Origin of the sequence: Barrientosiimonas endolithica, assembly GCF_030296655.1 — a bacterium.
In the GTDB taxonomy this organism is placed as follows: domain Bacteria; phylum Actinomycetota; class Actinomycetes; order Actinomycetales; family Dermatophilaceae; genus Barrientosiimonas; species Barrientosiimonas humi.
Window position 1 is genome coordinate 1,862,240 of record NZ_AP027735.1, and the last position, 57,671, is coordinate 1,919,910.

40 protein-coding genes, 3 rRNA genes, 10 pseudogenes and 1 riboswitch (2 of these 54 running past the window's edge) are annotated in these 57,671 nt (G+C 72.0%); of the genes and pseudogenes, 5 read left to right on the forward strand and 48 right to left on the reverse strand.

The features are described from left to right. On the forward strand, nucleotides 1-162 hold the 3' end of the coding sequence (locus tag QUE40_RS09405) for a GNAT family N-acetyltransferase (protein ID WP_289230793.1). It extends 639 nt beyond the left edge of the window; 162 of the gene's 801 nt are visible here — the last part of the coding sequence; the start codon falls outside the window, past its left edge; it ends in the stop codon at nucleotides 160-162. A gap of 119 nt (nucleotides 163-281) precedes the next feature. On the opposite strand, the gene QUE40_RS09410 is transcribed toward QUE40_RS09405, so the two are convergent. The 5 genes from QUE40_RS09410 to QUE40_RS09430 form a co-directional block, all read right to left on the reverse strand. Then, nucleotides 282-698, reverse strand: coding sequence for an HNH endonuclease signature motif containing protein (locus tag QUE40_RS09410; protein ID WP_433996986.1), 417 nt, complete (start codon nucleotides 696-698; stop codon nucleotides 282-284). A 2-nt stretch (nucleotides 699-700) separates the two neighbouring features. Beyond that, on the reverse strand, nucleotides 701-1,744 hold the full coding sequence (locus QUE40_RS09415; RefSeq protein WP_289230794.1) for a DUF222 domain-containing protein: 1,044 nt from the start codon (nucleotides 1,742-1,744) through the stop codon (nucleotides 701-703). Nucleotides 1,745-1,921: 177 nt separating this feature from the next. Continuing rightward, entirely contained in the window at nucleotides 1,922-2,503 is a 582-nt protein-coding gene (locus QUE40_RS09420) for an HAD family hydrolase (RefSeq protein WP_289230795.1), read from the reverse strand. 19 nt (nucleotides 2,504-2,522) lie between these two features. Next, on the reverse strand, nucleotides 2,523-4,433 hold the full coding sequence (gene aspS, locus QUE40_RS09425) for an aspartate--tRNA ligase (RefSeq protein WP_289230796.1): 1,911 nt from the start codon (nucleotides 4,431-4,433) through the stop codon (nucleotides 2,523-2,525). Nucleotides 4,434-4,746: 313 nt separating this feature from the next. Next, nucleotides 4,747-5,127 (reverse strand): YchJ family protein, encoded by a 381-nt coding sequence (locus QUE40_RS09430; protein ID WP_289230797.1) that lies wholly within the window; start codon nucleotides 5,125-5,127, stop codon nucleotides 4,747-4,749. A 55-nt stretch (nucleotides 5,128-5,182) separates the two neighbouring features. Between QUE40_RS09430 and argG the strand changes: the two genes are divergently transcribed. Then, nucleotides 5,183-6,601 (forward strand): argininosuccinate synthase, encoded by a 1,419-nt coding sequence (argG, locus tag QUE40_RS09435; RefSeq protein WP_142005423.1) that lies wholly within the window; start codon nucleotides 5,183-5,185, stop codon nucleotides 6,599-6,601. A gap of 90 nt (nucleotides 6,602-6,691) precedes the next feature. Here the strand turns inward: argG and QUE40_RS09440 are convergent, their stop codons facing one another. After that, entirely contained in the window at nucleotides 6,692-8,095 is a 1,404-nt protein-coding gene (locus tag QUE40_RS09440; RefSeq protein WP_289230798.1) for a sugar porter family MFS transporter, read from the reverse strand. Nucleotides 8,096-8,172: 77 nt separating this feature from the next. Here QUE40_RS09440 and arfB point away from each other — a divergent pair. Next, a pseudogene (gene arfB / locus QUE40_RS09445) lies at nucleotides 8,173-8,597 on the forward strand (alternative ribosome rescue aminoacyl-tRNA hydrolase ArfB). 4 nt (nucleotides 8,598-8,601) lie between these two features. On the opposite strand, the gene QUE40_RS09450 reads toward arfB, so the two are convergent. From QUE40_RS09450 to QUE40_RS09525, 15 genes and pseudogenes are all read right to left on the reverse strand, one after another. Further along, nucleotides 8,602-9,186: a chloramphenicol phosphotransferase CPT family protein gene (locus tag QUE40_RS09450; protein ID WP_289230799.1), complete on the reverse strand. Its 585-nt coding sequence runs from the start codon at nucleotides 9,184-9,186 to the stop codon at nucleotides 8,602-8,604. After that, nucleotides 9,183-9,835, reverse strand: a pseudogene (locus QUE40_RS09455) (NUDIX domain-containing protein). The gene QUE40_RS09450 and the pseudogene QUE40_RS09455 overlap by 4 nt, the downstream one beginning before the upstream one ends. A 14-nt stretch (nucleotides 9,836-9,849) precedes the next feature. After that, entirely contained in the window at nucleotides 9,850-11,598 is a 1,749-nt protein-coding gene (gene pyrG / locus QUE40_RS09460) for a CTP synthase (RefSeq protein ID WP_289230800.1), read from the reverse strand. A gap of 6 nt (nucleotides 11,599-11,604) precedes the next feature. Then, nucleotides 11,605-12,003: a glycosyltransferase gene (locus QUE40_RS09465; RefSeq protein WP_433996987.1), complete on the reverse strand. Its 399-nt coding sequence runs from the start codon at nucleotides 12,001-12,003 to the stop codon at nucleotides 11,605-11,607. Nucleotides 12,004-12,287: 284 nt separating this feature from the next. Continuing rightward, nucleotides 12,288-12,701, reverse strand: a pseudogene (locus tag QUE40_RS19150) (glycosyltransferase); the annotation flags it as partial. Next, nucleotides 12,698-14,332 carry a lipid II flippase MurJ gene (locus QUE40_RS09470; protein ID WP_289230801.1) on the reverse strand — a complete coding sequence of 545 codons (1,635 nt, stop codon included), beginning with the start codon at nucleotides 14,330-14,332 and terminating at the stop codon, nucleotides 12,698-12,700. The gene QUE40_RS09470 and the pseudogene QUE40_RS19150, both read right to left, overlap by 4 nt. A gap of 87 nt (nucleotides 14,333-14,419) precedes the next feature. After that, nucleotides 14,420-15,091, reverse strand: a complete 672-nt coding sequence (locus tag QUE40_RS09475) for a hypothetical protein (protein WP_289230802.1) — start codon at nucleotides 15,089-15,091, stop codon at nucleotides 14,420-14,422. A 65-nt stretch (nucleotides 15,092-15,156) separates the two neighbouring features. Next, nucleotides 15,157-16,124: pseudogene (locus QUE40_RS09480) on the reverse strand (copper transporter). After that, nucleotides 16,094-17,272: a putative cytokinetic ring protein SteA gene (gene steA / locus QUE40_RS09490; RefSeq protein ID WP_142005434.1), complete on the reverse strand. Its 1,179-nt coding sequence runs from the start codon at nucleotides 17,270-17,272 to the stop codon at nucleotides 16,094-16,096. The pseudogene QUE40_RS09480 and the gene steA overlap by 31 nt, the downstream one beginning before the upstream one ends. Nucleotides 17,273-17,306: 34 nt before the next feature. Beyond that, a complete protein-coding gene (gene recN, locus QUE40_RS09495; RefSeq protein WP_142005435.1) occupies nucleotides 17,307-19,082 on the reverse strand; it encodes a DNA repair protein RecN in 1,776 nt (591 codons plus the stop codon). A gap of 84 nt (nucleotides 19,083-19,166) precedes the next feature. Next, nucleotides 19,167-21,426, reverse strand: a pseudogene (gene metE / locus QUE40_RS09500) (5-methyltetrahydropteroyltriglutamate--homocysteine S-methyltransferase). A gap of 160 nt (nucleotides 21,427-21,586) precedes the next feature. Further along, nucleotides 21,587-21,722, reverse strand: a riboswitch (cobalamin riboswitch). A gap of 203 nt (nucleotides 21,723-21,925) precedes the next feature. Beyond that, nucleotides 21,926-22,825, reverse strand: coding sequence for an NAD kinase (locus QUE40_RS09505; RefSeq protein ID WP_142005437.1), 900 nt, complete (start codon nucleotides 22,823-22,825; stop codon nucleotides 21,926-21,928). Beyond that, nucleotides 22,822-23,924 (reverse strand): annotated as a pseudogene (locus tag QUE40_RS19155) (TlyA family RNA methyltransferase). Before QUE40_RS19155 ends, QUE40_RS09505 begins: the two are co-directional and overlap by 4 nt. 63 nt (nucleotides 23,925-23,987) lie before the next feature. Further along, a complete protein-coding gene (locus QUE40_RS09520; RefSeq protein WP_289230806.1) occupies nucleotides 23,988-24,551 on the reverse strand; it encodes a hypothetical protein in 564 nt (187 codons plus the stop codon). 33 nt (nucleotides 24,552-24,584) lie between these two features. Further along, a complete protein-coding gene (locus tag QUE40_RS09525; RefSeq protein WP_289230807.1) occupies nucleotides 24,585-24,911 on the reverse strand; it encodes a hypothetical protein in 327 nt (108 codons plus the stop codon). 504 nt (nucleotides 24,912-25,415) lie between these two features. Here QUE40_RS09525 and QUE40_RS09530 point away from each other — a divergent pair. Continuing rightward, nucleotides 25,416-26,348, forward strand: coding sequence for a hypothetical protein (locus QUE40_RS09530; RefSeq protein WP_289230808.1), 933 nt, complete (start codon nucleotides 25,416-25,418; stop codon nucleotides 26,346-26,348). A gap of 87 nt (nucleotides 26,349-26,435) precedes the next feature. Here QUE40_RS09530 and QUE40_RS09535 read toward each other — a convergent pair whose 3' ends face one another. The 25 genes and pseudogenes from QUE40_RS09535 to QUE40_RS09655 form a co-directional block, all read right to left on the reverse strand. Further along, nucleotides 26,436-27,128: an HAD-IIA family hydrolase gene (locus QUE40_RS09535; protein WP_289230809.1), complete on the reverse strand. Its 693-nt coding sequence runs from the start codon at nucleotides 27,126-27,128 to the stop codon at nucleotides 26,436-26,438. A 20-nt stretch (nucleotides 27,129-27,148) separates the two neighbouring features. Beyond that, nucleotides 27,149-27,376, reverse strand: coding sequence for an HAD family hydrolase (locus QUE40_RS09540; protein ID WP_289230810.1), 228 nt, complete (start codon nucleotides 27,374-27,376; stop codon nucleotides 27,149-27,151). Nucleotides 27,377-27,540: 164 nt separating this feature from the next. After that, nucleotides 27,541-27,891: a single-stranded DNA-binding protein gene (locus QUE40_RS09545; protein WP_289230811.1), complete on the reverse strand. Its 351-nt coding sequence runs from the start codon at nucleotides 27,889-27,891 to the stop codon at nucleotides 27,541-27,543. Between the two features lie 135 nt (nucleotides 27,892-28,026). Next, a complete protein-coding gene (locus tag QUE40_RS09550) occupies nucleotides 28,027-28,803 on the reverse strand; it encodes a tetratricopeptide repeat protein (protein WP_236022337.1) in 777 nt (258 codons plus the stop codon). 624 nt (nucleotides 28,804-29,427) lie between these two features. Beyond that, a 5S ribosomal RNA gene (gene rrf / locus QUE40_RS09555) occupies nucleotides 29,428-29,545 on the reverse strand. Nucleotides 29,546-29,619: 74 nt separating this feature from the next. Next, nucleotides 29,620-32,748: ribosomal RNA gene (locus QUE40_RS09560) — 23S ribosomal RNA — on the reverse strand. Nucleotides 32,749-33,140: 392 nt separating this feature from the next. Then, nucleotides 33,141-34,673 (reverse strand): 16S ribosomal RNA (locus QUE40_RS09565). The 16S, 23S and 5S rRNA genes sit together here, the layout of an rRNA operon. Before the next feature lie 384 nt (nucleotides 34,674-35,057). Further along, nucleotides 35,058-36,319, reverse strand: a pseudogene (gene tyrS / locus QUE40_RS09570) (tyrosine--tRNA ligase). A 61-nt stretch (nucleotides 36,320-36,380) separates the two neighbouring features. Then, nucleotides 36,381-37,015: pseudogene (locus QUE40_RS09575) on the reverse strand (DNA-3-methyladenine glycosylase). Continuing rightward, nucleotides 37,012-38,451 (reverse strand): argininosuccinate lyase, encoded by a 1,440-nt coding sequence (gene argH, locus QUE40_RS09580; protein WP_289230812.1) that lies wholly within the window; start codon nucleotides 38,449-38,451, stop codon nucleotides 37,012-37,014. Before argH ends, QUE40_RS09575 begins: the two are co-directional and overlap by 4 nt. Then, the gene (locus tag QUE40_RS09585; protein ID WP_142005445.1) at nucleotides 38,448-38,951 is read right to left on the reverse strand and encodes an arginine repressor; all 504 of its coding nucleotides are present in this window, start codon (nucleotides 38,949-38,951) and stop codon (nucleotides 38,448-38,450) included. The genes argH and QUE40_RS09585 overlap by 4 nt, the downstream gene beginning before the upstream one ends. After that, a complete protein-coding gene (argF, locus tag QUE40_RS09590) occupies nucleotides 38,948-39,889 on the reverse strand; it encodes an ornithine carbamoyltransferase (protein ID WP_289230813.1) in 942 nt (313 codons plus the stop codon). Before argF ends, QUE40_RS09585 begins: the two co-directional genes overlap by 4 nt. Further along, nucleotides 39,889-41,016, reverse strand: coding sequence for an acetylornithine transaminase (locus QUE40_RS09595; RefSeq protein ID WP_350226939.1), 1,128 nt, complete (start codon nucleotides 41,014-41,016; stop codon nucleotides 39,889-39,891). The genes argF and QUE40_RS09595 overlap by 1 nt, the downstream gene beginning before the upstream one ends. A gap of 97 nt (nucleotides 41,017-41,113) precedes the next feature. Beyond that, a complete protein-coding gene (gene argB, locus QUE40_RS09600; protein WP_289230814.1) occupies nucleotides 41,114-42,022 on the reverse strand; it encodes an acetylglutamate kinase in 909 nt (302 codons plus the stop codon). After that, entirely contained in the window at nucleotides 42,019-43,167 is a 1,149-nt protein-coding gene (gene argJ, locus QUE40_RS09605) for a bifunctional glutamate N-acetyltransferase/amino-acid acetyltransferase ArgJ (protein WP_142005448.1), read from the reverse strand. The genes argB and argJ overlap by 4 nt, the downstream gene beginning before the upstream one ends. 34 nt (nucleotides 43,168-43,201) lie before the next feature. After that, complete coding sequence (argC, locus tag QUE40_RS09610; protein ID WP_289230815.1) at nucleotides 43,202-44,239, reverse strand: N-acetyl-gamma-glutamyl-phosphate reductase; 1,038 nt, start codon at nucleotides 44,237-44,239, stop codon at nucleotides 43,202-43,204. A 69-nt stretch (nucleotides 44,240-44,308) separates the two neighbouring features. Beyond that, nucleotides 44,309-46,825 carry a phenylalanine--tRNA ligase subunit beta gene (gene pheT, locus QUE40_RS09615; RefSeq protein WP_289230816.1) on the reverse strand — a complete coding sequence of 839 codons (2,517 nt, stop codon included), beginning with the start codon at nucleotides 46,823-46,825 and terminating at the stop codon, nucleotides 44,309-44,311. Then, complete coding sequence (gene pheS, locus QUE40_RS09620) at nucleotides 46,825-47,919, reverse strand: phenylalanine--tRNA ligase subunit alpha (protein ID WP_142005451.1); 1,095 nt, start codon at nucleotides 47,917-47,919, stop codon at nucleotides 46,825-46,827. Before pheS ends, pheT begins: the two co-directional genes overlap by 1 nt. A gap of 72 nt (nucleotides 47,920-47,991) precedes the next feature. After that, nucleotides 47,992-49,152 (reverse strand): sensor histidine kinase, encoded by a 1,161-nt coding sequence (locus QUE40_RS09625; RefSeq protein WP_289230817.1) that lies wholly within the window; start codon nucleotides 49,150-49,152, stop codon nucleotides 47,992-47,994. After that, a complete protein-coding gene (locus tag QUE40_RS09630; protein ID WP_289230818.1) occupies nucleotides 49,149-49,946 on the reverse strand; it encodes a TrmH family RNA methyltransferase in 798 nt (265 codons plus the stop codon). The genes QUE40_RS09625 and QUE40_RS09630 overlap by 4 nt, the downstream gene beginning before the upstream one ends. 48 nt (nucleotides 49,947-49,994) lie before the next feature. After that, nucleotides 49,995-50,390, reverse strand: a complete 396-nt coding sequence (gene rplT / locus QUE40_RS09635) for a 50S ribosomal protein L20 (protein ID WP_142005454.1) — start codon at nucleotides 50,388-50,390, stop codon at nucleotides 49,995-49,997. A 37-nt stretch (nucleotides 50,391-50,427) separates the two neighbouring features. After that, nucleotides 50,428-50,622 (reverse strand): 50S ribosomal protein L35, encoded by a 195-nt coding sequence (rpmI, locus tag QUE40_RS09640; RefSeq protein WP_142005455.1) that lies wholly within the window; start codon nucleotides 50,620-50,622, stop codon nucleotides 50,428-50,430. Between the two features lie 108 nt (nucleotides 50,623-50,730). Further along, nucleotides 50,731-51,285, reverse strand: a complete 555-nt coding sequence (gene infC / locus QUE40_RS09645) for a translation initiation factor IF-3 (RefSeq protein ID WP_236022338.1) — start codon at nucleotides 51,283-51,285, stop codon at nucleotides 50,731-50,733. A 322-nt stretch (nucleotides 51,286-51,607) separates the two neighbouring features. Next, nucleotides 51,608-52,087 (reverse strand): MFS transporter, encoded by a 480-nt coding sequence (locus QUE40_RS09650; protein WP_289230819.1) that lies wholly within the window; start codon nucleotides 52,085-52,087, stop codon nucleotides 51,608-51,610. Then, nucleotides 52,000-52,788 (reverse strand): MFS transporter, encoded by a 789-nt coding sequence (locus tag QUE40_RS09655; protein ID WP_289230820.1) that lies wholly within the window; start codon nucleotides 52,786-52,788, stop codon nucleotides 52,000-52,002. The genes QUE40_RS09650 and QUE40_RS09655 overlap by 88 nt, the downstream gene beginning before the upstream one ends. Nucleotides 52,789-53,020: 232 nt before the next feature. Here QUE40_RS09655 and QUE40_RS09660 point away from each other — a divergent pair, with 232 nt between their 5' ends. Next, the gene (locus QUE40_RS09660; protein ID WP_289230821.1) at nucleotides 53,021-54,616 is read left to right on the forward strand and encodes a catalase; all 1,596 of its coding nucleotides are present in this window, start codon (nucleotides 53,021-53,023) and stop codon (nucleotides 54,614-54,616) included. A 151-nt stretch (nucleotides 54,617-54,767) separates the two neighbouring features. Here QUE40_RS09660 and QUE40_RS09665 read toward each other — a convergent pair. Both QUE40_RS09665 and QUE40_RS19655 read right to left on the reverse strand, forming a co-directional pair. Further along, nucleotides 54,768-56,164 (reverse strand): annotated as a pseudogene (locus QUE40_RS09665) (xylulokinase). 31 nt (nucleotides 56,165-56,195) lie between these two features. Then, a pseudogene (locus QUE40_RS19655) lies at nucleotides 56,196-57,671 on the reverse strand (mannitol dehydrogenase family protein) (it continues 17 nt past the right edge of the window).

Here is a 57,671-nt window from a genome sequence, read left to right on the forward strand (position 1 = left end):
GGCCGCGCCGTCACCGCCGCGCTGACCCGCGGCTGCATCGAGGCGGACGGCGTGGCGACGCTCGGGATGTACGCCGACAACGGCACGGCCCGCAGCCTCTACAGCAGCCTCGGCTACCGCGTGGCCCACGAGTTCGCGAGCCGCGCCATCACGCCGCGCTGACCAGTGGCCTCCGCGCTCGCTGCCGGCAATCGGGCAGGGGCCACCCGCCAGGGTGCGAGGGCGCACCTGAACCCGAGCCGGCACCGCAGCGCTCACCGTCGTCACCATCTCGCTATCCCCTACTCGCGTCGGTGGATCTGGATGGTCTTGCGGCCGTCGGGGCCGGTGGTGATGGTGGCTCGGGTGCCGGGTTTGTGGATGTCGCGGTGGTCTCGCCCGCACAACGGGACCGCGTGGTCCAGGTCGGTGGCCCCGCCCTGGGACCAGGGTTGCTCGTGGTGCAGCTCGGTCCAGGCGAACGGGCTGTCACACCCCTGCACCGCGCACTGGTCGTACTTCGTAGCCAGCGCGGTGCGTTGCGCCTCGCTGAAGAACCGTTTCGCCCGGCCCAGGTCCAACGGTTGCGACGCCCCGCCCAGCACCACCGGCACGATCCCGGCGTTGCACGCCAACCGGCGCGCGTCCCCCGCGGAGATGTCGTGCCCGGTGTCCAGATGCGCCGCGGCCAGATCCGCCACCAGCTGCTCCCGGGTCATCGTCACCACCACGGTCGCGGCGACCTTGCCGGGCAACCGATCGGTCGGCAGATGCTCCAACAGTTCCACCAACGCCAGGCCGTACCGGTGCGGCCAGTCCACCCCACCCACGAGTCCCGTCGCCCTGCGGCGTCGGGCCCGGCCGCGCCGCCGGCCGAGGCCGTGCCGCTGGCCGGGGCACCGGTGGCCGAGGCCGCGCCGGTGCCGGTGGTGTTGCCGCGGCGGGGTGCGGCCAGCTGTTGCACGGCCTTGCGCAGGATGTCCCCGGCCAGGCGGGGCAGCACGAACGACCCGGACACCGTGCCGTCCCTGTTGTCATGCATGCTCAACCGGCACCGGCCCAACGCCGAGGTTTCCTCCCCGCGCAGGACCTGGTCCTCGTGCTCATCGACCGCCTGCTGATCGGGCTCGACCACGGCCAGCGCCCGCCGAGCCGCACCCCGCAACCGGGCCGGGCTCATCCGGGCCGCCTCACCCACCAGTGACGCCTCGACCCGCGCCACCTGCTCCGCGGTCAAACCTTCGGGCAGCTGCTTGATCGCCCACGCGATCACTGCCGCGTGCTCCGGCGACACCGCCCCCTCGGCCAGCGCCTGCCCCGTCGCCGGCAGCACCGACTCCAACGTCTCAGCCAGGTCGGCCTCCCGGGTCGCCGCGCCGCCAGTGCTGTTGGTCTGCTGCGCCAGCCAGGCACCCGTGGTGGAGTACCCCGACCGGCGCGCGACCTGAGACCGGTTCGCGCACGCCACCAACCGCAACCGCAACGAGGCCACCCGCCGGGACAGACGCTCCACCTCCGAGACCGCCCGCCCGACCGCGTCCGCCTCGGCGACCACCGTCGCGTCCGGCTGATCACCCAGGGCGTCCAACGTCGCGTGCAGCTGCGCCAACGCCGCCGCCACCGTCAAACGCTCCGGGACAACACCCCCGGTCGCCGGTTCCACCGTGGTCGCGGTCATGGCCTTCACCCCCTGGTGAATCGCACTGATGTTCGATACCAGGAACAGTAGACCCGGCCACCGACAAGCACCCCGAACCCGCGTCAAACCAACGAAATCTCGCGGGACCAGGGTCTCGATACGCCCGCTCGTCCCTCGCGGGCTACTCGACCACCTTCAGAGCTGGCCTACTCGACCACCGTGTGCGAGGGTCTCGATACGCCCGCTCGTTCCTCGCGGGCTACTCGACCACCATGGGGCCCTGCTCGACCGGCTTGAGCCGGCCTACGTGCGTACGCCTGCCTCGCCCAGGATGCGGCGCAGGCCGGCCACCCCAGCTGCGGGGTCGTGGCGGAAGGCGCGGATGCCGAGCGTGCTCGCGGTCTCGATGTTCGCCGCGGAGTCGTCGATGAAAACCGTTGCGGCAGCGTCGATCCCGAGCTTGTCGAGCACGATCTCGAAGTATGCCGGCGTAGGCTTCATCGCCCCCAGCTCGCTGGAGTAGAACACCCCGTCGAAATGCTCGTCGTAACCCAGGGTCTCGCGCATGAACCGCACGCGGTGGTCCTGCTGGTTGGTGGCCAGGTAGCACGGAGTCCCCGCGGCGCGCACCTGCGCAATCAGCTCGAACGCCGCACCGTCGACGTCGATGTCGTCCCACAGCGACAGCACGTCGTCGGCGTCGACGCTCAGCGTCCTGCCCTGAAGCACCTCGGCCACAGCGTCGCGGAACGGCCGCTCCCCGCGAAGCGGCGCAAGCTCAGCCTCGAACACCGCGTCGGCGAACCCCTCTCCCCCGATCGCCGTGAGCCGCTCGAACCACCCGACCCGGGCGTGCTGCAGGACGCCGTCGGCGTCCCACAGCACGGACCGGGCGAGCGGAACGTCAGTTCCCTTGCGTGCCAACGCTGTTCGACTCCGGCGCAACTCCGTCGGTCGCGCCCGCCCCTGCGTCCGAGCCGCCGGCCGAGGCCGCACCCGAAGCCGCGCCCGAGCCCGCGCCCGAACCCGCCTTCCCCGCGTCGCCCTTCGGCTCCGGCTTCGCGTCGACCCCAGCCTCCTTGCGCTGCTGCGCCGTGATCGGAGCCGGTGCGGCGGTCAGCGGGTCGTAGCCACCACCCGACTTCGGGAACGCGATGACCTCACGGATCGAGTCGGTGCCGGCGAGCAGCGCGCAGATGCGGTCCCAGCCGAACGCGATGCCGCCGTGCGGCGGCGCGCCGAACGCGAACGCGTCGAGCAGGAAGCCGAACTTCTCCTGCGCCTCCTCCTCCGACAGGCCCATCACCGCGAACACTCGCTCCTGAATGTCCTTACGGTGAATACGGATCGAGCCACCGCCGATCTCGTTGCCGTTGCAGACCATGTCGTAGGCGTAGGCCAGCGCCTCGCCCGGCTCCTGGTCGAACGTGTCGAGGAACTCGGCCTTCGGCATGGTGAACGCGTGGTGCACCGCGGTCCACTTGCCCGACCCGACGGCCACGTCACCCGAGGCGACCGCGTCGGCAGCCGGCTCGAACAGCGGCGCGTCGAGCACCCACAGGAACGACCAGGCGTCCTCGTCGATCAGCCCGACGCGCCGGCCGATCTCCAGCCGCGCGGCGCCCAGCAGCGCCCGCGACGACTTCGCGTCACCGGCGGCGAAGAAGATGCAGTCACCCGGCTTGGCGCCGACATGCGCTGGCAGCGCAGCCTTTTCGGCGTCGGACAGGTTCTTCGCGACGGGACCGGTGAGCTCGCCCTCCTCCGTGAGCAGGACGTACGCCAGCCCCTTGGCTCCGCGCTGCTTGGCCCACTCCTGCCACGCGTCCAGCTGCCGCCGCGGCTGGCTCGCGCCGCCGGGCATGACCACCGCACCGACGTACGGCGCCTGGAACACCCGGAACGTCGTGTCGGCGAAAAGCTCTGTGCACTCGGTCAATTCGTTGCCGAAGCGCAGGTCGGGCTTGTCGGTGCCGTAGCGCGCCATCGCCTCGGCGTAGGTCATCCGCGGGAACGGCGTCTCGATCTCGACACCGATCACCTGCCACAGCGCCTTGGCGATCGCCTCGCCCAGCTCGATGACGTCCTCCTGGTCGACGAAGGACATCTCGATGTCGAGCTGGGTGAACTCCGGCTGCCGGTCGGCGCGGAAGTCCTCGTCGCGGTAGCACCGCGCGATCTGGTAGTAGCGCTCCATCCCCGCCACCATGAGCAGCTGCTTGAACAGCTGCGGGCTCTGCGGCAGGGCGTACCAGCTGCCCGGCGACAGCCGCGCCGGCACCAGGAAGTCGCGGGCGCCCTCCGGCGTGGAGCGGGTCAGCGTCGGCGTCTCGATCTCCACGAAGTCGCGCTCGGCGAGCACGCTGCGCGCGGCCGCGTTGACCTTGCTGCGCATCCGGATCGCTGCGCCCGGCTCGGGCCGGCGCAGGTCGAGGTAGCGGTACTTCAGGCGAGCCTCCTCGCCGACCGTCACCCGCTCGTCGATCTGGAACGGCAGCGGCGCGGACTCGCTGAGCACGTCGATGTTCTCGGCGACGACGTCGATCTCGCCGGTGGGCAGCTCGGAGTTGACGTCCTTGGCCTCGCGCGGCCGGACGGTCCCGGTGACCTGGATGCAGTACTCGTTGCGCAGCCCGTGCGCGGCACCGGTCAGCACCTCGTCGCGGGCCACCACCTGCACCACGCCGCTGGCGTCGCGCAGGTCGAGGAAGGCCACGCCCCCGTGGTCGCGGCGCCGGGCCACCCAGCCCGCCAGGGTCACGGTCGTCCCGGCGTCACCGGCACGCAGGCTGCCGGCGTCGTGCGTTCGCATCATGTGCGTCGTCCTCTCGGATCAGGTTCTGCCAAGAGGACACCGCTGGAAGCTCAGGGCGCCCCTTGTGCAGGACGGCAGCCCTGGAGGTGTGGGCGGGGGCCAGATCGCGGTGCCACCACACCTTCGCCGAGGGATCCTCGGCCTCTCGTCGGTACGCCGGACGCGCGGCACCCGGCTGCCTCACCACCGACCGTGGTCGGGTGAGCCGGGCGGGTCGTCACGCCGCCACCAGCTGCACCTCCAGGGTAGGCCGCCGACCGCCCCGGCGCGAACCCATATCCGGCCCCGGCGCGAACCCGAATCCGAGCTCGGCTCAGTCGCCCTGATCGTCGAGGTAGAACCACCGGCCCGCGCGTCGCTCGAACCGGCTGCGCTCGTGCATGGTGCCGCTGTCGTGCGTCGCCGTGAACTCCACGACACCCGCACCATCATCGGCCCCGCCGTCACGAACGTCGTTGATCTGCAACGAGATCCACCGCACGCTCGGGTCGATCACCACGTCGACCGGGCGAGTCTTCGGGTGCCACGTCCGCCACAGGTGCTCCCGGTTGCCGTAGACGTACGCCGCGTAGCGCGAGCGCATCAGCTCCTCGGCGGTCTCGGCCAGCCGCTCGGTGCTCAGCAGCGGGCCGCAGCACTCGGCGAAGGTCTTGCCGGAGCCGCACGGGCAGGGGTCGGGCACGGGATCGCTCACGTCCACAACGTAGCCACCCGCGCGGCCGCGCGCCGCCCGCAACTACCCTGGCCGCGTGTCCAAGGTATTGACGTCCCTCCCCGCCGGCGAACGAGTCGGCATCGCGTTCTCCGGCGGCCTCGACACGAGCGTCGCGGTGGCGTGGATGCGCGACAAGGGCGCCGTCCCGTGCACCTACACCGCCGACCTCGGCCAGTACGACGAGGACGACATCGAGTCGATCCCCGGCCGCGCGGGGCAGTACGGCGCGGAGCTGTCGCGCCTGGTCGACTGCAAGCCGCAGCTGGTCGAGGAGGGCCTGGCCGCCATCGCCTGCGGCGCCTTCCACATCCGCTCCGGCGGACGGACGTACTTCAACACCACTCCCTTGGGCCGCGCGGTCACCGGCACCCTGCTCGTGCGCGCGATGGCCGACGACGACGTCTCCATCTGGGGCGACGGCTCGACCTTCAAGGGCAACGACATCGAGCGGTTCTACCGCTACGGCCTGCTGGCCAACCCCGCGCTGCGCATCTACAAGCCGTGGCTCGACGCGACGTTCGTGACCGAGCTCGGCGGCCGCCAGGAGATGTCGGAGTGGCTCGTCGAGCACGGGCTGCCCTACCGCGACTCGGCCGAGAAGGCGTACAGCACCGACGCCAACATCCTCGGCGCCACCCACGAGGCCAAGACGCTCGAGCACCTCGACACCTCGCTGGAGACCGTCGACCCGATCATGGGCGTGAAGTTCTGGGACGAGTCGGTCGAGATCCGCCCCGAGGACGTCACGATCCGCTTCGAGCGCGGCCGCCCCACCACGATCAACGGCGAGACCTTCGACGACGTCGTCGCGCTGATGCACGAGGCCAACGCCATCGGCGGCCGCCACGGGCTCGGCATGAGCGACCAGATCGAGAACCGCATCATCGAGGCCAAGTCGCGCGGCATCTACGAGGCGCCGGGCATGGCCCTGCTGTTCACGGCGTACGAGCGGCTCGTCGCCGCCGTGCACAACGAGGACACCATCGCGGCCTACCACAACGACGGACGCCGGCTCGGCCGCCTGCTCTACGAGGGCCGCTGGTTCGACCCGCAGTCGCTCATGCTGCGCGAGGGTCTGCTGCGCTGGGTCGCCTCGGCCGTGACCGGCGAGGTCACGCTGCGCCTGCGCCGCGGCGAGGACTACACGATCGTCGACACCCGCGGCGAGACGTTCTCCTACCACCCCGACAAGCTGTCGATGGAGCGCACCGACAACGCCGCGTTCGGCCCGACCGACCGCATCGGCCAGCTCACGATGCGCAACCTCGACATCGCCGACACGCGCGCCAAGCTCGAGCTGTACGCCGGTCAGGGCAGCCTCGCGCAGCGCGACACCTCGGTGCTCGGCGAGCTCGAGCCCGGTGGCGCCCAGCGCATCGCGGCCAACCCCGCGGTCGACGGCGACGAGGACGACGCGCTCGACGACGCCGCGATGGAGTTCGGCGCCGACTGAGCCTCGGAGCCGCACGACGGACCGGCACAACGGTCGAAGAACCGCCCCACCGAGGTCTGTCGGTGGCGTTGTGCCGGTCGGAGACCGGCGTCAGCGCGTGCGCCCCGCCGACGCCTGCAGGTCCGCGTCGATCTCCTCGAGGCTGCGGCCCTTCGTCTCGGGCATGCGTCGCCAGAGGAACACCAGCCCCAGCAGGGTGAGCACGGCGTACAGCGCGAACAGGCCGGACTCCCCGATCGCCGAGATCAGCGTCAGCACGGTGAAGGCGATGACCATGTCGAGGCCCCAGTGCGTGGCCGAGCCGAGCGAGGCGGCCTTGCCGCGGATGGGCGTGGGATAGACCTCGGAGTTGACCAGCCAGATCGCGACACCGAGGCTCGCGGCGAACGCGGCGATGTAGACGCACAGCGCCACGACCACCAGATAGCCCACGATCCCGTCGCGGCTCGGCAGCAGGTAGAGCACGGTCAGGGCCACAAGGGCGCTGAGCACCGCAGCGGTGCCGCCGAGCAGCAACGGACGTCGCCCCCAGCTGTCGATCCGGCGCAGCGCGACGAACGTGACGAGCATGTTGACCAGCCCGATCCCGACGGTCGACAAGATCGCGCCGGAGCTGCCGAAGATCTCCTGCAGGATCGTCGGCGCGTAGTAGATCACCGCGTTGACACCGGCCAGCTGGTTGACCGCGGCGACACCGACGCCGAGCATCAGCGCCGGCCGTAGCCGCGGCCGCCACAGGTCGGCCCAGCCCCAGCGCGACTCCTCCTTGGCCGCCTCCTGGATCTCGTAGACCTCCCGCTCGGCCTCCTCGACCGACCGGCTGCCGAGCAGCACCTCGCGCGCTTCCTGCGGGCGCCCCTGGTTGATGAGCCAGCGCGGCGACTCCTGGGCCCCGAGCATGCCCACGAACATGGCGACGGCCGGCACCGCGGCGAGCGCGAGCATCCACCGCCAGCCCTCGATGGGGGAGAACGCGAACCCGACCAGGTACGACGTGAAGATGCCGACCGTGATCATGAACTGGTTCATCGACACCAGGCCGCCGCGCCGCTCCTTCGGCGCGAGCTCGGCGATGTAGAGCGGGACGCACACCGACGAGATGCCGATCGTGACGCCGAGGACGAACCGCGCGACGACCAGCGTCCCGGTGCCGGGAGCGATGCCGGAGAGCACCCCGCCGATCGCGAACACCGCCGAGGCGATCAGCAAGGTGGTGCGCCGGCCGAGCCGGTCGGCGACCGCCCCGCCGGCGAGCGCACCGAGCAGCGCGCCGACCAGCAGGATCCCGACCACGAACTGCTGCCCGTTGTCGTCGAGCCCGAAGTCGTCCTTGAGATAGATCAGGGCACCGCCGATGACCCCGGTGTCGTACCCGAAGAGGAACCCACCGAGCGCAGCGACTGCCGTCGCCAGCCCGATCCCGCGCCGCCTGGGGTTGTCCTCGTATCCGGGAGACTCCTGGTCTCCACGCCCCCGACGCGTCCCGCTCACCATGCCGTCCTCCGTGCCGAGAATGTCGAGCCTCCCAGCGTACGAAAACGCCGGCTCTGCAAGGGATCTAGGCTGCACGCGTGGCTGAGGACCTCGTCGTGACCGACCAGCTGGTGATACCGGCGGTCGAGCTGCGCGAGCGCTTCTCCCGCAGCTCCGGGCCGGGCGGGCAGGGGGTCAACACGGCCGACTCACGGGCCGAGCTGACCCTCGACCTGAGGCGCTCCCCCTCGATCCCCGACCCGCTGCGCTCGCGGATGCTCGCCAGGCTGGGCAACCGGTTGGTCGACGGCGAGCTCACGATCGCCGCCAGCGAGCACCGCGGCCAGCTCGCCAACCGGCGCGCGGCCCGCGAACGGCTGGCCCAGCTGCTGCGCGAGGCCGCGGCTCCACCTCCCCGAGGCGCCGACCGACCAAGGCCACCCGGGGATCGAAGGAGCGGCGGATCGCCGCGAAGAAGCGGCGCGGCGAGGTGAAGCGCAACCGCAGCCGCCCGGCGGAGTGAAGGCTCAGCCTCGGCGCAACCGGTCGAACGCCCGGCTCGCGGGCGGCGCCGCCAGCAGCCGGGCGATCTCGGCGGCGACCTGCTCGGGGCTGCGCCGTGTCGTGTCGACCTCCAGATCGTGCTCGCCGTGGGCATAGACGAGGTCCCGCTGCGCCAGCGCCACGCCCGGTTCACGGTCGCCGCGCTCACGCTCCCGGGCGGCCAGGATCTCCGGCTCTGCCGTCAGGTGCACCAGCAGCACGTCCGCGTCCGCCAGCACCTCCACCAGGTCGGCGATGCGCCACGGCTCGCTGAGCACGTGGTCCCCCACGACGTCCAGCCCGGCCTCGAGCAGGCCGGCGAGAGCGCGGTGATACCCGGCGCGAGTGCGCCGGAAGAGGCGCTGCCACGACTCCTCGTCCATGTCGTCGCGTGGCGCCGTCAGGTCGGGCCTGGACCGCTGCGCGTGCAGCAGGTCGACCGGGAAGACGACCCACGGCGTCGGCTGAGCGTCCGCGAACGCCCTTGCGACAGAGGACTTTCCGACGCTCGACGGGCCGTTGAGCAGCACCAGCCGCCCGGCCCGGTCCGGCACGTACGCCGGAGTCACCGGAACGCCGGATGCTCCGGCCAGGGCGCGTCGTGCGGCCGCAGCGTCTGCCACCCGCGGGCGCGTGCGGCGTACGCCGCCAGCACCCCGGCCACCGTGCACGCGTTGTGCAGCCGGCCGGTCAGCACCGCCTCGACCGCCTCGTCGAGGGGCACCCAGCGCACGACGATGTCGGCCTCCTCGTGCTCGCGCGCGTGCGCGTCGGGCAGCGCCCGCAGACCCCGCGCGAGGAAGCAGCGCCAGTTCTCGCTGGAGCCACCGGGGCTGTTCATCCAGTCGGCGAGGACGTGCCACTCGTCGGCCGCGAAGTCCGCCTCCTCGGCGAGCTCGCGCGCGGCCGCGAACCACGGCTGCTCGCCCTCGACGTCGAGCAACCCCGCGGGCAGCTCCCAGTCGCGCATGCCGACCGGGTGGCGGTACTGCTGGATCAGCAGCACCCGCTCCCTGTCGTCGAGCGCCACGCAGCCGACGGCCCCCGGGTGGTCGACGAACTCCTTGTCACCACACCGGATTCACCGAGGTCGACCTCGTCGCGCACGAGCGACCACACGATCCCCTCGTGCACCAGCTCGTGCGAGCGCACCGGGCGCGGGTCGATCACGTCGGCCAGCGGACCCTCGCCTGGCGTCTCGCCCCGCGGCCCGCTCACCTGGTCCGCCCCGCTCACGACGGCGACACGAACTCGGCCTGCTGCTCCGCAGCCGAGCCGTCCGCAGCCGCGCCGTCACCCTCACCGTCGGACGCCGGCTTGGGCCGCTCGACCTCGACCAGCCGCGTGGAGCGCTGCGCGTCGAGCGCGGCACCGATCAGCCCCGCGAACAGCGGGTGGGCCCGGTCGGGCCGGCTCTTGAACTCCGGGTGCGCCTGCGTGGAGACGTAGTAGGGGTGCACGTCACGCGGGAGCTCGACGAACTCCACGAGCCCCAGCTCCGGGTGCCGCCCGGAGACCACGAGGCCGGCCTGCTCGAGCTGGTCGACGAACCCGCCGTTCACCTCGTAGCGGTGGCGGTGCCGCTCGGTCACCGACGTCGACCCGTAGGCCTCGGCCGCGACCGACCCGGCCAGCAGGTCGGCCGGCTGCGCGCCCAGCCGCATGGTGCCGCCGAGGTCACCCGCGCCCTCGACGTACGCCTTCTGCTCCTCCATCGTCGCGACCACCGGAGCGGGGGTGTCGGGGTCGAACTCGGTCGACGAGGCGCCCTCGATGCCGGCGACGTCGCGCGCGAACTCGATCACCATGCACTGCAGCCCGAGGCAGATGCCGAGCGTCGGCACCTGCTGCTCGCGCGCCCAGCGCAGCGCGCCGAGCTTGCCCTCGATGCCGCGCACGCCGAAGCCGCCGGGCACGAGCACGGCGTCGACCCCGCCGAGCGCCTTGGCCGCGCCCGCGGGCGTCCGGCAGTCGTCGCTCTTGACCCACCGGATCCTGGTCTTCGCGTCGTGGTGGAAGCCGCCGGCACGCAGCGCCTCGGTGACCGACAGGTAGGCGTCGGGCAGGTCGATGTACTTGCCGACCAGCGCGACCTCGACCTCGTGCTCGGGGCGGTGCACCCGGCCGAGCAGGTCGTTCCAGTCGTCCCAGTCGACGTCGCGGAAGGGCAGCCCGAGCCGGCGCACGACGTAGGCGTCGAGCCGCTCACGGTGCAGCACCTTGGGGATGTCGTAGATGCTCGGGGCGTCGACCGCCGCGGCGCAGCCCTCCTCGTCGACGTCGCACATCCGCGAGATCTTGCGCTTGATGTCCTCGGGGATCTCGCGGTCGGCGCGCAGCACGAGCCCGTCGGGCTGGATGCCGACCTGGCGCAGCGCCGCCACCGAGTGCTGCGTCGGCTTGGTCTTCAGCTCACCGCTCGGCGCGATGTAGGGCACGAGCGAGACGTGCAGGAAGAAGACGTTGTCGCGGCCGAGGTCCTGGCGCACCTGCCGGGCCGACTCCAGGAACGGCAGGCTCTCGATGTCGCCGACGGTGCCGCCGATCTCGGTGATGATGATGTCCGGCGGGTCCTCGATCTCCGCCTCGGCCCGCATGCGCGCCTTGATCTCGTTGGTGATGTGCGGGATCACCTGCACCGTGTCACCGAGGTACTCGCCGCGCCGCTCCTTGGCGATCACGCTGGAGTAGATCTGCCCCGTCGTCACGTTCGCGCTGCCGCGCAGGTCGACGTCGAGGAAGCGCTCGTAGTGACCGATGTCGAGGTCGGTCTCGGCGCCGTCGTCGGTGACGAACACCTCGCCGTGCTGGAACGGGTTCATCGTCCCAGGATCGACGTTCAGATAAGGGTCCAGCTTCTGCATCGTCACGCGCAGACCGCGCGCTCGCAGGAGATGTCCGAGGCTCGAGGCGGTGAGCCCCTTGCCGAGCGAAGAGGCCACGCCTCCGGTCACAAAGATGTGCTTCGTGTGCTCCACCACGGACTCTCAGTGTACGTCATCGCGGGCCGTGCCTCGGACGAGACTCTCGTAGACCTCGACGGCCGCCGCCACCGCCGCATCCCGGTCGGGAAGTCGTTCGGCGCGCGAAACCGCTTGTGCGGCAAGGGATCTGCGCAGCTCGTCGTCGCCGCACACGCGGGTGATCGCCGCCGCGAGCGCCGTCGCGTCGCCCGGCGGCACCAGCAGACCGGCGCCGCCGAGCACCTGGGCCGTGCCGCCGGCATCGGTCGCGACGACGGGCAGGCCCGCCTGCAGCGCCTCCTGCAGCCACACCGGCTGCCCCTCCCACCGCGCGGCCGACACGGCGAGGTCCGCGGCGGCCAGCAGGTCGGGCACGTCGTCACGCCGGCCCAGCAGCACCACAGGCAGCCCCTCCGCACCCACCCGCTCCTGCAGCCGGTCGCGCAGCGGACCGTCCCCGCGACCGCGAGCAGCACGCCTAGCTCGGGGTCGACCGCGGCCGCGGCGTCGAGCAGCGCGTCGAGGCCCTTCTGCTCGGCGAGCCGCGCGACCGTCAGCGCGAGCAGGGCAGGATCACCCAGCTCCCGCCGTACGTCCTCGGCCAGTCTCCCCGCCCGTCGCCCCGGCGCGGCCGCGACGACGGCCGGCCGCACGTCACGCGCACCCCGCGCGCGCATGAGCCGCTCCAGATCGGGCGACACGGCGAGCACGACGTCGGCCCGGCGCGCCACGACCCGGGTCAGCAGCCCGAACAGCCGAGCAGACAGCCGTCCGGCCGGCGCGGCGTTGTGCAGCGTCACGACCACCGGCACGTCGCGCCGGACCCCCAGGCACACCAGCGCCCCGGCGCGCAGCCCGTGCGCGTGCACCACCTGCGCCTCGGCCGCGGCCGCGCGCAGCCGCCGCAGGGTGCGCAGGTCGGCCGGCTGCGGCCGGTCGGCGATCTCGACCTCGGTCACGTCGGCACCTGCGTCGGCGAAGGCGTACTGCTGCTCGACCGGCGCCGGGCAGGCCACCCCGACGCGCCAGCCTGCGCCCACCAGCCCCACTACCAGCTCGTGCACGTGCCGCCCGGCGCCACCGGCGACCAGGCCGACGACCTGCAGCACCCGCCCGCTCACGGACTGCTGCCTCTCGAGACGCGCCCGCGCAGCAACCTCGCCAGCCCCGGGTCGGCCCGCAGCGCGATCGCGGCGAACACCACGACCGTCACGCCTCCGGCGACCAGCCCGCTGCCCACCGCCGCCCACAGCCCCTCTCCCCCGACGCGCTCGGCGAACGCCCGCCCGAGCAGCGCGGCGGCGACGGCGGCGAGGAGCGCGGCCACAGCCGTACGCCCCGCCGCGGTGACCGCACCGGCACCCCACACCCGCGAGACCACGACCAGCAGCAGCAGCGCGCTGAGCGTCATGCCCGCCGTGCTGCTCCACCCGAGCACCTCCAGCGCCCGGGCCGACCCCACCGGCTCGCGCACCAGCGCCAGCGGCACGACCGCGGCGACCAGCCACCCGGCCGCCACCGCGGCGCCGGCCGCCCAGGTCGCGCCGCGGGCGTAGGCCGCCCGCTGCAGCAGCGCGGCCACGGCAAAGCCCAGCAGGCCGGGGGCATACGCCGTGAGCGCGCCCGCCATGGCCGGCAGGCTCGAGCCCGCGGCCGAGCCGTGGCTCACGTCGAGCGCGGTGAAGAACGCCCCGACCGCGGGCGCCGCCGCGAGCAGCACCGCCGCCCCCAGCGCCCCGGCCGCCAGCACGCCCCGAAGCCCTCGGGTCAGCACCGCGGCGGGCGCGTCGTCGCCGTCGTGCGCCCCGACGAGGTTCGGGAAGGCGACGGTCGCGAGCGGCACGGCGAGCACGGCGTACGGCAGGAGGTAGACGGTCTGCACGTAGGTGTAGACGTTGACCGCGCCCCGGTCGCCCCAGTGGTTGGTGACCCACAGCGTCGCCACCACGGCGACCTGCTGCGCGGCCAGCGCGAGCATGCCCGCGCCCGCCAGCCGACCGGCGCGGCGCGCCGTGCCCGCGGGGAAGCGCAGCGTCGGGCGCAGCCGGATGCCCGCGCGCCGCACCGGGATCAGCAGCGGCAGGCTCAGCGCCACGACGCCCAGCGTGGTGCCGCCGCTCAGCGCCAGCTCGGCCGCACCGGGCAGCCGCGCCGGGTCGCCCGCGGCGGATCCGTCGAGCACGCCGTAGGCGACGTAGCCCGCGATCACCACAAGGCTCGACAGCAGCGGCGCCAGCGCGGCGGCGAGGAACCGCTTGTGCGCCTGCAGCACGCCGGCGAGCACGATCGCGACGGCGTACAGCGGGACCTGGGGAGCGAACACCAGCAGCATCCGCACGGCGAGGTCGTCGCGCGCGCCGCTCTCGCAGGTGCCGCCGTCGCCGAGCAGCGCGCCGGTGAGCGGCACCGCCAGCAGCGCCAGCAGCACCCCGAGCGGCAGCAGCACCGCGAGCGCCCAGGTGAGCAGGGCCGAGGCGATGCGGTCGGCCTCGGCCCGGTCCTGCCGGGCCAGCGCGCGCCCGACGAGCGGGATGACGACGGCGGCCAGCGCACCGCCGGCCGCCACCTCGAACAGCACGTTCGGGAGCTGGTTCGCGGTGGCGTACGTCTCGCCCACGCAGGTGCCGCCGACCGTGCCGGAGAAGACCAGCCAGCGCGCGAAGCCGACGACGCGTGAGGCCAGCGTGACCGCAGCCACCAGCCCGGCGGCTGCGGCGATCCCCGTGGCCCGGTCCCGCGCGGCGTCGCTCACGCCGCGCTCCGGCCCCACTCGTCGAGGGCGCGCAGCGGGCGTGGCCGGCGATGACGTCGGTGAAGCTGACCCGCTCGGAGGCGAGGGTCAGCGCGGCGAGCGCGGCCAGGGCGCCGACCCGACCACGGGTGCCCAGCTGCTCCAGCGCGAGCGCCCCCGCGAGGGCCCCGAGCGCGTTGGCGCCGGTGTCGCCGAGCATCCGTTCGCCGTGCAGGTCCTCGGGCAGCGCGGCCATGGCGGTGCCCAGCAGCGCCCCGGCACCGAACCCCCGCCGTACGCCATCGGCAGCCCGAGCAGCACCGTCACCTTGAGCGCGCGCCCGGGCCGCAGGTCGAACAGGTTGACCAGGTTCGCGGTGCCGGCGACCACGCCCGCACCGGCCAGCGTGCCGAGGCCGACGCGCCGGTCGGTCGCCGCGGCGGACGCGAGCCCGACGACGCCGAGACCGATCACCTTGAGCGCCCCGGTGGTCACCTCGCCGCGGGTCAGCGCGCGCAGGTGTCCGCGCAGGCCCTTGGTGGAGGTGTCGCCGGCCAGGTCGTCCCACAGCCCCAGCCCGCCGGCGGCCAGGGCCGCGAGCCCCGCGGCCGGCGAACCCGCGACGGCGACGCCGCAGCCGGCGACGACGGCGGGTCCCTCGACGAGCGAGACGGTCCGCCCGGCGTGGTTGGTGCGCTGCCAGCCGGGTCCCTGCAGCACCCGGGGCAGCACCGACGACCACAGCCGCACGCAGGCACCGGCGACCGCGGCCCCGGCCACGGTCCCGACCGCACCGGCGACCGCACCCCCTGCCGCACCCCCGGCGAGCAGCGTCCGTCGGCCCACTACGGCGACTCCACCTTGGGCGCGACGGCCGAGGCGTCCTTGTCGAGCCCGTAGTGGCCGGAGCGGCCGGAGTACTCCTCGCGCAGCGCGAGCACCATGGCCACCTGCCCGACGGGCCGGGCGCCGTCGTCGATCGTGCTCATCGCCCCGCTGACCTCGGCGCTGTCACGCAGCGCAGAGACCAGGCCGTCGGGTGCGCCGGTGGCGGGGTCGGGGGTGCCGTTGGAGACGCCCACGACCGGCCGTCCCGACAGGCCGACGGCGGTCACCAGGTCGGCCCAGGCCGGTACAACGCGGTTCTCCCCGTCGGGCGCGGACAGCCCCGGCCACAGCACCACCGCCGAGTCGGCCCGGCGCGGCGCGTCGGGCGTGGCGCTCACCAGTCCGGCCTCCACGAGCACGTCGAGACCGGGGTTGGTGGCGCGGTCGCCGGGGTTGTCCTGCCGCACGCTGACCGCCTCGGCCAGCACCAGGCCGCCGAGCCGGTTGGCCGGGACGGCCTGCGGGTCGGTGCCCTGCTCGCCCGCGGCCCGGCGCAGCGCGGCGGTGCGCTCGCCCTGCGACCCCTCGATCCACGACTCGTCGACCTCGACGCGCCCCGTGGGCGTGGCCCCGGCCTGGCGCAGCGTGTCCTCGGTGCTGCGCACCAGCGCGTCGGGGGTGCCGGGCAGCGTGATCACGACGACGTTGCGCCGGGCGAGCTGGCCGCTCACCACCTGCGGGGTCACGTCGGTGACGAACTGGTCCTGCCGCCGGCCGGCCTCGGCCGACTGGTCGAGCTGGTTGCGCAGCCCTGCTTCTCGCCGCGCAGCTGGGTGACCTGCCCCTGCAGGGTCCCGGCCACCTGGTCCTGCAGCGAGGTCGCACCGATCACCAGGCCGGTCGCGAGCGCGAGGAACACCGCCACGATCGAGACCAGGTGATAGCGGAAGTCGATCACGTGAACACCCCCGTCACCCAGGACCACACGTCGTCCCAGCGGGCGCCGAGGACCTGGAGCATCGCCCCACCCGCCTGGGTGACCGAGAGGGCGACGACGAGCGAGAGGAGCCCGGCGAGCACGAGCATCACGAGCGACCAGGTCGGCACGGTGTGGCGATAGAGCTGGCTCACGCCCTTGGCGTCGACCAGCTTGCCCCCGACCCGCAGCCGGGTGAGGAAAGTCGAGGCCATGCCGGCACGCCCCTTGTCGAGGAACTCCACGAGGGTCGCGTGCGTGCCGACCGCCACGATGAGGTTGGCGCCGAGGTCGTCGGCCAGCAGCATCGCGATGTCCTCGCTGGTTCCGGTCGCGGGGAAGACGACGGCGTCCTCGACCCCGAGCTCGCGCACCCGGTCCAGGCCGGGCGCCCGTCCGTCGCGATAGGCGTGCACCACGATCTCTGCGCCGCCGGCGAGCGTGGCGTCGCTGACCGAGTCCATGTCGCCGACGATGAGGTCGGGGTGATAGCCCGCCTCGACCAGCGCGTCCGCGCCGCCGTCGACACCGATGAGCACCGGCTTCAGGTCGCGGATGAACGGCCGCAGGATCTGCAGGTCCTCCTTGTAGTGGTACCCGCGCACCACCACCAGCACCGGCCGGTTGTCCATGTCGGTGCGGATCTCGGGCACGCCCACGCCGTTGAGCAGCAGGTCGCGCTCCTCGCGCAGGTAGCTCATGGTGTTCTCGGCGAACGCCTCCATCTGCACCGACAGGCCCGAGCGAGCCTCGTCCATCAGCGTGGTCACCGACTCGTCGTCGAGCCGGGTGCCGCTCGCGACCACGACCTCCCCGAGCCGCAGCGTGTTGTCCTCGACCACCCCCAGCTCGCCCTCGGCGATCTGCATGACCTCCTCGCCGACGTGGTCGACGAGCGGGATGCCGGCGTCGACGAGGATGCGCGGCCCGAGGTTGGGATAGCGCCCGCTGATCGAGCGGGCGGCGTTGACGACCGCCCGGGGACGGCAGGCGACCAGCGCCTCGGCGCTCACCTGGTCGATGTCGCGGTGGTTGATGATCGCGATGTCACCGGGGCGCAGGCGCTTGGTGAGGTTCTTGGTGCGTGCGTCGACCCGCACCGTGCCGCCGACACCGGCGGGCTGGGTGTGCTCTCGCCGACGCAGCGGGCTCCTCATCGCCGCCCATCGTGCCACGCGGGCCCCCGCCCGCTCAGGAGGCCGAGGCGCGGCGCCGCCGGCCCTTGCGCGGGGTCGCGGGCTGCTGCGCGGTCGCCGCCACCAGCTCGCGCGCGTGCTGGCGGGCGGTCTTGCTGTCGCTCTGGCCGCCGAGCATCCGGGCGAGCTCGGCCTCGCGGTCGCTGCCGTCGACGACGACCACGCCGCTGGCGGTGACCTGCCCGTCGTCCTGCTTGCGCACCACGAGGTGCTGGTCGGCGTACGCCGCCACCTGGGCCAGGTGCGTCACGACCACCACCTGCGCGTGCTGGGCGAGGGCGTGCAGCCGCGCCCCGACGTCGAGGGCCGCGGCGCCACCCACCCCGGCGTCGACCTCGTCGAACACGAACGTCGGCACGTCGCCCGAGGCGGTGACCACCTCGAGCGCGAGCATCACGCGGGACAGCTCGCCGCCGGAGGCGGCCTTGGCCACGGTGCGCGGCGTGACGCCGGGCCCGGCGGCGAGCAGGATCTCGACGTCGTCGACGCCGTGCCCGTGGGCGGTCACGACCCGGCCGTCGGGCAGGGTGAGGCCCTCCTCGCCCTCGTGCTGGCGTACGTCCACGCTCACCTGGGCCGAGCCCATCGCCAGGTGCGCGAGCTCCTCGGTGACGCGGCGTCCCAGCTCCTGCGCCGCGGCCGTCCGGGCGGCGGTGAGGTCGGCGGCGGCCTGCCCCACCTGGGGTGCCAGCTCCTCGACCCGGGCCTGCAGCTGCTCGATGCGGTCGTCGGTGCCGGCCAGGTCGGCCGACTCGGCGGCGGCCGATCGGCTCCAGGTGAGCACCTCATCGATGGAGTCGCCGTACGTCCGCAGCAGCCCGGTGATGCGCGCGCGGCGGTCGTTGATCTCGGCCAGGCGCGCCGGGTCGCTGTCGAGGCCGGCCAGATAGCTGGCCAGGTCGCCGGACAGCTCGTTGACCAGGATGCCCAGCTCGGTGAGCCGGGCGGAGAGCTGGCCGAGCGCGGGGTCGAGGTCGGTCACCGGGCCGAGCGCGGCCCGCGCGCCTGCCACCAGCTCGACCACCGACGTCTGCTGCGGGTCGACCTGGTCCTCGTCGCCGGACATGGCGACCAGGGCGCTGCGGGCAGCCTCCTGCAGGGTGTCGACGTGACCGAGCCGCTCGGCCTCCTCGCGCAACCGGTCGTCCTCGCCGGGTTGCGGGTCGACCTTCTCGATCTCCTCGAGCGCGGCGGTGAGCATGGCGAGGCGCTGGGCGCGGTTGCGCTGCTCGGTCACCAGGTCGGCGAGCTCGCGCCGGGCGGCCTGCCACTGCTGCAGCAGGTCGGCGTAGCGCTCGCGCGGCGCGGCGACGGCCTCGCCGCCGAACGCGTCGAGCACCACCCGGTGCTGCTCGGGCCGCTGCAGGCGCCACTGGTCGGACTGTCCGTGCACCGCGACGAGCAGGTGGCCGAGGTCGGCCAGCACCGACACCGGCGCCGACCGGCCACCGACGTAGGCCCGGGACCGGCCCGCCTCGGCGACGGTGCGGGCCAGGATCAGGCCCTCGTCGACGTCGCCCCCGGCCTCGGCGGCGCGGCGGGCGGCCGGGTGGTCGGCGGCCACGTCGACGAAGCCCTCGACCGAGGCCGAACCCGCCTGGGCGCGCACCCGGCCGCTGTCGGCGCGCTCGCCGAGCAGCAGCCCGAGCGCGGACACGACCATCGTCTTGCCGGCGCCCGTCTCGCCGGTCAGCACGTTCAGCCCAGGACCCAGCGGCACCGTGGCGTCGTCGATGACGCCCAGGCCTCGGATCCGGATCTCGCGCAGCACGCCGTCACTGTAGTGACGAGGCCGGACACGACCCCAGGCTGCCCGCCGGCGGGCGTGCCGGACGGGCAGCCCGGGGCCGCGCGCTCACCGGCCGGCGCGCACCGCCCGCGCCGCGGCGACCAGGTTGGCGAGGGATGCCTCGACCTCGGCCGACGACCGGGTCTTCAGCCCGCAGTCGGGGTTGACCCACAGCCGCTCCGCGGGCACCGCCCGCAGCGCCTCGCGCAACGAGGTCTCGATCTCGGCGACGGACGGCACCCGCGGGGAGTGGATGTCGTACACCCCGGGACCGACGCCCAGGTCGAACCCGACCTCGTTGAGGTCCTCGAGCACCTCCATGTGCGAGCGGGCCGCCTCGATCGAGGTGACGTCGGCGTCCAGCCCCGCGATCGCCTCGATCACGTCGCCGAACTCGGAGTAGCACAGGTGGGTGTGCACCTGCGTCGCGTCGGCCACGCCCGAGGTCGCGAGCCGGAAGGCCCCGACCGCCCAGTCCAGGTATGCCGGCCGCTCCGCCCGGCGCAGCGGCAGCAGCTCGCGCAGGGCCGGCTCGTCGACCTGGATCACCGCGGTCCCGACCTGCTCGAGGTCGACGGTCTCGTCGCGGATCGCGAGCGCGACCTGGTCGGCGCTGGCGGCCAACGGCTGGTCGTCGCGCACAAAGGACCAGGCGAGGATCGTGACCGGGCCGGTGAGCATGCCCTTGACCGGCTTGCTCGTCCGGCTGCTCGCATAGCTGATCCAGTCGACCGTCATCGGCTCCGGCCGGGCCACGTCACCGAACAGGATGGGTGGGCGCACGCACCGCGACCCGTAGGACTGCACCCAGCCGGTCGACGTGGTGGCGAACCCCTCGAGCCGCTCGGCGAAGAACTGCACCATGTCGTTGCGCTCGGGCTCTCCGTGCACCAGCACGTCGAGCCCCAGCCCCTCCTGCAGCTCCAGCACCGCGTCGATCTCGGCGCGCATCCGCGCGACGTACTCCCCTGGTCGATCCGGCCGCGCCGCAGGTCCGCGCGCGCCGACCGGATCTGGGCGGTCTGGGGGTAGGAGCCGATCGTGGTGGTGGGCAGCAGCGGCAGGTCGAGCCGCTCCGCCTGCAGCGCCCGGCGCTCGTCCGCGGGCAGCCGGCGCCGGTCGTCCTCGCCCAGCGCGGCGAGCCGGTCTCGCACGTCCTCCCGGTGCAGCCGCGGGTCGTCGCGGCGGCTCGCGAGGCCGGCCCGGGAGAGCTCCAGCTCGGCGGGCTCGTGGTCGGCGCCCGCGAGCGCGTCGGCGAGCGCGCGCACCTCGCGCACCTTCTCGGCCCCGAACGCCAGCCAGGACCGCAGCCGGGCGTCCAGCCCGGGCTCGGCGGCGAGGGCGTACGGCACGTGCAGCAGGGAGCACGAGGTCGAGACCGCGACCGAGGCTGCGTGCGCCCGCAGCGTCTCCAGGGCGTCGAGCGCGCGGTCGGGGTCGGTGCGCCAGACGTTGCGTCCGTCGACGACGCCGGCGACGACGTGCTTGCCGCGCAGCACCTCCGGCGGCGGCAGAGTCCCCGCGACCAGGTCGATCGCCAGGCCCTCGATGCCCGTGCCGTGCAGCTCCCGCAGCGCCTCGTCGGCGCGGCCGAAGTAGGTCGCGAGCAGGATGGCGGGCCGCTGCTGCGCCCCGCGAGCCCGTCGTACGTCCGGCGCACCTGCGCCAGCTCCTCGCCCGAGAGATCGGTCACCAGGGCAGGCTCGTCGAGCTGCACCCACGCCGCCCCGGCGTCGGCGAGCCGGGCCAGCAGGTCGGCGTACAGCGGGACGAGCTCCTCGAGCCGGTCCAGCAGCGGCGCGTCCGAGCCGACCGCCTTGCTCAGCCGCAGGAAGGTGACCGGGCCGAGCACGACCGGTCGGGCCGGCACGCCGAGCTCGAGCGCGTCGGCCTCCGCGAGCTCGGCGAGCAGCGTCTCCGGGTGCAGCGAGAACTGCGTGCCGGGCGAGATCTCCGGGACGATGTAGTGGTAGTTCGTGTCGAACCACTTGGTCATCTCCAGCGGCGCCAGCTCGTCGGTGCCGCGCGCCGCGGCGAAGTAGCCGTCGAGCGGGTCGGCGAAGCCGGTGTAGCGCTCCGGCAGCGCGCCCAGCAGCACGGCGGTGTCGAGCACCTGGTCGTAGCGGCTGAAGGTGCCCACGGGCACCGAGTCGAGCCCGGCGTCGGCCAGCCCGCGCAGCTGCGTCTCGCGCAGCGCGCGGCCGGTGGCTGCGAGCTCGTCGGAGGTGAGGTCGCCCGCCCAGTAGGCCTCGAGCGCCTTCTTCAGCTCGCGCTTGGGGCCGATGCGGGGCAGCCCCAGCACGGTGGCGGTGAACGGTTCGGTCATGGCTGTCGCTCCTGCGGTGCAGTCGGGAGGCCACCGCCCACGAGCGCGCACCACCGGTCCGGGACGACGCCCCTTCGCGCAGGGGTCGACTCCGCAGCGGCCGGCACGCCCAGTCCACGAGGCGGGGACCGCCGGGCACGGCGTGCCCGGCGCAGCAGGCAGGTCTTCGGACTTGCAGGCGCGCGGCGCGGCGCCGCACCTACTGGCCGTCGCTTCCCGGGCGCACCCAGTGCTCTTGACGGCGGTCGTTCCTGCTCACCGCTGCGGGACAGTCCCGGAGTCTCACCGGGTTCCCTCTCACCCCCACCGGCTCGTACGCCGGCGCGGGCTCGGCCCGGCACGATCGCCACTCGAGGGGCTCCTCAGGCGGACCGAGCCGGAGAACCAGCTACGCGTTCGAGCCTAACCAATGCGGGGCGGTCGCCGTGGTCGCCGGGTCAGCGGGCGGACCTCGCCGGTGGCTCTCCGTTGGGGCGTGTCATGCACCACCCCGGACCGGTCAGCGGGGTCCGCGTCCGCGCCAGCCCTGCACGGGCAGGTCGAACTTGGCGACCAGCCGGTCGACGAACGGCGCGGGCGTGAGGCGGGCGAGGTCGACGTTGCGGTCGCTGCGGCGCGCCTCGACCCGGGCGCCGGGCGGCAGCTCGAAGGAGCGGCGCCCGTCGAACCACAGCACCCCGCGCGCCTCGGTGCGCGGCACCATCTCGATGGCGAGCCGGGCCTGCGGGCCCAGCACGAGCGGCCGCGCGAACAGCGCGTGCGCCGAGATGGGGCAGACCAGCATCGCCTCGACGCCCGGCCAGATGACCGGACCGCCGGCCGAGAAGGCGTACGCCGTCGAGCCGGTCGGCGTCGAGACGACCACCCCGTCGCAGCCCCAGGTCGACAGCGGTCGCCCGTCGATCTCGACGACCAGCTCCAGCATCCGCTCGCGGGCGGCCTTCTCGACGGTCGCCTCGTTGAGCGCCCAGCTGTGGCAGACGATCTCGCCGTCGACGCGCGCGAGCACCTCGAGGGTCTGGCGGCTCTCGACGGTCCAGCTGCGCTGCACGATGCCCTGGACGATGTGGTGGATGTCGTCGGGCTCGGCCTCGGCGAGGAACCCCACGTGGCCGAGGTTGATGCCGAGCAGCGGGATCCCGGACTCGCGCACGAGCTCGGCCGCGCGCAGGATCGTGCCGTCGCCGCCGAGCACCACGGTCAGCTCGGTGCCGGGCGCGGGCTCGGACACCTCGACCGGTTCGACGCCGTCGGCGCCGAGCAGCCCGAACTCGGCCAGCTCGGTGGGGTCGCCGCAGACCACGATGTCGTTGGCCCGCAGGCCTTCCACCAGGTCGCGGGCGACCTCGATCGCGCGCGGGCGACCGGGGTGCCCGACCAGCAGGATGCGACGGGTCACCGGTCGGCTCGCTCGGCGGCGATGCGGTCAAACGCTGCGCGCAGGTCCATCGCGCTCATCATGCCTTCCGTGCGCGCCGCGAGCCACAGCAGGTACTCCCGGTTGCCGGTGCCGCCGGTCACGGGGCTGTCGACCAGCCCGTGCGCGCGCAGCCCGTGCCGCGCCGCCTCGTCGACGACCGCCTCGGTGACCTCGGCCCGCTGCCGGGCAGAGCGCACCACGCCGGTGCGTCCGAGCACCTCGCGCCCCACCTCGAACTGCGGCTTCACCAGCACCACCACGTCTCCCCCGGGCGTCGCCAGCGCGGCGAGCCGGTCGAGCACCAGGCGCAGCGAGATGAAGCTGAGGTCGCTCACCACCAGGTCGAACGGCCCGCCGAGGTCGTCCGCGCCCACTTCGCGCACGTTGGTCCCGGACCGCTCGACCACCCGCGGGTCCTCCTGCAGCTGCGTGACGAGCTGGCCGTGCCCCACGTCCAGCGCGGTCACCTGCCGCGCGCCCCGCTCCAGCAGCACCTGGGTGAACCCCCGGTCGAGGCGCCCACGTCGAGGCAGCGCCGGCCGGTCGCGCTCAGGCCGCGCGGCCCGAAGGCGTCGAACGCCCCCACGAGCTTGTACGCCGCCCGCCCCACCCAGCGCTCCTGCTCGCCCTCGAGCTCGAGCACGTCGTCCGGGCCCACGCGTTCGGACGCCTTGGCCACGACGACCCCGTCGCGCCGCACCCGCCCCGCGTCGACGTACGCCCGGGCCAGCGCCCGGCTGCGCGCCAGCCCGCGGGTGACCAGCGCCTGGTCGACCCGGGAGCTCCCCTCACCCACCTCCGGGGACCTCACCCCGCCACCCACGCCGGTCCAGCAGGCCCCAACATCCAAGCCGGTCGAGTAGGCCACGAAACCCAAGCCGGTCGAGTAGGCCGTGAGGCACGAGCGGCCGTATCGAGACCACGCCCCCACACCCAAGCCGGTCGAGTAGGCCGCGAAACCCAAGCCGGTCGAGTAGGCCGTGAGGCACGAGCGGCCGTATCGAGACCACGCCCCCACACCCAAGCCGGTCGAGTAGGCCGTGAGGCACGAGCGGCCGTATCGAGACCACGCCCCCACACCCAAGCCGGTCGAGTAGGCCGTGAGGCACGAGCGGCCGTATCGAGGCCCCCGCGGCCCGGCTCACGAATGAGCGTCACCGAGCCGCCGCTGCAGCGCCTCGTGCACCGCCTCGGCCGCACGCACGTGGCTGGCCAGGTCGGCGCCCTGCGCCTGGTCGAACGCGGTCAGCGCCTCGTCCACCGCCGGGTCGCCCGTGCTGTCCCGGGCCGGCAGCTCCAGCCGTACGACGTCGGCCGCCTCCCGCTCGTCGCCGCCCTCCGGGTCTGGGTCCTGCTCGGGAGAGTTCTCGTCAGCGACCTCGTCGTCAGCGGCGTCGCGCCCTGCGGTATCGCGGTCGGCTTCGCCGCGCCCGGCGGCAACGTCGTCAGCGGCCTCGCTCCCGGCAGCCTCGCGGTCGGCTTCGTCAGAGACCTCGCGATCAGCGGCGTGGTGGCCGGGACCGGCAGCGCCCTCGGCGTCCTCGGCAGGCTCCTGCCCCGGCTGGCCCGATCCACCCGCCCGGACGGCACCGGCCGCAACACCGCTGCCGCCCCCGCACCCGGCTCGGGTCGCGGGGAGCCGGTGGTACCGGCTCGAGGGCCCTGGGACCCGGGCGGCCCCGGCCGGGGACGGCGTGGCCGCCATCCCCCGCACCGGGCCGGGTGTCCTCGGACTCGGTCACGACGTGCTGTCGGCCGAGCGCGCGTCACCCGTGGTGCCGGCCGCATCGACCGAGGCGTCGTCCGCGCCGGAGCGGGTGCCCTCGGTCGACGCGGTGTCCGCCGCCGACGCCGGGGTGGTCGCAGCCGGAGCGGCCGGGGTCGGGGCGGCGGTGGAGGCCGCGTCGTCACGGTCGGCCGTGCCCGAACCCGACTCCAGCGGCTGGGCCGCCGCGGGCGCGTTGTGGTCGCCGACCGGTGCGGCGTCGCTGGACGGTGCCGCAGCAGCCTGCGCGACCTCGCGCGTCGACTGCTTGGCGCCCGGCGCGCTGTCGGGGACCGACACCGGCTCGGGGCGGTCGCTGCCCGGCGTGCCCGACGACGACGCACTCGTGGGCGCGGTCGCCGAACCACCAGCAGCCGCAGGGCTGCTCTGCGTCGTCGTGCCAGCCCCGGTCGTGCTCGGCGTGGTCGTCTTGGCCGCCTGCTTCGTCGCGGCCTGCTTCGTGGCGGCCTGCTTCGTGGCCGTCGTCTTCTTGGCGGCAGTCTTCGTCGCCGAGCCGGACGGCGCGGACTTCTTGGCCGCGCCCTGCTGGGCGGCACCGGCAGCGCTCGCCGGAGACGCCTGCGTGCCGGTCGACGTCGTCGCCGCAGTCTTCTTGGCGGTGCTCTGCTTGGCAGTGCTCTTCGTGGCCGGCGTACCCGAGGTGCTGGCCTTCTTCGCGCTCGACTTCTTCGCGCTGGACCTCTTCGCCGCCGCACCCGATGAGCCAGCCTGCTTGGTGGCGGACTTCTTCGTGGTGCTCTTCGTGGCCGGCGAGCTGGTGCCCCCGACGAGGCCGATGTCTTCTTGGCCGGAGAGCTCGCACCCGAGGAGGTCGAGGACTTCTTCGCGGTGCTCTTCTTCGCCGCGGGCGAGCCCGCCGCGGACTTCTTGGTCGTCGACTTCTTGGCCGCCGACCCACCAGCGGTGGCCTTCGTGGTGCTCTTCTTCGCCGCGCTCTTCTTCGCGGCGCTCTTCTTGGCGGCGCTCTTCTTGGCCGGTGAGGTCGCGCTGGTCCCGGAGGTCGTCGCCTTCTTAGCGGTGGACTTCTTCGCAGCGCTCTTCTTGGCGGCATTCTTCTTGGCCGGTGAGGTCGCGCTGGTCCCGGAGGTCGTCGCCTTCTTAGCGGTGGACTTCTTCGCAGCGCTGCTCGACGACGTCGTCTTCGCCGGGGACTTCTTGGCGGTCGACTTCTTCGCCGCGGACTTCTTCGCCGCCGACCCACCAGCCGTGGCCTTCGTGGTGCTCTTCTTCGCCGTCGACTTCTTCGCCGCGGACTTCTTCGCGGTCGAGGTCGTGGCCGGGCTCTTCGTGGCGCTCTTCTTCGTCCCCGCGGGCTGGTCCGAAGCCGACTGCTCGGCAGCGCCACCGCGGGCGGTGCGCGCGATGCTGGAGCGCGCGGGCCGCTTGCGCGCGGGCCGGTGGGCCACCGCGTCGTCGGCACGTTCGACCAGCGCCGCCGGAACGATGGCCGCCGCCGGCGCGGCTGCGGAGCCGCGGCCGCGACGGTCGTCGGTGCCCCCGGCAGACCGACCCGGCCGAGCTGGCTGGCGATCTCCTGGCGTACCAGCTGACGCACGTTCTCCTGGTTCGCGGCGGCTGCGGCGACGAGCTCGTCGGCGAGCTGGCCGACCTGACCGGCGGCCTGGCCCGCGCGTTCCCCCGCCCCCTGGACCCCAGGCAGCTGCGCGGGCAGCGAGAGCAGGGTCTGGGCTGCCTCGACCGCCTTGGCGCGGGTGAGCTCGCCTGCGCCAGAGAGCAGCTGCAGCGCTGCGCGGATGTTGTCCAGTGCCATGAGGTCTCCTCGGTGCGCTTGCAGGTGCGGCCTCACGACGTCGACGCCGCGCCGGGCCGGTGCCCCACGCTACTGCGAACCTGGGCACCGGCGACATCGGCATCGAGGCGTCCGTCGTCGGCCAGATCCCACGCGAGAGCGACGGCCGCGCGGGCCGCGCCGATGCCGCCGCCCTCGACCTCGATCTGCGCGCCGTCCCACCGGGCCGTGGCGCCGGCACAGCGCCACTCGCCGTTCCCGACCCGCTGCGGGCTCGCATACGGCACCAGCAGATCCGCCAACCCCTCGAGCAGCAGCTCCGGGCGCTGCTCCGCAGGGGCCGCTGCCGCGTCTCCCGGGCCGTGAACTCCGGTGAGCACCAACGCTGTTCGCATGCCTGCCGCCCGCGCGCCGGCGATGTCGGTCTCGAGCCGGTCCCCCACGCCGAGCATCCGTTCCGGTGCCCGGCCGAGCAGCCGGGCCGCCTGCTCGTACATCAACGGCCCCGGCTTGCCCACCACCTCGGGGTCGACGTCGACCGCCGCCCGCACGGCGGCGACGAGCGCTCCGTTGCCCGGAGCGATCCCGCGCGCCGTCGGCAGGGTTCGGTCGGTGTTGGTCGCGACCCACCGGGCACCGGCCTGGATCGCGTACGCCGCCTCCGCCAGCTGCGCGGCCGTCACCTCGGCGCCGTACCCCTGCAGCACGGCCACCGGCGCCGGCTGCGCGGGGTCGGCCCAGGTCACGGGTTCGAGGCCGGACTCGGTCAGCGCGACGCGCACCCCTCGCCCCCGACGGCCAGCACGGCCGCCTCCTGCGGCAGGCTCTCGGCCAGCACCTGGGCTCCGACGGTGGAGCTGGTGAGCACGTCCGCGTCGTCGAGCGTGATGCCGAGCTCGCGCAGCTGGGCCGCCACCGCCGCAGGCGTGCGGGAGGCGTTGTTGGTGGCGTAGCGCACCTGCACGACCCCGCCCAGCCGTTCCAGGGCCGACACGGCTCCGGCCACCGCGGTGGCGCCGTGATAGACCACCCCGTCGAGGTCGCAGACGACCCCTCCAGTCCGTCGACGGGCACACGGGGCGACTGATCGCTCAGGCTCATGCGCGCCATTGTGCGCGGTCGGTCGCGCGCGTCAGGCGACGGGCCGCGCCCGGGGCATCACCCCTTCACCCGTCTGACCGAGGCGGCCTCCACCTCGTAGCGCGAGGCAGCGCCCTGCGCGGTGCGGAAGAACCGGCGCCGCAACGAGCCCTCGACCTCGACCACGGTGTCCGCCGTCAGGGCCGCGGCGCGGCGCCGGGTGGTCGCCGAGAAGCAGGCCACGTCGATGGTGTCGACCGGTGCGGCGTTGCGCCGGGCGGTGGAGGCCTCGCGTCTCACGACGACCCGAAGGGTGACGATCGGGTCGCCGCTCGGCAGCACCCGCTCGGCCGGCTCACCGCTCACCCGGCCCACCAGCCGCACCTCGTTCAGGTCGGGCGGCGCCTCAGCCGGTGCTGGCGCGGACATGATGCGTACGTCGGTGAAGAGTTGTCATGCCACCAGCCTGCTCGGGGCGTGCTCGTGCGACCACGGCCGCGACCCGGCCGGTGGAAAACTGCGCGCCCCACGACAGCCCTGTGGACAGCCGCGGATGCCTCTGGTTCAGGCTTGCTGGTCGTCGCCGCCGGTCGCGGCGGTCTCGTCCTCGCTCAGGTCCTCGTCGCCCAGCTCGATGTCGTCCTCGCCCTCGAGCAGGTCCTCCAGGACCACACCCTCCAGCTCCGCGATCCGCTCGGCGGCGTCGGTCTCCTGCTGCGCGTCCAGCGTCAGCGCCTTGCTGAACCACTCGTGCGCGCCGTCCTCGTCACCCGTGGCGAGCAAGGCCTCCGCGTACGCATAGCTCAGCCGGGCCGCCCACGGCTGCCGGCCGAGCTTGTTCAGAGCGGGGATGCGCAGCCCCATGAGCGCAGCCTCGGGCTGGCCCAGGTCTCGGCGCACCCCCGACACGACGATCGCCAGCTCGATGTTGTCGGCCTCCGGCAGCCGCTTCGCCTCGGGCGAGCTCGCGAGCTCCAGCGCACGCTCCAGCCGACCGAGCCCGCGCTCGGCGTCGACCATGTACGGCAGCAGGTGGTCGGAGCCGGACAGCCGCCGCGCCGTGCGGAACTCGCGGAGCGCGTCGGAGAACTCCCCGCGCCGGTACAGCACCAGCCCAAGGGCCTCCCGCGCCGCAGGGACGCGGCCCGCGCGGCGGACCGCCGTCTGGGCGTGGTCGAGCGCGAGGTCCGGTTCGTCCTCCAGCAGCATCGCCGCCGCCGCGAGGTGCTGTGCCACGCCCTCGGCGTTCTCCTTGGTCAGGGTGCGCAGCTGGTGCCACACCGCCCGGTCCAGCTCCTTGCCGGTGATGCCCTCCGGGATCTCCGGCTCCTTGCGCCGCACCGGGCGGCCGCTGTCGTCGCGCGGGGTCTGCCGGTCCCACGAACGGGGCCCCGGACGGTCCCCGGCGTTCCGCTCGGCCCAGGGCCGGCCGGCTCCGCCACGGTCGTCACGACGCGGCCCACCACGATCGTCACGACGGGGCCCGCCACGGTCATCACGACGGGGCCCGCCACGGTCATCCCGACGGGGCCCGCCACGGTCATCCCGACGGGGCCCACCACGGTCATCCCGACGGGGACCGCCACGGTCATCCCGACGGGGACCGCCACGGTCGAAGCTTCTGTTCCCGTCGCGTCGCGTCCCGGATCCACCACGGCTGCGATCGCTCCCGAACCGTCCCCGGTCCTGCGAGGGTCGGTCACGACGGGGCGGACGCTCTTCACGGGACCGGCCGGCGTCGGAGCCGCTCTCCCGACGGCCCTCGGCCGGCTCGTCACCACCGGTGCGGCCGGCACGCTTCCATCGGCCCTCGCCGGCATCCCCACCGCGGCCCTCCTCGGACCGCCTGTTCTCCGCACCGGTGCTGTCGGCGTCGCTCACGATGACTCTCTCCCGTTACGGAAAAAGGTGGACAAATGCGTAGGAGGGGGAACCATGACGGTTCCCCCTCCTACTTCAAGTTAAGTCCGGCGGTGTCCTACTCTCCCACACCCTACCGAGTGCAGTACCATCGGCGCTGAAGGGCTTAGCTTCCGGGTTCGGAATGTGACCGGGCGTTTCCCCATTCGCTATGACCGCCGTAACACTGTGAAACTATCAACCAACCAACGGGCCGGTGCTGTTTCAGAGTTGCATAGTGGACGCGAGTATCTTTGTGGTAACAAGTTATCGGCTTATTAGTACCGGTCAGCTCCACACATTACTGTGCTTCCACGTCCGGCCTATCAACCCAGTCGTCTAGCTGGGAGCCTCACCACCCAAAGGGTGTTGGAAACCTCATCTTGAAGCGTGCTTCCCGCTTAGATGCTTTCAGCGGTTATCACTTCCGAACGTAGCTAATCAGCGGTGCTCTTGGCAGAACAACTGACACACCAGAGGTTCGTCCATCCCGGTCCTCTCGTACTAGGGACAGGTCTTCTCAAGCTTCCTACGCGCACAGCGGATAGGGACCGAACTGTCTCACGACGTTCTAAACCCAGCTCGCGTACCGCTTTAATGGGCGAACAGCCCAACCCTTGGGACCAACTCCAGCCCCAGGATGCGACGAGCCGACATCGAGGTGCCAAACCATGCCGTCGATATGAGCTCTTGGGCAAGATCAGCCTGTTATCCCCGGGGTACCTTTTATCCGTTGAGCGACGGCGCTTCCACAAGCCACCGTCGGGTCACTAGTCCCGACTTTCGTCCCTGCTCGACATGTCTGTCTCGCAGTCAAGCTCCCTTGTGCACTTACACTCGACACCTGATTGCCAACCAGGCTGAGGGAACCTTTGGGCGCCTCCGTTACCTTTTAGGAGGCAACCGCCCCAGTTAAACTACCCACCAGGCACTGTCCCTGAACCAGATCATGGTCCGAAGTTAGGAGCCCAGAACGACCAGAGTGGTATTTCAACAACGACTCCCCACCCCGCTGGCGCGAGGGGATCAACATCTCCCACCTATCCTACACAAGCCGTACCGAACACCAATACCAAGCTATAGTAAAGGTCCCGGGGTCTTTCCGTCCTGCTGCGCGTAACGAGCATCTTTACTCGTAGTGCAATTTCGCCGAGTTCGTGGTTGAGACAGTGGAGAAGTCGTTACGCCATTCGTGCAGGTCGGAACTTACCCGACAAGGAATTTCGCTACCTTAGGATGGTTATAGTTACCACCGCCGTTTACTGGCGCTTAAGATCTCAGCTTCACACCCCGAAAGATGTTAACCGGTCCCCTTAACGTTCCAGCACCGGGCAGGCGTCAGTCCGTATACATCGAATTGCTTCTTCGCACGGACCTGTGTTTTTAGTAAACAGTCGCTTCTCCCTGGTCTCTGCGGCCCTCGCCCCTAACCCGAAAGGGTTTCAAGGCTCAGGCCCCCTTCTCCCGAAGTTACGGGGGCATTTTGCCGAATTCCTTAACCACGATTCACTCGATCGCCTTGGTATTCTCTACCCAACCACCTGAGTCGGTTTGGGGTACGGGCGGCTCGAACCTCGCTAGAAGTTTTTCTCGGCAGCATAGGATCACCCTACTTCCCACTAACGTGGTCACTATCAAGTCTCAGCCTTCAAGGCACCCGGATTTACCAGTAGTGCCGGCCTACACTCTTAGACGGGGACAACCATCGCCCCGCGGAGGCTACCTTCCTGCGTCACTCCATCGCTTACCTACTACAAGATCGGGTCCCACGCGCCCCCGACACCCCTACCCCCGAAAGGGCAGTAAGCGCGGGTTAGGGTGGTTAGCATCACCTGATTCGATATGGGCGGTCCTTCGCCGGTTCCGGAATATCAACCGGATGTCCATCGACTACGCCTGTCGGCCTCGCCTTAGGTCCCGACTTACCCAGGGCAGATTAGCTTGACCCTGGAACCCTTGGTTATTCGGCGCACGGGTTTCTCACCCGTGATTCGCTACTCATGCCTGCATTCTCACTCGTGTAGCGTCCACACCTGGATCACTCCGATGCTTCACCCGCCACACGACGCTCCCCTACCCAACCACACCCCTGAACAACCAAAAGATTGCTAGAGTAATGTGTGACTGCCACAGCTTCGGTGATGTGCTTGAGCCCCGCTACATTGTCGGCGCGGAATCACTTGACCAGTGAGCTATTACGCACTCTTTAAAGGGTGGCTGCTTCTAAGCCAACCTCCTGGTTGTCACAGCAACTCCACATCCTTTCCCACTTAGCACACGCTTAGGGACCTTAGCTGGTGATCTGGGCTGTTTCCCTCTCGACTACGAAGCTTATCCCCCGCAGTCTCACTGCCACGCTTCACTTACCGGCATTCGGAGTTTGGCTGACGTCAGTAACCTGGTGAGGCCCATCAGCCATCCAGTAGCTCTACCTCCGGCAAGAAACACGCAACGCTGCACCTAAATGCATTTCGGGGAGAACCAGCTATCACGGAGTTTGATTGGCCTTTCACCCCTACCCACAGCTCATCCCCTCAGTTTTCAACCTAAGTGGGTTCGGTCCTCCACGCCGTCTTACCGGCGCTTCAACCTGGCCATGGGTAGATCACTCCGCTTCGGGTCTAGACCCAGCGACTCAACCGCCCTATTCGGACTCGCTTTCGCTACGGCTACCCCACACGGGTTAACCTCGCCACTGAGCACTAACTCGCAGGCTCATTCTTCAAAAGGCACGCCATCACCCACACAAAGTGCAGGCCCTGACGGATTGTAAGCACATGGTTTCAGGTACTATTTCACTCCCCTCCCGGGGTACTTTTCACCTTTCCCTCACGGTACTAGTCCGCTATCGGTCACCAGGGAATATTTAGGCTTGACAGGTGGTCCTGCCAGATTCACACGGGATTCCTCGAGCCCCGTGCTACTCGGGGTAACACGCCAACGAAGTCACGCACATTTCAGCTACGGGGGTACCACCCTCTACGCCACGCCATTCAAGACGCTTCGCCTATGCACGCGATTTATCACTCCGCGCCGACCTGTCAGAGCCAGCACGACGCACCCCAAACAACCCCCGCTCCGCAACCCCTGACAGGTATCACACGAAACAGGTTTAGCCTCATCCGCTTTCGCTCGCCACTACTCACGGAATCACATATTGTTTTCTCTTCCTGTGGGTACTGAGATGTTTCACTTCCCCACGTTCCCTCCACACACCCTATATATTCAGATGCGGGTAACACCTCATAACAGGTGCTGGGTTTCCCCATTCGGACACCCTCGGATCACAGTCCGGTTATCGACTCCCCGAGGCTTATCGCAGATTCCTACGTCCTTCATCGGTTCCTGGTGCCAAGGCATCCACCATGCGCCCTTAAAAACTTGGCCACAAAGATGCTCGCGTCCACTATACAATTCTCAAACAACACACGAACACCAACCACCAACACACCCAGTGCGCCAGCCAGCTGGTCCCGTCCACGAGAAAACCCCCACCCCGCAAACCCCCACACCACACACAGTGACGCGGAACCTTGCATCAGGCAGGCCCTGTTCCCTCAGGACCCAACAACGTGTCGACACCCCCACGCACTCCACAACCCGGTCACCAGCCCTCCACACCACCACCCCCACCCAACCAAAAAGGCTAAGCAGGAAGCGTGGTCGTACTAGCCGGCCCTGACCAGACCGAAGCGCCACGAGGCACCATGATCGATGTTCCACCCATGAGCACACCCCCAGCACACACACGGCACTGAAGAGGCTTAACAGCTCCTTAGAAAGGAGGTGATCCAGCCGCACCTTCCGGTACGGCTACCTTGTTACGACTTAGTCCCAATCGCCAGTCCCACCTTCGACCACTCCCCCAGGAAAACCTGGTTAGGCCATGGGCTTCGGGTGTTACCAACTTTCGTGACTTGACGGGCGGTGTGTACAAGGCCCGGGAACGTATTCACCGCAGCGTTGCTGATCTGCGATTACTAGCGACTCCAACTTCATAGGGTCGAGTTGCAGACCCCAATCCGAACTGAGACCAGCTTTAAGGGATTCGCTCCACCTCACGGTCTCGCAACCCTCTGTACCGGCCATTGTAGCATGCGTGAAGCCCAAGACATAAGGGGCATGATGATTTGACGTCATCCCCACCTTCCTCCGAGTTGACCCCGGCAGTCTCCCATGAGTCCCCACCATCACGTGCTGGCAACATGGAACGAGGGTTGCGCTCGTTGCGGGACTTAACCCAACATCTCACGACACGAGCTGACGACAACCATGCACCACCTGTGCACCAGCCACAAAGGGAAACCACATCTCTGCAGTCGTCCGGTGCATGTCAAGCCTTGGTAAGGTTCTTCGCGTTGCATCGAATTAATCCGCATGCTCCGCCGCTTGTGCGGGCCCCCGTCAATTCCTTTGAGTTTTAGCCTTGCGGCCGTACTCCCCAGGCGGGGCGCTTAATGCGTTAGCTGCGGCACGGAACCCGTGGAATGGATCCCACACCTAGCGCCCAACGTTTACGGCATGGACTACCAGGGTATCTAATCCTGTTCGCTCCCCATGCTTTCGCTTCTCAGCGTCAGTAATGGCCCAGAGACCTGCCTTCGCCATCGGTGTTCCTCCTGATATCTGCGCATTTCACCGCTACACCAGGAATTCCAGTCTCCCCTACCACACTCTAGTCTGCCCGTACCCACTGCAGACCCGGAGTTAAGCCCCGGGCTTTCACAGCAGACGCGACAAACCGCCTACAAGCTCTTTACGCCCAATAATTCCGGACAACGCTCGCACCCTACGTATTACCGCGGCTGCTGGCACGTAGTCAGCCGGTGCTTCTTCTCCACCTACCGTCACCCCGAAGGGCTTCGTCAATGGCGAAAGGAGTTTACAACCCGAAGGCCGTCATCCCCCACGCGGCGTCGCTGCATCAGGCTTGCGCCCATTGTGCAATATTCCCCACTGCTGCCTCCCGTAGGAGTCTGGGCCGTGTCTCAGTCCCAGTGTGGCCGGTCGCCCTCTCAGGCCGGCTACCCGTCACCGCCTTGGTAGGCCACTACCCCACCAACAAGCTGATAGGCCGCGAGCCCATCCTTCACCGAAAAAATCTTTCCACAACACACCATGCAGTGCGCCGTCATATCCAGTATTAGACCCAGTTTCCCAGGCTTATCCCAGAGTGAAGGGCAGGTTACTCACGTGTTACTCACCCGTTCGCCACTAATCCACCCGAGCAAGCTCGGGCATCATCGTTCGACTTGCATGTGTTAAGCACGCCGCCAGCGTTCGTCCTGAGCCAGGATCAAACTCTCCGTAGAAAATCAAAACCTGGCCGAAATTGAACAGAGTTCAAAATCAACCAAACAAACATTTGGCATCAATCACTCGACACGCTGTTGAGTTCTCAAGAAACAGGTGCACACCTCGGACCCAGACCTTTGCGGTCTCGCTCTTTGGGGCAACTTCTCTAAGTTACCACGCTCGGTTGTCCTTGCCAAACCGCCGTTGCGGGCTGTTCAGGACTGTCGTTGTGGTGCCTCGCCATGGTCTCGTCGGACCCTGAGCGAGGAGATCGACCGCCGGACCGGCCAGCCTCTCGGCTGTCCGTGCCTCCTTGCGGCGACTCGGAGAACATTACGTCATCGCGAGCGCCATGCCAAATCGGGGGCGGCCCGGCGGTCGACCTGCGCCGTCGCGCCTGGTCAGACCGCCCGGCGGGCGGCCACCTGGTGCTTGCGACCGCGCTTGATGAGGGCGGCCTCCCCGTGCAGGAAGTCGCTGTCGACGAGGACGTACTCGGGGTCGGCGACCTTGACGTTGTTCAGCGAGATGCCGCCCTCCCCCAGCAGCCGGCGGGCGCCGTTGCGGCTGTCGGCCACCCCGGTGGCCACCAGCACGTCGACGATCTCCTGCCCCGGTTCCGCCGGCCCCCGGGGAGCTCGGCCAACGCGTCGCGCAGCGTCTGCGCGTCGAGGGCGCTGACGTCGCCCTTGCCGAACAGCGCGGCCGAGGCCGCCTCGACGGACGCGGTGGCGTCGGGCCCGTGCACGAGGGTGGTGACCTCGTGGGCCAGGCGCCGCTGGGCCGCTCGCCGGAACGGCTCCTCGGCCACCTGTCGCTCGACCTCGGGCAGCTCCTCCGGCGTGATCTCGGTGAACACCTTGAGCCGGTCGATCACGACGGCGTCCTCGGTGTTGAGCCAGTACTGGTAGAAGGCGTACGGGCTCATCAGCTGCGGGTTGAGCCACAGCGCGTTGCCCTCCGACTTGCCGAGCTTCTTGCCCTCGGCGTCGGTGATGAGCGGGGCCGTCTGCGCGTGCACCCGCGCGCCCTCGGCGGCGTGCACCAGGTCGACCCCGGACAGCAGGTTGCCCCACTGGTCGTTGCCTCCGACCTGCAGCGTGCAGTCGTACTCGCGGAACAGGTGCAGGAAGTCCAGCGCCTGCAGCAGCTGGTAGCTGAACTCGGTGTAGCTGATGCCCTGCTCGGACTCCAGCCGGCGGGCCACGATGTCGCGCTTGATCATCGAGTTGACGCGGAAGTGCTTGCCGATGTCGCGCAGGAAGTCCAGAGCGCTGATGCCCTGGGTCCAGTCGAGGTTGTTGACCATCCGGGCGGGGTTGTCGCCGTCGAACCGCAGGAACGGGCGCACCTGCTCCTGGATGCTGCTCACCCACTCGGCCGTCTGCTCCTTGGTGTGCAGGACCCGCTCGGAGGTGGGGCGCGGGTCGCCGATCTGGCCGGTGGACCCGCCCACCAGACAGATGACGTGGTGGCCGGAGCGCTGCAGGTGGCGCAGGATGATCAGCTGCACAAGGTGACCGATGTGCAGCGACGCGGCCGTGGGGTCGAACCCGCAATAGACCGTGACGGGCCCGTCGGCGAGTGCTCGGCGCAGCGCGGCCTCGTCGGTGGTCTGTGCCACCAGGCCGCGCCACTGCAGCTCGTCGAAGATGTCGCTCACGGTCGTCCGGTCCTCTCCTCGGCGCCGGAGCCGACCCCCGGCGGTGCGTGCTCAGCCTGCCCTATCGCCCGGCCGGCCTCCGACGGGGTTTCGCGGGGCGGTACGCCGACACCGTCGGGTCGCCGTCGATCCAGAAGCGCCACGGGAACCGTCCCCCGTCACCGCCGTCGCCCGAGACTCCGACGCGGGGGCCGGTGCGGACCTGCGCCGCATCGACCGGGTCGCCCCCACCACGGTGACGGGCGCAGCGGGGTCGGTCGTGCGTACGCCGTCGTCACCACGGGTGATGCCGAGCGCCTGGACCAGACGCGCCGGCCCGCGCGCGAGGTCGCGGTCAGCGAGCCGGGTGGAGCGGCCGGCGGTGCGCCGCTCGCGGGCCAGGTCGATCCCGGTCACCACCTCGCCGGCGCGCAGCAGGACCGCCGACGCGCGGCCGTCCTCGCCGCACACGAGGTTGGCGCAGTGGTGCATGCCGTAGGTGAAGTAGACGTACAGCCCGCCGGGCGGGCCGAACATGACCCGCGTGCGCGGCGTCTCTCCCCGGAAGGCGTGCGACCCGGGGTCGTTGCTCCCGTCGTATGCCTCGACCTCGGTGAGCCGGACCCCGACGCCTGCGTGGGTCACCACGCACCCGAGCAGCTCGGGGGCGACCTCGAGCACGGGCCGGTCGAAGAAGCCGGCGTCGAGCCGCGTCATGCCCGCTGCTGCGGTCCTACCGGCTGCTCGGCCCAGGCGCGCAGCTCGCCGGCCCGCTCGACGGCGCGGTCGAGCTGCTCGGCGACCCGGTCGGGGGCGGTGCCGCCCTTGGCCGACCGCGACGCGAGCGATCCCGGCACCGACAGCACCTCGCGCACGCCGGGGGTCAGGTGCGGGCTGATGGCCGCGAGGTCGTCGTCGGTGAGGTCCCACAGCTCGATGCCACGCTCCTCGCACACCCGCACGCAGGCACCCGCCACCTCGTGGGCGACGCGGAACGGCACCCCCTCGCGCACGAGCCACTCGGCGATGTCGGTGGCCAGCGAGAACCCTTGCGGGGCAAGCGATTCGAGCCGGTCGGGGTGGAACGTGAGCGTGCCGACCATGCCCGCGACGGCAGGGAGGAGAACCTCGAGGGTGTCGACCGCGTCGAACACCGGCTCCTTGTCCTCCTGCAGGTCGCGGTTGTACGCCAGCGGCAGCGCCTTGAGCGTGGTCATCAGCCCGGCGAGGTCGCCGACCAGCCGGCCGGCCTTGCCGCGCGCGAGCTCGGCGACGTCGGGGTTCTTCTTCTGCGGCATGATGCTCGACCCCGTGGAGAAGGCGTCGTCGAGCGTGACGAAGGAGAACTCCTTGGTCGCCCAGAGGATGACCTCCTCGGACAGGCGCGACACGTCGACCGCGCCCATGGCCGCGACGAAGGCGAACTCGGCGACGAAGTCGCGTGCGGCCGTGCCGTCGATGGAGTTGTCGGTGGCGGTGGCGAACCCGAGCTCGCGAGCCACCGACTCCGGGTCGAGGCCGAGCGAGGAACCGGCGAGCGCCCCTGAGCCATAAGGCGATTCGTCGGTGCGGGCGTCCCAGTCGCGCCAGCGGTCCACGTCGCGCAGGAGGGCCCAGGCGTGGGCCAGCAGGTGGTGGGACAGCAGCACCGGCTGGGCGTGCTGCAGGTGCGTGCGCCCCGGCATCGCGACCCCGAGGTGGGTGCGGGCCTGGGCCGCGAGGGCGTCGACGACGTCGAGCAGCAGCAGCGAGCAGGCCCGTGCGTGGTCGCGCAGGTACATCCGCAGCAGAGTCGCGATCTGGTCGTTGCGCGAGCGACCGGCCCGCAACCGCCCGCCCACGTCGGCACCCGCCCGCTCGATGAGGCCGCGCTCGAGGGCGGTGTGCACGTCCTCGTCGTCCTCGGCGGGCAGGAACGCGCCCGAGCGCACGTCGTCGTCGAGCTGGTCGAGGGCGCGCAGCATGGCATCGAGGGTCTCCTCGTCGAGCAGCCCGGCCCCGTGCAGGACGCGCGCGTGCGCGCGCGAGCCGGCGAGGTCGTACGGCGCCAGTCGCCAGTCGAAATGGGTCGACTTCGACAGCGCGGCCAGCGCGTCGGCCGGGCCCCCGGAGAAGCGTCCGCCCCACAGGCTGGTCTTGGCGTCCGTCGTCATTCGTCGTTCCCTTCCGACATCGTGAGCAGCAGGTCGGCCACCTGCGGTCCGGTGTGCCCGGAGCGCGGGATGACCAAGATGGTGTCGTCCCCGGCGACGGTCCCGAGCACCGGGTCGAGCCCGGCGGTGTCGATCGCCGACGCGAGGAAGCTGGCCGCCCCCGGCGGGGTGCGCAGCACGACCAGGTCGCCGTTGCACTCGGCGACCACGAGCAGCTCGACGAGCACCCGCCGCAGACGCCCGTCCGGCGCCTCGCGACCGTCGCCGCCGGAGTGCATCGCGCGCTCCCCGCCCTCGGCGGGCACGGCGTAGACCAGCTGGCGGCCCTGGCGCACCTTCTCGGCGCCGAGCTCGACCAGGTCGCGCGAGAGCGTCGCCTGGGTGACGGCGACGCCGTCGTCGGCCAACCGGTCGACCAGCTCGGTCTGGGAGCGGATCGGCTCGCGACGGATGATCTCGACGATGCGCTGGTGGCGCGCCGAGCGGGTGCGCGGGATCATCCGTCGCCCCGGGCGCGGTCGAGCAGGAAGGCCAGCAGCGCCTTCTGCGCGTGCAGCCGGTTCTCGGCCTCGTCCCACACGACCGACCGCGGCCCGTCGATGACCTCGGCGCTGATCTCGAACCCGCGGTAGGCCGGCAGGCAGTGCAGCACGATCGCGTCGTCGGCGGCGTGGGCGAGCAGCTCCTGGTCGACGGCGAACGGTGCGAAGGGGCTGCTGGCGCCCTTGCGCTCGGCCGCCTCCTGCTCCTGCCCCATCGACATCCAGGTGTCGGTGATCACCACGTCGGCGCCGGCGACCGCCTCGACCGCGTCGTCGAGGACGGTCGCGGAACCGCCTGTCTGCGAAGCGATCTCGGCTGCACGCTGCGCGATCCGGGGATCGGGCTGGTGGGTCGCGGGGCCGGCCACGCGGACGTGCAGCCCGGCGGTCGCCCCGCCGAGGAGGTAGGAGTGGGCCATGTTGTTGGCGGCGTCGCCGACGTACGTCATCGTCAGGCCGGGCAGGCCGCCCTTGTGCTCGCGCACGGTGAGCAGGTCGGCCAGGATCTGGCACGGGTGGAAGTCGTCGGTGAGGGCGTTGACGACGGGGACACCGGCGTACTGCGCCATGTCCTCGATGCGGTCCTGGCCGTACGTCCGCCACACCACCGCGCTGACCTGTCGCCCGAGCACGCGCGCCACGTCGGCGATCGACTCGCGGGTGCCGATCTGGGCGAGGTTGCCGTCGACCACCATCGGGAAGCCGCCGAGCTCGGCGACGCCGACCGAGAACGACAGCTGGGTGCGCAGCGTGGGCTTGTCGAAGATGATCGCGACGCCCTGCGGCCCCTCCAGCGGCCGCTCGGCGAACCGGTCGGCCTTGAGCGCGGCCGCGCGGTCGAGCACCGCGCTCTGCTCGGCGGGCGTGAGGTCGTCGTCGCGCAGGAAGTGACGCATCAGGCGGGATCCTCCTCGAGGACGCGGTCCAGGACGGGGGTCAGGTCGGCGAGGAAGTCGTCGACCTGACCGGTGGTGAGCACCAGCGGCGGCGCCAGGCGCAGCGCGTCGGGTGCGACGGGGTTGACCAGGTGCCCGGCCTCGCGCAGGGCGGTGGCGAGGGCCGGGGCGACCGGCCGGGTGAGGCCGACGGCGCGCAGCAGACCGAGGCCGCGGCTGCCGGCCACGAGCGGGTGATCCAGGCGAGCCACGCCCTGGCGCAGGTGCTCCCCCACGCGCTCGGCGTGGGCCATCAGGCCCTGGGACTCCACGACGTCGAGCACGGTGAGCGCGGCCGCCGCGGCCAGCGGGTTGCCGCCAAACGTGGTGCCGTGCTGGGTGGGCCCGAGCAGGCCGGAGACGTGGGAGCCGAAGGTGACCAGCGCCCCGATCGGCACGCCGCCTCCGAGGCCCTTCGCGACGGTGATCGCGTCGGGGGTGATGCCGGCGTGCTGGAAGCCGAACCAGCGCCCGGTGCGCCCGATGCCGCTCTGGATCTCGTCGACGACGAGCAGCGCGCCGCGCTCTGCCGTGACCGCGCGCGCGTGCTGCAGATAACCGTCGGGCGGCAGCACGACACCGGCCTCGCCCTGCACGGGTTCGAGCACGAGCGCCGCGGTGCGCTCGGTGACGGCGGCGTCGAGCGCGTCGGTGTCGCCGTAGGGGACGTGGGTCACCCCGGGCAGCAGCGGCTCGAACGGCTCGCGGTAGGCCGCCTTGGCGGTGAGCGCGAGGGCTCCGGTGGTGCGGCCGTGGAAGGCGCCCTCGGCCGCCACGATCTCGGTGCGGCCGGTGCGCCGGGTCAGCTTGATCGCCGCCTCGATCGCCTCGGCGCCGGAGTTGGCGAGGAACACCTTCGAGCCGGCGGGCGCGCCGGCCACCTCGATCAGCCGCTCCGCGAGGCGGATCTGGGCGGGCGAGGTGAACAGGTTGGAGACGTGGATCGCCTCGGCCGCCTGCTTGCTCACCGCCGCGACCAGCTCGGGGTGGCCGTGGCCCAGCGCGTTGACCGCGATGCCGCCGATGAGGTCGAGGTAGCGCCGGCCGTCGACGTCCCAGACGTAGCACCCCTCGCCACGGTCGAGCACGAGCGGCGGTGAGCCGAAGACCCCAGCACGCTGTCGGAGTATCGCTGCAGCCAGTCTGCCTGTCCCTCAACGGGATTCATCATCTGCTCCGTGTCGGTCACGAGTCGTCCCCCGGCAGGATCATGGTGCCGATGCCCTCGTCGGTGAAGACCTCGAGCAGCAGCGAGTGCGGTGACCGCCCGTCGATGACGTGGGCCTGCGGCACCCCGCCTCGCACCGCACGGATGCACGCGTCGAGCTTGGGCACCATGCCCGCGTCGACCTGCTGCACGAGGCGCTCGGCCTCGGCGAGCGACATGCGCGACAGGAGGCTGTCGGGGTCGGGCCAGCGGGCGTACACGCCTTCGACGTCGGTGAGCACGACGAGCTTGTGCGCACCGAGCGAGACGGCCAGCGCGGCCGCGGCGGTGTCGGCGTTGACGTTGAGCACGGTCCCGTCGCTGTCCAGGTCGGGTGCGACCGAGGAGATCACCGGGATGCGGCCCGCGGCGAGCAGGTCGCGCACCGCGGTGGGGTTGACCGTCTGCACGTCGCCGACGAGGCCGAGGTCGACCTGCTCGCCGTCGACGACGGTCGTGCGGCGCCGCGCGCCGAACAGGCCGGCGTCCTCGCCGGACATGCCGACGGCCAGCGGGCCGTGCTGGTTGATCAGGCCGACCAGCTCGCGGCTGACCTGTCCGGTGAGCACCATGCGCACCACGTCCATGGCCTCGGGCGTGGTGACGCGCAGCCCGCCGCGGAACTCGCTCTCGATGCCGAGCCGGTCGAGCATCTGCTGGATCTGCGGGCCACCCCCGTGCACGACGACGACGCGCAGGCCGGCGTAGCGCAGGAACGCGATGTCGGCCGCGAACGCCGCCTTCAGGGCGTCGTCGGTCATCGCGTTGCCGCCGTACTTGACGACCACGAGGGCGTCGCGGAACCGCTCGAGCCACGGGAGCGCCTCGACGAGGGTGGCCGCCTTGCCTGCGGCGTCGGACAGGGACCGGGAGCTGCGCACGCTCATGTGCTGTAGGCCGAGTTCTCGTGGACGTAGTCGTGGGTCAGGTCGTTGGTCCAGACCGTCGCGGTGTGCTCGCCCGCGTGCAGGTCGACCGCGACGTGGACCTCGCGCGGCGTCAGGTCGACCAGCGAGCGGTCCTCCCCCACCCCGCACTGCCGGCACACCTGCACGCCGTTGACGGTGACGTCCAACTGCGTCGGGTCGAACTCGGCCGCAGTGGTGCCGACAGCGGCGACGACCCGCCCCCAGTTGGGGTCGTTGCCGAAGATCGCGGTCTTGAACAGGTTGTTCCGCGCGATGGCGCGCGCGACCTCGAGAGCGTCGGACTCGCTTGCGGCAGAACGGATCTCGATGGCGATGTCGTGGGCAGCGCCCTCGGCGTCGCCGATCAGCTGACGGGCGAGGTCGGCGCACACGGCGGTGACCGCCGCGGACAGGTCGCGGCGAGCCGGGCGTACGCCGGACGCGCCCGATGCGAGCAGCAGCACCGTGTCGTTGGTCGACTGGCACCCGTCGGAGTCGATGCGGTCGAACGTCACCGCGCACGCCTCGCGCAGCACCGCGTCGAGCTCGCCGGGCTCCGCCTCGGCGTCGGTGGTGAGCACCACGAGCATGGTCGCCAGGGCGGGAGCCAGCATGCCGGCTCCCTTGGCCATGCCGCCCACGACGAAGCCGTCGCCCTCCGCGGTGGCCTGCTTGGGGACGGTGTCGGTGGTCATGATCGCGGTGGCCGCGGCCTCGCCGTCGGGGCCGAGGGCGTCGGCGGCCGGGGCGATCGCGGCGAGCAGCCGGTCCATCGGCAGCCGTTCGCCGATCAGCCCCGTGGAGCAGACCGCGACGTCGCCAGCGGAGACGCCGAGCGTCTCGGCGACGGCCTCGGCGGTGCGGTGGGTGTCGAGGAACCCGGGCGGCCCGGTGCAGGCGTTGGCCCCGCCGGAGTTGAGCACGACCGCGTCGAGCCGGCCGTCGGCGACGACCTGGCGCGACCAGGTGACCGGCGCGGCCTCGACCCGGTTGCTGGTGAACACCGCCGCGGCCGACCGCTGCGGTCCGTCGTTGACGACCAGCGCGAGGTCGGGTCGCCCGCTCGGCTTGAGCCCGGCGACCACGCCGCTGGCCCGAAACCCTTGTGCCGCAGTCACACTCACGGCGTGGCCTCCTGGTGATCGGTGGGTGCGAGGGTCACGGGGCCAGGCCCGTGGTCGGCAGGCCGCGCGTCTCGGGCAGGTCGAGCGCGAGGTTGAGGCACTGCACCGCGGCGCCCGCGGTCCCCTTGGTCAGGTTGTCCTCGGCGGCGACCACGACGACGCGGCCCGCGTGCTCGTCGACCGCCACCTGCAGCTGCACGACGTTGGACCCCAGCACCGCGCCGGTCGCCGGCCACTCGCCCTCGGGGAGAAGCCGGACGAAGGGCTCGTCGGCATACGTCCGCTCGTAGGCCGCGCGCACGGCCGCCGGGTCGCCGGCGAGGCGAGCGGTGCAGGTGGCGAGGATGCCGCGCGGCATGGGCGCCAGGGTCGGGGTGAACGACACGGTGACCGGCTGCCCCAGCGCCGTGCTGAGGTTCTGCTCGATCTCGGGGGTGTGGCGGTGGCCGCCGCCCACGCCGTACGGGCTCATCGACCCCATCACCGCCGAGGCCATCAGGTGCGGCTTGGTCGACCGGCCAGCGCCGGAGGTGCCGGAGGCTGCGACGACGACCACGTCGTCGGGCGCGACCACACCGGCGGCGAAGGCCGGGGCCAGCGCGAGGGTTGCGGCGGTCGGGTAGCAGCCGGGGATCGCGACGCGACGCGCCCCGACGAGGTCGTCACGCTGCTTGCTGCCGTCGGCGCGGACCAGCTCGGGGAGGCCGTACGGCCAGGAGCCGGCGTGCGGGATGTCGTAGAAGGAGGTCCAGCGCTGCTCCTCGACGAGCCGGAAGTCGGCCCCGCAGTCGAGCACCAGCACGTCGTCGGGCAGCTGGGCCGCCAGCTGCGCGGAGGCGCCGTGCGGCAGAGCGAGGATCACGACGTCGTGGTCGGCGAACGCCTGCGGGGTGGTCTCGACCAGCTCGCGGTCGCGCAGCGGGGCCAGGTGCGGGGCCAGCTCGCCGAGGCGCTGCCCGACGGTCGAGGCGCCGGTGACCGCTCCCACGCGCACATCAGGATGACCCAGCAGGAGGCGCAGCGCCTCGCTCCCCGCGTAGCCGCTCGCGCCCGCGACACCCACCGTCAGCATGCGCATGACTATACCGGAGCACACATGATCATGCAGACCACCCCGCGGGTGGGGGTACGTCCGCGGGGGTCAGCCGCGCTGGGCAGCGCCGTGGTCGGTGGCGGCCTGCTGGACGGCGGCGTCGCGCAGGGCGTTGACCTCCTCGGTCTTCAGCGTGCGGTCGGGCGCGCGGAAGACGAGGCGGAAGGCGAGCGAGCGCTGCCCGGCCTCCAGCTGGTCGCCGGAGTAGACGTCGAACAGCCGCACCGACTCCAGCAGGTCGCCGGCGCCGGCGCGCAGGCTCGCCTCGACGGCGGCCGCCGGGACGCCCTGGCCGACCACGAGCGCGACGTCGCTGTGCGCGGCGGGCTGCTGCACCAGGGTCGTCGCCTCGACCGACTCGGTGCTCGCGCCCACGAGCGCGTCGAGGTCGAGCTCCCCGGCGACGGTGCGCGCGGGCAGCTCGAGGCGCTGGACGACCTTGGGGTGCAGCTCGCCCACCACGCCGAGCCGGGTGCCGTCGGCGAGCAGCACCTCGGCGCAGCGGCCCGGGTGGAACGGCGGCTCGTCGCCGGCGCGCAGCGTGACCTCGACGGCCAGCGCCTCGGCGACGGCGCGCACGGTGGCGGTGGCGTCGGTCCAGTCGGCGGCGCGGCCCGCGCCCCACCAGCCGGCGCGCTCGAGCTCACCGCTCAGCACGAAGGCCAGGTGACGCGGCTGCTCCGGGACGGCGTCGCGGATCTGCTGCACGGCGTCGGGCCCGGGATAGCTGCCGACGTCGTACGTCGGTGCCTGGCCCTGGCGCCCGGTCGTCACCAGCCCGATCTCGAACAGCGCAAGGTCGGCGGTGCCGCGGGCGACGTTGCGGTGGGCGACCGACAGCAGCGACACCAGCAGGCTGGTGCGCATGAGCGGCTGCTCCTCGCGCAGCGGGTTGGTGAGCCGCACGGCGGTGCGGCGAGGGTCGTCGGCGGCGTAGCCGAGGGCGTCGAACGCCTCGGGACCGACGAAAGGCGGGCTGAGCACCTCGGTGAGGCCGCGGGCGGCCAGCATCCCGGCGAGCAGGCGACGCACCTGCTGGCCGTGGGTGAGCCCGCGCCCGCCGGGGGCCGGCGGCAGGATCGAGGGGATCCGGTCGTAGCCGTCGATGCGGGCGACCTCCTCGACGAGGTCGGGCCCGCCTCGCAGGTCGGGGCGCCACGACGGGGGCCGCACCGAGACGTCTCCGGAGCCGGAATCGTCGACGGCACAACCGATCTCGCGCAGGATCTCCACGACCCGCTCGCGCGGGTAGTCGACCCCGACGAGGCGCGAGGCGAGGCCCGGCTCGAACGCGACGGGATCGACCGGGCGCCGCTCGTCGACGTCGGTGACCGCGGGGTCGGCGGTGCCGCCGCCGTGCTCGACGAGCAGGTCGACGGCCAGCTGGGCCGCCGCCGCCGCGACGTCGGGGTCGACGCCGCGCTCGTAGCGCTTGCTCGCCTCGGTCGACAGCCGGTGGCGGCGGCTGCTGCGCGCCACCGTGGTCGGGTCGAAGTGGGCCGACTCGATCAGCAGGTCGGTGGTCTGCGGGCCGACCTCGCTGGTGGCGCCGCCCATCACGCCGGCGATGGCCAGCGGCGTCTCGCCGGTGTCGGTGATCAGCAGGTCCTCGGGGGACAGCTCGCGCGCCACGTCGTCGAGCGTGGTGAGGCGCTCGCCCGGGCGAGCCCGACGTACGACGATCGGGCCGGTGAGGGCCGCGGCGTCGAACGCGTGGAGCGGCTGGCCGAGCGCGAGCATGACGTAGTTGGTCACGTCGACCGGCAGCGAGATGGGCCGCATGCCCGCCTCGGTGAGCCGGGTCTGCAGCCACGCCGGCGACACGGCGGCCGGGTCGACCCCGCGCACCACGCGCGCGACGTAGCGGTCGCAGCCGGGGTTGCCGCGCAGCGGCGCCTCGTCGCGCAGCTCGACGGGGAACCCGTCGCCGGTGGCGGCCGGGGCGCGCTCGGCCGGGGCCAGCGCCGGGTCGGTGAACGCCGCGCCGGTGGAGTGGGAGAACTCCCGCGCGATGCCGCGCAGGCTGAAGCAGTAGCCACGGTCGGGGGTGATGTTGACCTCGACGGTCTCGCGGTCGAGCCCGAGCAGCGCGATGGCGTCCTGGCCGGGCGCGAGGCCCTCGTCGGCCGACAGCACGATGATGCCGTCGGTGCCGTCGCTCGGCAGGCCCAGCTCCTCGGCGGAGCAGATCATGCCGGCGCTCACGTGGCCGTACGTCTTGCGCGCCGAGATCTCGAACCCGCCCGGCAGCACCGCCCCCGGCAGCACGACCACCACGAGGTCGCCGACGCCGAAGTTGTGCGCGCCGCAGACGATGCCCTGCGGCTCGCCCGTGCCGTTCGTGTCGCCGACGTCGACGGTGCACCAGTTGATGGTCTTGCCGTTCTTCTGCGGCTCGGGCTCCTGGGTGAGCACCCTGCCGACCACCAGCGGGCCGGTGATGTCACCGCCCCGGATGCTCTCCTCCTCGAGGCCGACGCGCACCAGGTCGGCGGCGACCTGGGCACCGCTGACGCCTTCGGGCAGGTCGACGTACTCGCCCAGCCAGTCGATCGGGACGAGCATCAGACCTCCAGTCCGAACTGTGCGTTGAAGCGGACGTCGCCCTCGAACATGTCGCGCATGTCGGAGACGCCCGTGCGGAACATCAGGGCGCGGTCGATGCCCATGCCGAAGGCGAAGCCGGTGTAGCGGTCGGGGTCGACCCCCACCGCGGCCAGCACGTTGCGGTTGACCATGCCGCAGCCGCCCCACTCGATCCAACCGGTGCCGGAGCAGGCGCGGCAGTCGGGGTCGCGCCCCTGGCAGACGAAGCAGCGCAGGTCCATCTCGGCGCTGGGCTCGGTGAACGGGAAGTACGACGGGCGCAGCCGGGTGGTGATGCCGTCGCCGAACAGCTCGCTCGCCAGCCGGTCGAGCGTGCCCTTGAGGTGGGCCATCGTCAGCCCCTCGTCGACGGCCAGGCCCTCGATCTGGTGGAAGACCGGCATGTGCGTGGCGTCGAGCTCGTCGGTGCGGAAGACCTTGCCGGGGACCCCGACGTACAGCGGGACGCCGCGCTCGAGCATCGCGCGCGCCTGCACCGGGGAGGTGTGCGTGCGCAGCACCAGACCGTCCTGCGGCGGGTCGACGTAGAACGTGTCCTGCATCTGGCGCGCCGGGTGGTCGGCGTCGAAGTTGAGCGCGTCGAAGTTGAACCACTCTGCCTCGACCTCGGGCCCCTCGGCGATCTCCCAGCCCATGCCGACGAAGATGTCGGCGATCCGCTGGGCCATCAGCTCGACGGGGTGGCGCCGCCCGAGCGGCAGGCGCCCCGGCACCATCGTGACGTCGACGGCCTCCTCGACGAGGATGCGCGCGTCGCGCTCGGCCTCGAGCGCGGCCTGCCGCTCCTTCATCGCCTGCGCGACCCGGCCGCGCGCCTGCCCGACCCGCTTGCCGGCGTCGGCCTTGGCGGTGGGCGGCAGCGCGCCGATCTCACGGTTGGCGAGCGCCAGCGGGCTCTTGTCGCCCTGGTGCGCCGGGCGGACCGCCTTGAGCTCCTCGAGGGTGCTCGCCTCGGCGATCGCCTGCAGCGCGGCGTCGACGGCCGCCTCGACGTTGGCCGGGTCGAGCGCGCTCACCTCGACCGGGTCGTACTGGCTGTTGGGGCCGGACATCGATCTCATTTCGCGGGGACGGAACGGCAGCGACGCCCACGGCTGGGCCGCGGGCGTGCTCGTGGGACAAGTCTATCGACGGGCGCCGCGCCGCCGACAACGGAGTTTGCCCCCGGCGTACGTCCGCGCCGGCTCAGCGCGCCGGCGGCGGCTCGCCCACGGGGAGCCGGACGACGAACCCCGCTCCCCGGAGGGTGCGGGCTCGTAGGCGACCCGGCCGCCGTGCGCCTCGACGAGGCTGCGCACGACGTAGAGCCCCAGGCCGCTGCCGCCGCGCGAGCGGCCCTGCCAGAAGCGGCTGAACACCAGCTCGCGCTGCTCCTCGGGCACTCCTGGACCGTCGTCGAGGACGCGCAGCACGACCTCGTCGGGGCCGTCGGGCTGCCGGTCCTGCTCGATGGAGACCCGCACCAGGCCGGCGCCGTGGCGGATGGCGTTCTCGAGCAGGTTGCCGACGACCTGGGTGATGCGGTCGGGGTCGGCCCACAGGTGCGGCGGCTGCGGGGCCGGGCTGACCTGGAACCGGTCGGGGCTGTGCCCGGCGGCGAGGAGGCCGGCCACCTGGCCGCTGACGATCTCGAGCAGGTCGACCGGCTGGCGCACGAGGGTGAGCCGGCCGGTGTCGATGCGCGAGACGTCGAGCAGCTCGCTGACCAGGCGGCTGAGCCGGTCGGCGTCGCCCTCGATGGCCTCGAGCATCCACATCTTCTGCTCGTCGCGCAGCTGGTCCCAGCGCTGGCGCAGGGTGCGGCTGAACCCGCGCACGCTGGTGAGCGGGGCGCGCAGCTCGTGCGCGACGGTGGTGATCAGCGCGAAGCTGTCGGCGTCGTTGCGCTCGCGGGTGCGCGGGTCGCGCAGGGTGACCACGACGCGGCGCACCGAGCGGTCGGGGTCGCGCACGATGCGCGCGGCCAGCAGCACCGCCCGGCCCTGCGGCAGGTGCAGCAGCTGCTCGGTGAACCGGGTGCGGGTGTGCAGCCCGCCGAACGGGTCGAGCGCCTCCCACCAGGAGCGGTGCTCGCGGTCGTGCAGCGGCAGCGCGGTGGTGACGTCGTCGCCGAGGCGGTCCAGCAGCGGCAGCCCGGTGAGCTGCTCGGCGCGGGAGTTGGCCAGCAGCAGGGTGCGGTCGGCGTCGGCGAGGACGAAGCCCTCGGGCAGCACCTCGATGAGCTCGCTCAGGTCGGTGCTGATCGGCTCGAACGCCGGTGGCTCGCGACGCGACGCCGGGCTCACGACGGGCCCCGCTGGGCACCGGCCGAGGCGTAGAGGCACACGGTCGCGGCCATCGCGAGGTTGAGCGACTCGGCGTGGCCGTGGATGGGCACCCGGACCACGTCGTCGCAGCGCTCGCGCACCGCCTCCTCCAGCCCCCAGGCCTCGTTGCCCATCACCCAGGCGTGCGGCCCGGTGAGATCGACCTGCGGCAGCAGCGTGCTGCCGGCCCCGTCGGCGGCCAGCACCCGCAGCCCGCGCGCGCTGCACGCCTCGAGCGCCTGCTCGATCTCGACGCCGCGCACGAGCGGCAGGTGCCACAGCGAGCCGGCGGTGGAGCGGACCACCTTGGGGTTGTAGATGTCGACGCTGGCGGCCGACACCACGACGGCGTCGGCCCCGACCGCGTCGGCGCAGCGGATGACCGTGCCGGCGTTGCCGGGGTCGCGCACGTTGGTGAGCACCACGACCAGCCGGGGGTCGGGGCCGAGCGCCTGCGCGAGCGGCACGTCGACCGGCCGGCAGACGGCGATCAGGCCCTGCGGGTGCTCGGTGCCGGCCATGGCGCTCAGCACCTCGGGGCTCGTCTCGTGGAAGGGCACGTCGGCCGCGGCGGCGGCGGTCAGCAGGTCGGCGTGCCGCTCGGCGACGCCCGGCTCGGCGTAGACCTCGACGACGGTGCCGGGCGCGAAGGCCAGCGCCTCGCGTACGGCCTGCGGACCCTCCGCGACGAACCGGCCGGCCCGCTCACGCGCAGAGCGCCGACCGAGGGCACGCACCGACTTCACCCGCTGGGCGCGGGGATTGGTCAGCACGGGCACTCGGTCGGCGCTCTGCGGGAACAGTGGCTGCTCGGGGCGCGGTCAGGCCGCGGAGCCGGCCTTGTCGCCGGCGGGGGCCTGCGCGGGCACGTTGGCCTTGGCCACCTCGACCATCGCGGCGAACGCGGTGGGGTCGTTGACGGCCATCTCGGCGAGCATGCGGCGGTCGACCTCGACACCGGCGGCCTTGAGGCCCTGGACGAACCGGTTGTAGGTCATGCCGTTGGCGCGGCAGCCGGCGTTGATCCGCTGGATCCACAGCCGACGGAAGTCACCCTTGCGGGCGCGACGGTCGCGGTAGCTGTAGCCGAGGGAGTGGGTGACCTGCTCCTTGGCCTTGCGGTAGAGCCGCGAGCGCTGACCGCGGTAGCCGCTGGCCTGCTCGAGGACGGTGCGGCGCTTCTTCTGGGCGTTGACTGCCCGCTTCACGCGTGCCATGTCTGAATCTCCTGGGGTCTGGTGAGGTGAAGGGGGCTTACTTGCCGAGCAGGCGCTTGATCTTGGCCTCGTCGGCCGGGGCCACGACGACGTCGGGCACCAGGCGGCGGGTCTGGCGCTTGCTGCGCTCCTGGAACTTGTGCACGTGGCGGGCGCGCTGGCGCTTGATCTTGCCCGAGCCCGTCACGCGGAAGCGCTTCTTGGCACCGCTGTGCGTCTTCATCTTCGGCATGTGCCGATCTCCTCTTTCGCTGTCCTCGACGCCGTCAGGGCGTCGATCGATGGTGTCGCGAGGGGCTCGCGACAAGTTCTGGGGCGGCGGCCGGGGCCGCCGCGCGGCTCACTCCGCGGCGGTCGGCTCGCCCTGCTCGCGGGCGGCCTTCTCCTCGGCCTGGCGCCGGCGGCGGTCCTCCGCCTTGGCCTCGGCCTTCTTGCGGGTCGGCCCGAGCACCATGATCATGTTGCGGCCGTCCTGCTTGGGCGAGCTCTCGACGAAGCCCAGCTCCTGGACGTCCTCGGCGAGACGCTGCAGCAGCCGGAAGCCCAGCTCGGGGCGGGACTGCTCGCGACCGCGGAACATGATGGTCACCTTGACCTTGTCGCCCGCCTTGAGGAACCGCTCGACGTGGCCCTTCTTGGTGCCGTAGTCGTGCGGGTCGATCTTCGGGCGGAGCTTGATCTCCTTGATGACCGTGTTGACCTGGTTCTTGCGTGCCTCACGGGCCTTCATGGCGGCTTCGTACTTGTACTTGCCGTAGTCCATGAGCTTGGCGACCGGCGGCTTGGCCATGGGAGCCACCTCGACCAGGTCGAGGTCGGCCTCGGTGGCCAGGCGCAGCGCGTCCTCGACGCGGACGATGCCCACCTGCTCGCCGTTGGGCCCGACGAGGCGCACCTCCGGAACCCGGATGCGCTCGTTGATACGGGGCTCAGCGCTGATGTCTGCTCCTTCGTGTTGCGTGCGGTGACGCCCGGGAACGAGGAAAGGCCCCTCGCGACCGGGGTGCGCGAGGAGCCTTCGAAGCGATCGGGACCGGGCGACGCCGCAGCGCCGGACGACGACAGCGCGGCTGCCGACCGTCAGGTCCGTGACCGAGAACCCGGCGACATGCCTGTCGACGCGGGTGGAAGCGGGGCTTCTCTTGCACACTGCCGTGCGAGCACGACAGTCGGTTCTACCAGTGTACGCACCCGCGCCGTCTGCGCGAAATCTCGCCTCAGGCGGCCAGGGCCAGGCGGCGCCGGCGCGCGAACAGCACCGAGGCGCCGCCGGCGAGCGCGACGGCCAGCCCCGCGACGCTCACGACCAGGATCGCCGGCTGGTAGCCGCCGTGGTCGATGACGAACCCGGCGACCGGTGCGGCCGCGGCCGAGCCCGCGGTCATGCACGAGCCGTGCCAGCCCATCGCCTCCCCGCGCGCCGCGGTGGGCACGACCCGGCTGACCGCCTCGACCGACGCGGTGATCGTCGGGGCGCACAGCAGGCCGGCGACGAACGCGAGCGCGGCGAAGGTGTAGGCCGAGCCGGCCAGGGCCATCGGCATGGTGACCACCGCGAGGCCGGCGAGCAGCAGGAACGGCGAGAAGCCGCGCGAGAGCGCGCCGTAGGTCAGGCCGCCGACGATCGACCCCAGGCCCCAGCCGGCGAAGACCAGGCCGAGGAGGGCGTACTGGCCCCAGCCCTGCAGCGCGGCCACGACCGAGACCTCGCTGCCGACCAGCACCAGGGTCGAGGCGGCGGCCGCGAGGCACAGCACGACGAAGCGCGGCCGGAACCAGCTCGCGCGCGGGAGGGCGACCGCGTCGTCGGCGGAGCCCTCCTCGCGCAGCGGCGGGTCGAGCAGCCACAGGACGCCTCCCCGAGGACGGCCAGCATCTGCACGACGAACAGGGTCGGGGCGGTGCCCCACTGGGTGCCGGCCCACACGGCCACGGCCGGCCCGGACATGTACGCCAGCTCGACCGCGACCCCGTCGACCGAGAGCGCGGTGCGCCGCTCGTGGATCGGGACGGCGGCGATGATGCCCTGGCGCGCCACCGAGAAGATCGGCACGACGAACAGCCCGGCCACGCCGGCGAGCACGAGCAGCGGCCAGTAGCCGACGAACGGCGCGACCGCCCAGGCCGAGCCGGTGATCACCAGCGAGGGCGCGACGACCTTGCGCAGGCCGTGCTTGTCCAGCAGCCGCCCGCGCCACGGCCCGCTGACCGCGATCGCGATGGTCGCGACCGCCGACACCAGACCGGCCTCGCCCCAGCTGCGACCCAGCTGGTTCACCACGTGCAGCATCAGCAGCACGCCGGTGCCGAAGATCGGGATGCGCAGCAGCAGCCCGAGCAGCAGGACCTGGCGAGCACGCGGGCGCGAGAGCACGCTGCGGTAGGCGGCGAAGGACATGCCGGCCATTCTTCCAGATCGAAGTGTTTGCCGGCGAAGGAGATTTGGCCGGGTCCGGGAGACGTTCGTCACCCCTTACCCGTAGGTAGGTGGTGAAACCGCCCGCACGTCTTCTTGACTCGTTCCAGAAAGGTGTGATCGGCTGCGCGTGTTGGGAGTTCGTGGGCCGCACGGCCCCGACCGGACGAGTTCGCCCGCCCCACCGGGCGCGTACCCAGACCGAGGAGCAGTGATGGCAGACCAGCAGACCGACCCCACCCGGGAATCGATCCAGACCGCCCCGTCGAAGGAGGCGCAGCTCGGGTCGACCACCGACACCGGCGCTCCCGCGACGAGCGACCGCAACAGCCTCACCGTCGGTCCGGACGGGCCGATCCTGCTGCACGACGTGCACTTCGTGAACCAGATGGCCCACTTCAACCGCGAGCGCGTGCCGGAGCGCAACGTGCACGCCAAGGGGTCGGGCGCGTTCGGCGAGTTCGAGTGCACCGAGGACGTCAGCAAGTACACCAAGGCCGCGCTGTTCCAGAAGGGCAGCAAGGTCGAGATGCTCGCGCGCTTCTCGACCGTCGCGGGCGAGCAGGGCTCCCCCGACACCTGGCGCGACCCGCGCGGGTTCGCGCTGAAGTTCTACACGCCCGAGGGCAACTACGACCTCGTCGGCAACAACACCCCGATCTTCTTCGTGCGCGACACGATGAAGTTCCCGCACTTCATCCGCAGCCAGAAGCGCCGCGGCGGCTCGGGCCTGCGCGACAACCACATGCAGTGGGACTTCTGGTCGCTCAACCCCGAGTCGGCGCACCAGGTGACCTACCTGATGGGCGACCGCGGCATCCCCAAGACGTTCCGGCACATGAACGGCTACGGGTCGCACACGTACCTGTGGATCAACGAGGCCGGCGAGAAGCACTGGGTGAAGTACCACTTCCACAGCAACCAGGGCGTCGAGGGCCTGACCGGCGAGGAGGCCACCCGCATCGCCGGGCAGGACGCCGACCACCACCGGCGCGACCTGTACGACGCGATCGACCAGGGCGACTTCCCGAGCTGGACGCTCTCGGTGCAGGTGATGCCCTACGAGGACGCCAAGACCTACCGGATCAACCCGTTCGACCTGACCAAGGTGTGGCCGCACAGCGACTACCCGCTGATCAAGGTCGGGACGATGACCCTCAACCGCAACCCGGAGAACTTCTTCGCCGAGATCGAGCAGGCCGCCTTCGAGCCGAGCGCGGTCGTGCCGGGCATCGGGTTCTCCCCCGACAAGATGCTGCTGGGCCGGGCGTTCGCCTACGCCGACACCCACCGCTACCGGATCGGGCCGAACTACCTGCAGCTCCCGGTCAACCAGGCGCGGGCGGTCGAGAACCAGAACACCTACACCTTCGACGGCCCGATGGCCTTCCAGCACAGCGGTGACGCGCCGGTCTACGCGCCGAACAGCGAGGGCCGCGGCTACGCCGACCAGGTCGGGGTCGTCGAGGACGGCTGGGAGACCGACGGCGACATGGTGCGCCAGGCGTACACCCTGCGGGCCGAGGACGACGACTTCAGCCAGGCGGGCACGCTCGTGCGCGAGGTGTGGGACGACGAGCAGCGCGAGCAGTTCGTGCAGACCGTCGCCGGCCACCTGCTCGGCGGCGTGAAGTCGCCGGTGCTGGAGCGGGCCTTCGAGTACTGGAAGAACGTCGACGCCGACACCGGCAAGCGCATCGAGGAGCTCGTGCGCGCCGAGCAGGGCGGCGACAACCCCGGCGGCATGGCCGACGAAGCCAAGGTCGTCGAGGAGCCGGTCGTCGAGCAGGCGACGAACGCCGCCCGCTGACCCGCCGTACGCCCTCGCGGAGGCCCGTCGGACGGTGCGCCTGAGCGCACCCACCGGCGGGCCTCCGTCGTGCCGGGGGCCGGCCGGGAACCGGTCGGGGTCCCGCGTCAGGGTTGCGTCAGGGTTGCCTCAGGGCCGCCTCAGGGCCGCATCACGGGTGCTGGGCGCGGGCGGCGTACTGCTCGCGGATGCGGGCGCCGGCGCGCGGGTCGCTCGGCGCCGGCAGCTGCGTCTCGTCGGCGCGGGGCCAGTCGGGCAGCTCGCCGGTGAGCGCCCAGGCGGCCTGGCGCGCGGCGCCGCGCCCGACGTACTCCCCGGCTGCGGCACGACGACCGGCACGTCGAAGATCTGCGGCGTGAGCTCGCGCACCGCGCGGGAGGCCGACGCGCCGCCGATCAGCAGCACCCGCTCGACCGGGATGCCCTGCGCCTGCAGCGCGCCCACGCTGAACTGCAGGTTGCACAGCATGCCCTCGACGTGAGCCCGCGCGAGGTTCTGCGGGGTGGCGTTGCCGCGGGTGAGGCCGCTGAGCGTGCCGGTGGCGTCAGGCAGGTTCGGGGTGCGCTCGCCGTCGAGGTAGGGCAGCAGGGTCAGCCCGCCGGCGCCCGGCTCGGCCTGCAGCGCCAGCTCGTCGAGACCGGACAGGTCGGTGCCGAGCAGCGCGGCGCCCGCGGTGAGCACCCGCGCCGCGTTGAGCGTGCAGGCCAGCGGCAGCCGCCCGCCGCTGGCGCTCGCGAAGCCCGCGACATAACCCTGGGCGTCGCCGGTGGCCGCGTCGTCGTCGGCGAAGACCGTGCCGCTCGTGCCGAGCGAGAGCACCACGTCGCCGCGGCGCAGGCCCAGCCCGAGGGCGGCGCCCATGTTGTCTCCGGTGCCGGCGGCCACGAGCATCCCGTCGGCGGTGCGTCCGGCGGGCTCGGCCGGGCCCAGCACCTCGGGCAGGTGCAGGTCACGGCCGAACGCCAGGCGCACGATGTCGCGGTCGTAGTGGCCGGTGGCCGCGGACCAGTAGCCGGTGCCCGAGGCGTCGCCACGGTCGGTGACCCACCGCTGGAAACCGTTGCCGTCCTTGAGGATCCGGCCGGTGAGCCAGTCGTGCGGGAGGACGACCGTCGCGGTGCGGGCGGCGTTGTCGGGCTCGTGGCGGGCCAGCCAGCGCAGCTTGCTGACGGTGAAGCTCGCGACCGGCACGGCGCCCACCCGGTCGACCCACGCCTGCGGCCCGCCCAGCTCGTCGACCAGGTCGCGCGCGTCGTCGGCCGAGCGGGTGTCGTTCCACAGCAGCGCGTCGCGGACCAGCTCGTCGTCGTCGCCGAGCGTGACCATGCCGTGCTGCTGCCCGCCCACGGCAACGGCCTCGACGCCGTCGAGCAGACCGCCGTCGGTCGCCGCGCGGTAGGCGTCCCACCAGGCCTGCGCCGACACCTGCGTGCCGTCGGGGTGCGGCGCCCGGCCCTCGCGGACCAGCTCGCCGGTGGCGGCGTCGATGACGACGACCTTGCAGGACTGCGTGGAGGAGTCGACCCCGGCGACGAGCCGTCTGCTCATGCGGCGGTCCTCGGCTGCGCGGTCATCCCGGTCACCGTAGCGAGGCCACGACGGCCTCGGTGGTCGCGTGCGCGCCGCGGGCGTGCAGCGACTCCAGGTGCCGCAGGTAGGGCTCGGTGAAGGCCGGGCGCTCGGCGAGGTCGCCGAACAGCGTGGGGTCGCGCAGGAAGGCCAGCGGGTCCTCGGCGCGACGGGCGGCCGCGGCCATGACGGCCTCCTTGCGGTGGTCGACGACCTCGATCGGCTCGCCCTGCTCGTCGACGCCCTCGGCGTAGCGGGCCCAGGACGCGACGACCAGCGCCGACCGCTCCACCGGCCGGCCCGCGTCGAGGTCGTCGCGGATCACCGGGACCAGCCACTTGGGGATCCGGTCGGAGCTCTCGGCGCACAGCCGCGCGAGCGTGTCGCGCACCTCCGGGTTGGCGAACCGCTCGACGAGGGTGCGGGTGTAGTCCTCGAGGTCGGTGCCGGGGACCTCGGGCAGCGTGGGCACGCCCTCCTCGCGCATGTAGCCGAGCAGGAGATCGACGAAGACGGGGTCCTGGCAGACCTCGTGGGCGTAGCGGTAGCCGGAGAGGTAGCCCAGGTAGCACAGCGCCTGGTGCGAGGCGTTGAGCAGCCGCAGCTTCATCAGCTCGAACGGCACGACGTCGTCGACCATCTGCACGCCGGCGTCCTCGAACGGCGGTCTGCCCGAAGGGAACTCGTCCTCCAGCACCCACTGGGTGAACGGCTCGCACACCACCGGCCAGCCGTCGTCCACGCCCAGCTCGTCGGCGACCCGCCGGACGTCCTCGGGCGAGGTGACCGGGGTGATCCGGTCGACCATCCCGTTGGGGAAGGCGACGTGCTCGCGCATCCAGTCGGCGAGCTCGGGGTCCAGCAGCCGGGCGAAGGCGGTGATCGTGCTGCGGGCGACGTCGCCGTTGCCGGGCAGGTTGTCGCACGACATCACGGTGAACGGCGCGATGCCCGCCGCGCGCCGTCGCCGCAGCGCGTCGACGATCAGGCCGAACGCGGTGGCGGGCACCGCGCCCGGCACGAGGTCGGGCTGGATCGAGGGGTGGTCGGGGTCGAACTCCCCGTCGCCTGGTTGACCAGATAGCTGCCCTCGGTGATGGTCAGCGACACGATGCGCACCCGCGGGTCGGCCATCGCCTGCAGCACCGCCTCGGGGTCGTCCGGGGCGAGCAGCATGCGCACGATGCTGCCGACCACCCGCGCCTCGAGCCGGCCGTCGGGGTGCTTCTGCACCAGGGTGTAGAGGCCGTCCTGGGCCTGCAGCGTCTCGGCGATGCGCCGGTCGTGCGGCAGCACCCCGACGCCGACGATGCCCCAGTCGAGGGCCTCGCCGCGGTTCATCAGCGCGTCGAGGTACATCGCCTGGTGGGCACGGTGGAACCCGCCCACGCCCAGGTGGACGATGCCGGGGGTCACCCGGCCACGGTCGTACGTCGGGGTCGGGAGGCGGTCGGCGAGCTCGCCGATCGTCTTGTCCGACAACGGA

Coding starts and splice junctions, on each gene's coding strand:
- QUE40_RS09410 (WP_433996986.1), bottom strand. CDS start 698: ATGACCCGGGAGCAGCTGGTGGCGGATCTGGCCGCGGCGCATCTGGAC.
- rpmI (WP_142005455.1), bottom strand. CDS start 50,622: ATGCCGAAGATGAAGACGCACAGCGGTGCCAAGAAGCGCTTCCGCGTG.
- QUE40_RS09660 (WP_289230821.1), top strand. CDS start 53,021: ATGGCAGACCAGCAGACCGACCCCACCCGGGAATCGATCCAGACCGCC.
- QUE40_RS09585 (WP_142005445.1), bottom strand. CDS start 38,951: ATGATCCCGCGCACCCGCTCGGCGCGCCACCAGCGCATCGTCGAGATC.
- steA (WP_142005434.1), bottom strand. CDS start 17,272: ATGAGGAGCCCGCTGCGTCGGCGAGAGCACACCCAGCCCGCCGGTGTC.
- QUE40_RS09520 (WP_289230806.1), bottom strand. CDS start 24,551: ATGGCGGCCACGCCGTCCCCGGCCGGGGCCGCCCGGGTCCCAGGGCCC.
- QUE40_RS09655 (WP_289230820.1), bottom strand. CDS start 52,788: ATGTCCTTCGCCGCCTACCGCAGCGTGCTCTCGCGCCCGCGTGCTCGC.
- argC (WP_289230815.1), bottom strand. CDS start 44,239: ATGCTGACGGTGGGTGTCGCGGGCGCGAGCGGCTACGCGGGGAGCGAG.
- argF (WP_289230813.1), bottom strand. CDS start 39,889: ATGCGTCACTTCCTGCGCGACGACGACCTCACGCCCGCCGAGCAGAGC.
- QUE40_RS09440 (WP_289230798.1), bottom strand. CDS start 8,095: ATGGTGAGCGGGACGCGTCGGGGGCGTGGAGACCAGGAGTCTCCCGGA.
- pheS (WP_142005451.1), bottom strand. CDS start 47,919: ATGTCCGGCCCCAACAGCCAGTACGACCCGGTCGAGGTGAGCGCGCTC.
- QUE40_RS09545 (WP_289230811.1), bottom strand. CDS start 27,891: ATGTCCGCGCCAGCACCGGCTGAGGCGCCGCCCGACCTGAACGAGGTG.
- aspS (WP_289230796.1), bottom strand. CDS start 4,433: ATGATGCGAACGCACGACGCCGGCAGCCTGCGTGCCGGTGACGCCGGG.
- rplT (WP_142005454.1), bottom strand. CDS start 50,390: ATGGCACGCGTGAAGCGGGCAGTCAACGCCCAGAAGAAGCGCCGCACC.
- argH (WP_289230812.1), bottom strand. CDS start 38,451: ATGACGACGGACGCCAAGACCAGCCTGTGGGGCGGACGCTTCTCCGGG.
- pheT (WP_289230816.1), bottom strand. CDS start 46,825: ATGCTCGTCCCGATCGACTGGCTGGGCGAGTACGTCGACCTGCCCGAA.
- argB (WP_289230814.1), bottom strand. CDS start 42,022: ATGAGCGTGCGCAGCTCCCGGTCCCTGTCCGACGCCGCAGGCAAGGCG.